Genomic DNA, 42,481 nt, shown 5'->3' on the forward strand with positions numbered 1-42,481 from the left:
TGCGTACCTCGGGACGATCGAAGGCGATCCGCACCGTGCCCTGCTCGATGTGCCGGTGATACGTGATGTCGGTGAGGTTCTCGAATCCCGGGACGGGCCGCCACAGCGTCGCATTGAAGGTCACGGGAGTGAACATACTGTTCCGGTTCCCGGCGGGGCGCGGACCCACCGCAGTTCGGCGCCGTGTTCTGTGCGTCACCCCGGACTACCCGCGGCGGAATTCGGCCATCCGACAAGCGCGCTGATTGTTAGCGGGCGGGGTTGTCCGGGGCTCGATCGGACGCTTGCTACTGGTGCGGAGAGAACTCCGACCGATCGGTAACCGAAAGTGAAACGCTGCCAATCGATTGCGGAGGGCTTACAGTGCTGTTGCTGCTGAGGCAGTAGCAGCGCATTGGCATCGTGTGTGCGGGGACACCGATGCGTATAGTTGCGTGCGCTCGTTCATCGAAAAACTATCCGGAGGAACCTGAAAGTGGTTGCAGCACTGTCTGAATCCCTGCTCGATGACGCCAAGCGTCCGGCCTTCATCGCCGACGCGGAGAAGGTTCTGGACGAGGAGGTGTCGGACAAGGGCGGCGCGTCGGGCCTGGTCGTCAAGGGCGGCTACGCCGCGATCAAGAAGGTCAGCCCCTCGATCGTGGGTGACGCGCTGGAGTCCTTCGCGCCCAAGTTCGTCGAGCAGCTGGAGCCGTTCTGGGCGGAGTACAAGAACGGTGGCGCCGGGTCGTTCGCCGATCTGCTGGTCTCCAAGCAGGACGAGGTGGCCGACGCGCTGCTGTCGGTGACCGACGCGCGGGCCGAGGCGTCGTCGCGCCCGGCGCTGACCAAGGTCTACAACTCCATGCGTTCGTCGGCGAAGAAGCATGTCGCCGAGGCCCTTCCGCGCCTGGGTGACCTGGTGCAGAAGCACGCTGGTTAATTAGGCCGACCGGTTCGCGGCCCGGCGAGGGGCCGCGAACAGTCACGGTCCGCGGTGCTGCCGCCGTGGACAGCGAATGCCCGCCGAGGTGGTTCGGGGGCACTCGCCTTCTTCCGGCTCCGTGCGCCGGTTCAGCCCTGGGACTTGCCCAGTCGCCAGTAGCCGGTGAAAGTGATGTCCGCCTTGGGGATTTCGCGCTCCTGCGCCAAGTGCCGCCGCACTCCCGCGGCCAGCTTCTGCTCACCCGCGACGAAGGCGTAGACGCCCGCTCCGGGCAGGTCCGCCCCGCGCACGGCCTCCGCCGCCAGTGCGCCGATCTCGCCGTGCGGATCCGTGCGGACCAGCCAGTTCACCTGCACGCCTTCGGGTTCGCCCAGTTCCTGGCGGTCCTCGGCGGACGGAAGCTCGAGATACGCCGCGCCCCTGGCGTCCCGCGGCAGCGACCGCAGCACGCCCGCGATGCCGGGCAACGCGCTCTCGTCACCCACCAGCAGTGTCCAATCACTGTGGCCGGGAGCCTGATAGGTGATGCCCTCGTCCAGCAGCCCGACCTGGCAGCCGGGTGTGGCGCTGTTGGCCCACGCGGAGGCGGGGCTGTCGTCACCGTGTGAGACGAAATCGATGTCGATCTCGGCCGTGCTGCCGAACTCCCCGAAACCGGCCGCTCGGTAATCCCGCACCGTGTAGTTGCGCGCCAGCGGACGGTGTTCCTTGCCCATCATCAGGTACTGCGCGAACCAGCCGAGGTTGCTCGCGGAGGTGGGCAGCCGCAGGTTGCCGTCGCGTCCGGGCATGAACAGCCGGAACCACTGGTCGTAGCCCATGGCGGTGAATCCGGCCAGGCCCGGGCCGCCGAGGGTGACGCGGACGAAATGGGGGCCGATCCGTTTGCTGGCCAGGACCTCCGCGGTGAGGATCTCGCGGTGCTCGGGCTTGACATGCTTGCTGCGCTTCGCCATTGGCTTAGGTTAGCAAACCCTAACTTAATAACACAGGTGTGAGCGGGCCGACGGAGCGGGACGGGCGGCTGTCTGAGAGGCTGGAGGTGTGAATCCTTCGACAGCCCAGGCGCACGTCGTCGTCGACGAGCTCGCGCGCGGCGGAGTGCGGGATGTCGTCCTGTGCCCCGGGTCGCGAAATGCGCCGCTGGCTTTCGCGTTGCAGGCGGCCGACCAGGCCGGGCGGATCCGGCTGCACATGCGCATCGACGAGCGTTCCGCGGGCTTCCTGGCCGTCGGCCTGGCCGCAGCCAGCGGTCGCCCGGTGCCCGTCGTCATGACCTCCGGCACCGCCGTGGCGAATCTGGGCCCGGCCGTCCTCGAAGCGAACTACGCCCGCATCCCGCTGATCGTGCTGAGCGCCAACCGCCCGTACGAGATGCTCGGCACCGGGGCGAACCAGACCGTCGAGCAGTTCGGTCTCTTCGGCAGCCAGGTGCGCGCCGCCATCAGCCTGGGGCTGGCCGAGTCCGAGCCCGGCGACGATCTGTACTCGAAGCAGAACAGCGTGTGGCGCTCCGCGGTCTGCCGCGTGCTGGCCGCCGCCCGCGGCACCCGCTCCGGCAATGCCGGGCCGGTGCAATTCGACATTCCGCTGCGTGAACCGCTGGTGCCGGACCTGGCCGCCGGTGACTCGCTGCCTCCGGGCCGCCAACACGAAGGGCCCTGGACCGCAACGCAATACGCGACCCTCGACGTCCCGCTGGACATCGACCTGACCCCGGACACCCTGGTCATCTCCGGTCACGGCGCGGGCCATCGCCCCGAACTCGCGGCCCTGCCCACGGTCGCCGAACCCACCGCGCCGATGCACGGCCCGGCGCTGCATCCGCTGGCGCTGCCGCTGCTGCAACCCCGGCAGGCGATCATCACCGGCCGGCCCACCCTGCACCGGCAGGTGTCGCGGGTGCTGTCGGACCCGGAGATCACGGTGTACGCGCTGACCACCGGCCCGCGCTGGCCCGATGTATCCGGCAATGTGGTGGGCACCGGCACCCGCGCGGTCACCCACGGCGCGCCGCGGCCGGAGTGGCTGGAGCTGTGCCGGGATCTGAACGAGAAGGCCGTCACCGTGGTGCGCGCGGAGCTGGCCGGACACCCGAAGCCGACCGGTTTGCATGTTGCGGCCGTGGTGATGGACGCCCTGCGTGACGGCGACCAGCTGCTGCTCGGCGCCTCGAACCCGGTGCGTGACGCCGCGCTGGTCTCCGAGCCGCGGCCCGGCGTGCGGGTGCTGTCCAACCGCGGCGTGGCCGGCATCGACGGTACCGTCTCGGCGGCGGTCGGCGCGGCCCTCACCCACCCGGGCCGCACCGTCGCGCTCATGGGCGACCTGACCTTCCTGCACGACGCGTCCGGCCTGCTCATCGGCCCGGGTGAGCCGCGGCCGGAGGACCTGACCATCGTGGTCGCCAATGATGACGGCGGCGGCATCTTCGAGCTGCTCGAACAGGGCGATCCGCAGTACGCGGGCGTGTTCGAGCGGGTCTTCGGCACCCCCCACGGCATGAATCTGGCCGCGCTGTGTGCCGCCTACCGCATTCCACACCGCCAGGTCGGCCCCGCGCAGCTGGCGATCGAGCTGACCGGCAACGCGCACGGCATTCGGGTCCTGGAGGTCGCGACCGAGCGGTCGGGCCTGCGGGAGCTGCACGCCACCGTGCGGGCGGGCGTGTCGAATTAGCTTGGGCGCGAACGCCGCCGATCAGTACTCGCTGCCGGCGTCCGATTCGTAGTCGTCGTCGATGGGAACGGGGATCGCCTGCTCGACCAGATCCCCCTCGGAGGCGGTCCAGCCGCTGTCTCCGGCGGGCGGCGATGTGATCTCGGAGTCCGATTCGAGCGCCTCGGTATTCACCTCGTCCAGCGGATTGGCGGGGGTGCTCTGCTCTACATAGTCGGCCTCGGGCACTGCGTCGATGCGATCGATCATCGCTTGCTCCTCTCTGCCGGGGTGGGCGGGCCGTGCAGTCGGGCACTTCGAGAATGCTCCCGTTTCACCAGCTCGGCAACCCGTCTTCATCCCGCTCGGCAACCGGTCCGCCCATCACTCGCCGGGCAGCGCCGCGTCGTCGGCGGGATACTCGACGAGAGCCAGTACCCGGCCCGCCATGAACCGGGCGGTGCGGACCGGCCCGCCGGTCCGAGTCACCTCGCTGACCTCCACGATTCCCCGCGCAATGCGGGTCTCGATGCGGCGGCCCGCTCTGGTCGCCATGATTTCGTAGTTCCGAGACCCGTCGCCGGTGTCGACGACGATCTCCACGCGATCACCTTTCATCTATCAATTCTCCTCCCTACCAGCGTCTTTCGCCGCTGATACCGCCTAACGAACCGGTTGCGGCGCAGCGCTGCAAGCACATTCCGGGCGCTCGCCGGGCCTCGTGCGCGCCGCGGCGATGAATTCCGGCCGGGCCGCCCCGTCTCCACCGGTGACCGGGCCGCACCGTTGGTTCGGCATGTCCCCGGGAGGAACCATGACCACACCGGAATTCGACCTCGAAGCCGCGGCGAGCGCGGTGGAGGCGGTCGTCGCCGGTGTCTCCGAGGCCGACTTCGACCGCCGCACACCGTCCGAGATCACCGTCCGCGACATGCTCGTTCATGTGCTGGGCTTCACCGAGGGCTTCCGGCAGGGCGCGACCAAGGAGATGATCGGCCGTTCCCAGCCGCCGGCGCCGGGGACCGGATCGCTCCCCGGGGATTGGCGCGACCGCATTCCGGCGCAGTTGAAGGCTCTCGTGGCCGCCTGGCGCGAACCGGCGGCCTGGGTAGGCGACACCGAGGTCGGCGGTGTGCTCGCGCCCGCCCCGCAGATGGCGATCTTCGCTCTGGACGAGTTGGTGATCCATGGCTGGGACCTGGCCCGGGCGGTCGGACAGCCCTATACCCCGGCGGAGTCGGATCTGGCGGTGCTGCTCGGCTTCCTCCGTGACACCCCGCAGGCAGGCGCGCCCGGGCTCTTCGGGCCGGTTGTCGATATCCCGGCCGAGGCGCCGCTCGTCGATCGCGTGGTCGGGCTGACCGGCCGCGATCCGGCCTGGACCTCGGACTGACCGCGCGGGAGGCGACCCGCGGGCACGGCGAGGGGTGGTGCGTGCGGGCGGCCGCCGGGTGGGCCGCGGGATGACTATCGAGGCATCCGGTGCGCGTGCTCTGTTGTGCCGGAAGCGAATACGCCCTGCTCCGCGGCCAGTGCGGCAGCCTCGGCGGCAGCGTGGACAGCCCTCTCGTCGACCGGATCCCCGCTGACCAGCAGGCGGTAGTAGAGCGGGGCCGAGACGGCGGAAAGCACTGCGCGCGGGTCGGTTCCGGGTGGGACCTCGCCGCGCGCGACGGCCGCCTCGAGGCAGGGGGACCATTCGGTCAGCCGGGTGTCGTAGAAGGCGCGCAGGGCCGCGGCGGCGGTGTCGTCGCTGGTGGCTGCCGCGATGACGGCCCGGAAGAGGCGGCCCTGCCGGGCATCGGTGAGCGTCTTGCCGACCAGCCGCGCATTGGCGAGCAGGTCCCCGCGCAGGCTGCCGGTATCACTGTGGGGGAGTGAGGTTTCGGCCATGTCGGCCAGCAGGTCGGCGACCAGTCCCGCCGGGGTGCGCCAGCGGCGGTAGACGGTGGTCTTGCCGACTTCGGCGAGTGCGGCCACCTCGGCCAGATCGAGGGTGGCGAAGCCGCGTTCGGCGAGCAGGTCGCCGGCGGCGCGCAGCACGGACTCGCGCACGCGGGCGGTGCGCCCGCCCGGCCGGACCGAGCCGGGGGTCGGGTCGACAGGGTCCGGTGCGTGCGTCTCGGTGCCCTCTGCGCGCATGTCGCGGCTCATAACGGTTCTCCAGTTCCATTTGCGGCCAGACGAGTGTAGCGTCAGGCATGTTAATGAAACTGTAGTTCCGTTAGGAGTGGTGGTCATGGAATATCGTCGGCTCGGCGCCTCGGGTCTGCTGGTTCCGGCATTGAGCTTCGGCGCGGGCACCTTCGGCGGTCGCGGCGAGCTCTTCTCCGCCTGGGGCGACACCGACGCCCGGCAGGCCCGCCGCCTGGTGGACATCAGCCTGGACGCGGGCGTCACCCTGTTCGACACCGCCGACGTCTACTCCGACGGCGCCTCGGAAGAGGTGCTGGGCGAGGCGATCCGGGGCCGTCGCGAGCAGCTGCTGCTCTCCACCAAGGCCTCGCTGCCCACCGGTCCCGGCCCGTTCGACGCCGGATCCGGTCGCGCCCGGCTGATCTCGGCGGTCGAGGGCTCACTGCGGCGGCTCGGCACCGACCACCTCGACCTGTTCCAGCTGCACGCCTTCGACGCGGGCACGCCGGTCGAGGAGGTGCTGGCGGCGCTCGACGAGCTGGTGCGCGCCGGCAAGATCCGCTATGTCGGCGCCTCCAATTTCGCGGGCTGGCAGCTCATGAAATCCCTTGCCGCCGCGGACCGGTACGGCTTCCCGCGCTATGTCGCGCACCAGGTCTACTACTCCCTGGTCGGCCGCGATTACGAGTGGGAACTGATGCCGCTCGGCCTGGATCAGGGGGTGGGCGCGGTGGTCTGGAGCCCGCTCGGCTGGGGCCGCCTCACCGGCAGAATCCGTCGCGGACAACCGCTTCCGGCCGGCAGCCGCCTGCACACCACCGCCGAGGCCGGCCCGCCGGTGCGCGACGAACTGCTCTACGACGTCGTGGACGTCCTCGACGAGATCGCCGCCGAAACCGGCCGCACGGTCCCGCAGATCGCCCTGAACTGGCTGCTGCGCCGGCCGAGCGTGGCCACGGTCATCGTGGGCGCGCGCAATGAGGAACAGCTGCGCCAGAATCTCGGCGCGGTCGGCTGGAGTCTCGAGGCCGACCAGCTCGCCCGGCTGGACAAGGCGAGCGCGGTGACCCCGCCCTACCCCTATTACCCGTACTACCGGCTGCCGGACTTCGCCCGGCTGAATCCGCCTGCGGTGTAAGGGTTCACGGATTCGGGAAGAGTCCCTGCGCGAGCACCGGCCAGGAGGTTTTCAGGTCGTCCTGCCAGTAGCCCCAGATGTGGGTGCCGCTGCTGCGGAATTCGAATGTCGCGGGAATGTTCAGGGATTCCAGGCGTTTCTGCAGAATCGCCGTGGACAGTTCGCAATTGGCCTCGATGAGGGAGCCCAGCGCCACGGTCTTGGGAGTGTCCGCGGGCGCTTCCATCCGGCCGCGTGCGCCGGGCATGTCGAAGGCGCCCGGAATGCCGTTGCCGGTGGAGATGAAAAGGTTGGTGCCGCGCAGTTTCTCGGCATTGAGGGTGGGGTCGTTGGCCACCCATAGTGGGCCGCCCTCGGGACCCCACATGTTCTCGACCTTGCCGCCGCCGTAGAGCTCGGTGACCATCTTGATGGCCTCCCGGGCCATCGGCGTGATGGTCTGGAAGAAACCGCTGTACACGGCCGCGCTACGGAACAGCCCGGGATTGAAGATGACCGAATTCAATACGGGCAGACCGGCCATCGAGATACCGGCGATGGCATTGTTGCCACTGCTGGTCAGTGCGGCCGTCATCAGCGGCGGCAGTTCCTTGCCCAGATAGGTGGACCATTTGTTGACCCCCAGCGCGCGGTCGGGCTGGAGCCAGTCGGTGTACCAGCTGAATCTGCCGCCGATGATCTGCACGACATTGATGTTCTTGTCGCTCAGGAAATCCAGTGCGTCGGTGCGCAATTGCCAGGTGGCGGCGTCCTCGCCGCCGCCGGCGCCATTGAGGAGGTAGAGGGTGGGGCGCGGCTCGGAGGTGTCCGCCGGGCGCAGCACGTCGACCGGGAAGGTCTGGTTCATGGCGGCGGAGTAGACGGTGAAGGTGACGTGGCGGTCGTCGGTGACGCCCACGCTCTGGATGAAGGAGCCGTCGTCGGTCTTCATGTCCGGGACCGAGACGCCGGGTGCGGTGGGATCGTCCGCGCCGGCGGGCACGGCGCCCGACAGGCCCAGAGCGGCGACGGTCGCGAGCACCGCCACCGTCGATCGTGCGGTGACTCGACTGATCCGACGGTTCAAGGCACCTGCCCTCAGCGTTCCTGGCAGCCGCCCCGGTGACGGCCCGCCCATCCGTATGAGCCTGGACGGGCGAGTTACAAATACCACAGTTTCACATTTGTGGAGACCGGAATCGGCGGTCCGGCGCCGCGGGCGGGCGACCGGATCAGTACACGTCGCGCACGTAGCGCTTCTCGGCCACCAGCTGCTTCTTGAACGCCAGCGCCCCGTCCTCGCTCAGCTTGCCGTGAATGCGGGCAATCTTCAGCAGGGTGTCGTCCACATCCTTGGCCATGCGCGCGGCGTCACCGCACACATAGAAATGACCGCCCTCGCGCAACCACGCCCACAATTCCGCGCCGTGCTCGATCATCCGGTGCTGCACATAGATCCGCTCGCGCTGATCCCGGGAGAAGGCCAGATCCAGGCGGGTCAGGAATCCCGAACGGAACATGTCCTCGAGTTCGGCGCGGTAATAGAAATTGTCCTTGGCGTGCTGATCACCGAAGAACAGCCAATTGCGGCCCCGGCAGCCGAGAGCGCGGCGCTCCTGGAGGAAACCGCGGAACGGCGCGATGCCGGTACCCGGGCCGACCATGATCATCGGCGCGTTCGGATCCAGCGGCGGCCGGAAATGCGGCGCCCGCTGCAGGAAGATCGGCACCTCCGCGTGGGCGCGATCGGCCAGGAACGTGGAGCTCACTCCGCCGCGCCGGGCCGACGAACCGATCGCCGCCGGATCGCCGTAGCGCACCACGCCGACTGTCAGCTGCACCTCGCGCGGACTCACCAGCGGACTCGACGAGATCGAATACTGGCGCGGCTGCAGCTTTTTCAGCGTGCCCAGCCACTCCACCAGATCGGCCCGCACCGGGAAATCGCGCAGCACGTCGACCGCCTGCCGATCCCACAGATACCCGTCCAGCTCATTGCGATTGTCCCGGCGCAGCAGCTTGGCCAGCCGCGGGCTGGCATTGCGCTCGGCCACGAACGACAGCAGATCGGCGCTCACCCGCGTGATGTCGTAGTGCGTCCGCAGCGCCTCCGCCAGCGCCAGCTCGCCGTCCTCGACGCCGACGAGCCGCCGCCCCTCCAGCCCGGTCACCGCGAGCCACTCCGCCACCAGCGCTTCACAATTCGCGGGCCGCACTCCGAGTGAATCCCCGACCTCGTAGGCGGCCTCCGGATCACTCAGATCGAACCCGAACTGCCGCACCTCTTTCCCGGAGCCATCCCGTGAAAGCAATTCATTGCGAACAAGTTCCGCCAGCACAGGCGAATTCCGCGTGAAGGGCGCGGCTGTGCTCGTGCGTATCCGCCGCCCCGGCGCGAGGCCGGTGACCGCGCCGCGTTGGCCATCGCCGCCCAGGGGAGTGGAATTCGGTCCGAAGCCCGGGGAACCCCACCCCGGCGGCACATCGCCGGGCCGCGCGGCCGGGCCGTCCGAACCCTGAGCACCCGCTGCGGGCCCGCCGAATCCGGGGACACCGCGCGACCGGTCGGCATTGCTGCCTCGGCCCGGTGCGGCACCGGCTCCGCCGGCGGATCGATCATCCGGTCCCGAACCATCCGGTCCAGCAGCGTTGTCGGACGTGGCGAGGCCATCGGCCACGGCGTCGAACCAGGCCGCGGACAGGTCCTCGTGATCGGGTTCGCTGTCGACGCGCGGCAAAAGGCGCGTGGCTCCGCGCTTCTCGAACAGTTCGTCCAGCTTGCGGCCGTGGCCACAGAAGTCGTCGTAGGAGGAATCGCCCAGCGCGAAGACCGCGTACCGCATGCCGGCCAGCCGGATCGCGCTGTCGTTCAGGCGTTCCCAGAAGTCCGCGCCATTGTCGGGCGGGCCGCCGTCGCCGAACGTGCTGCTGATGACCAGCACATCACCTGTCAGGTCGGACAGTTCGGCGGAATCCATGTCCAGCAGGCGCGGCGCGAATCCCGAATCGGCCAGATAGGTCGCCAGGGCGGCGGCCAGTTCCTCCGCCGTCCCGGTCTGCGACGCCCACAGCACGGTCACCGTGCGCGTCGCTGCACCCGCGGTGTCCGACGGGCCGTGCGTCACGCTGCGGCTCACGGCACTGTCGAGCGGCAGTGAGTGGTGTTGCGCCCCGCGCGAATACATCCCGCCCAGCAGCCCGTCGATCCACACCCGGCTGCGCTCCGAGATCGGCGCGGTCGCGGGCAGCACCGGGACGCCACTGACCGGCAGGCTCTGCAGCGCCGCCAGATATCCGCCGAGATAGAGGCGTTCGGTCTCGGTCAGCGTCGGTGCGACACCGGTCTCCAATCCGAGCATGAGCGCCAGGGGATGCGGTCCGCTCGCGGTGCCGGGGGCGACAGCAGCCGACCGGTCGGGTTCCCCGGAGCCCGCGATGAACGGCGCGCCGAAACCCGCCGGCGCCGAACCGGTGCGGCCAGAGCCATTACCGCCTTCGCTGCCGGTGCCATTGGGCGCCGCCGCGGTCAGGGCCGCCACCTTCCGCAGCCGGACCGCGCAGGCCTTGAACTCGGGTTGCAGGGAGATCGGGTCGACCGCGTCATTGGTGACGGCATTGATGGTCAGGTATTCGCCCTGCTCGTCGTTCCAGTGGAACGGGGCGAAGCAGGTGCCGGGGAGGACGCGGTCGCTCACCTGGACGGGCAGCACGGCGCGGCCGCGGCGGGAGGTGATTTCGAGCTGGTCGCCCGCGCGCACCTCGAGGCGGGCGGCGTCCTCGGGGTGGATTTCCAGGAAGGGCTTGCCATTGAGCTTGGTCAGTTTCGCCACCTTCCCGGTCTTGGTCATGGTGTGCCACTGGTGTTGCAGGCGGCCGGTATTGAGCACGAAGGGGTGATCCTCGTCCGGCAGCTCGTCGGGCAGCAGATGCGGGCGCGCCCAGAACACCGCCTTGCGGCTGGGCGTGGCGAACGCCAGTCGCGGGGTGTGCCCGTGCTCGTCGGTGTGCAGGGTCTGGCTGACCCCGTCGTTGCGATAGCGAATCGGGTTGCGGCGCTGGGCCGGATCGGCGCACGGCCACTGCGCGGGCCCGGCCCGCAGCGCGTCGTAGTCGATGCCGCGCAGGTCGTAGCCGGTGGCCGGATTGGCGAATCGCCGGATCTCGTCGAAGACCTCGGCGCTGGAGGCGTACTCGAACCCGGGGAAGCCGAGCCCCGTCGCGACCTGCGCGATGAGCTGCCAGTCCGGGCGCGCGTCGCCGATCGGTTCCACCGACCGCTGCAGCAGGGTCAGGTTGCGTTCCGAGTTCACCTGCACCCCATCGGCCTCGGCCCACAGGGTGGCGGGCAGCAGCAGGTCGGCGTAGGCATTGGTGGCGGTGTCGGTGAAGACGTCCTGGGCGATCACCAGCTCGGCGGCCTCCAGCCCGGCGATGACGGTGCGCCGATTCGCCATGGAGGCAACGGGATTGCTGCACATGATCCAGCAGGCTTTGATCTTTCCGTCGGCCAGTCCGCGGAACATCTCGATGGAGCCGGGCCCGGCCTCGGCGCGAATGGTGCCCGGCGCCAGCCCCCATTCGGCCTCCACGAAGGCCCGGTCGGCGTCGGCGAGCACGCTGCGCTGGCCCGGCAATCCCGGTCCCATGTAACCCATTTCGCGCCCGCCCATGGCATTGGGCTGCCCGGTGAGCGAGAACGGCCCGCTGCCGGTGCGGCAGATGGCGCCGGTGGCCAGGTGCAGGTTGATGATGGCGTTACTGGCCCAGGTGCCGTGCGTGGACTGGTTGATGCCCATGGTCCACAGCGACATCCATTCGCCCGCCGCGCCGATCCAGGCGGCGGCGGTGCGGACGTCGGCCTCGGGGATACCGGTCTCCTCGGACACCATCGACGGGGTGTAGGCGGCCAGGAACTCGGGCATGCCCGCCCAGTTCTCGGTGTGCTCGGCGATGAATTCGGCGTCGATGTCGCCGTTCTCGACCAGCAGGTGCAGCAGCCCGTTCAGCAGCGCCAGATCCGTGCCCGGCTTGATCTGCAGGAACAGGTCGGCGCGTGCCGCGGTGTCGGTGCGCCGCGGATCCACCACGATCATCTTGGCGCCCGCCTTGAGCCGGTCGGCCATGCGCAGGAACAGGATGGGGTGGCAGTCGGCCATGTTCGCGCCGATGACGAAGAACAGGTCGGCGTGATCGAGGTCGTCGTAGGACCCGGGCGGCCCGTCCGCGCCCAGCGACAACTTGTACCCGCTGGCCGCGCTGGCCATGCACAGCCGCGAATTGGCCTCCATGTGCACGGTGCGCAGGTGGCCCTTGGCCAGCTTGGTGGCCAGGTACTGGGCCTCGATCGACAGCTGGCCGGACACGTAGAGGGCGATGGCATCCGGTCCGTCTGTGTCGAGAATCACGCGAAGGCGCTGTGCGGCTTCGTGAATCGCCTCGTCGACGGGCATGGGCACCGGCGGCTGGCCGCGTTCGGGCCGGCGGTAGGCGGTCTCCATGCGGCCGGGCGCGGCCATCAGTTCGGCGTGCGTATTGCCCTTGGTGCACAGCCGCCCGGCATTGACCGGGTGGTCCTTGTCGCCCTTCACCCTGGCGATCACGGGCAGGCCGCGGGCGCCGGGCTTGGTTTCGACGGTGATGCCGCAGCCCACCCCGCAGTACGAGCACGCGGTCCGGGCGCTCGTCGGGGGCGTGGGCTGTTCCGGCATGGTTCCGAGTTAAGCCACCCCGGGTTGCGGTGGATTTACCGAACGTTATCGCCAGATGACAATCCACCTCACAGCCGTTTTCCGTGACTGTGAGGCCCAGGTCGGGGCGCTGCCGTGAGCAACGCCACAGGTCAGCGTTCCGGACTCGGTTTTCCGCTCAGCCCAGCTTGTACGCCCGGTGCAGGGCCACGGCCCCGCCCGAGAGATTGCGCCACTGCACCGAGGACCACCCGGCGTCGGAGATCCGCAGTGCCAGCTGCGGCTGATTCGGCCACTCCCGAATCGACTCGGCCAGATACACATAGGCGTCCGGATTGCTGGAGACCGCGCGCGCCAGCGGCGGCAGCGCCCGCATCAGGTACTCCATGTAGATGGTCCGGAAGGGTTCCCAGGTCGGCGTGGAGAACTCGGCCACCACCAGCCGCCCGCCCGGCTTGGTCACGCGCAGCATCTCGCGCAGCGCCAGATCCGGGTCGGCCACATTGCGCAGGCCGTAGGCGATGGTCACCGCGTCGAAGGAGTCGTCGGCGAAGGGCAGCGCCATGGCGTCGGCGGCGACCATGGGCACATTGCGGTGCCGTCCGGCCGACAGCATGCCCTGGGAGAAGTCCGCGGCCAGCACCCACGCGCCCGATTTGGCCAGGTCCACGGTGGAGACACCGGTCCCCGCCGCCAGATCCAGCACCCGCTCGCCGGGTCGCAGGCCCAGTGCCTTGCGCGTCACCCAGCGCCAATACCTGTCCTGGCCAACGGAGATCACCGAATTGGTCAGGTCGTACCGCTTGGCGACACCGTCGAACATGGACGCGACGTCGCGCGGCTGCTTGTCCAGCTGGGCCCGAAACGACTCCCGCTGCCTGATTTTCGCCACCTTCGCACCCTAACCGGCGACGGCGTCCCGCGACGATCGCGCCCGCGCGGCGCGCAGCCGCGTCCGCGCTCCTCGGAACCACCGGGTCGGGGGTGAGCCGAGGAACCACACCACGGGAATGGCGACGGCCCAGGAGACCACGATGACCGACAGCGCCGGGATGATCGCGACACGCGCATCGCGACCCGCCACGCGTACGAGATCGGGATCACTGCGCCGGTATTCGACATTGATGCGTTCGCCGACGGTCAGCCGGGTGGGGTACAGCACCCCGGTCTTCGGATTGTGCGTCTCGCCGTCGGGCGTCACGAAGATGACCGCGGATCGCAGCGTGCCCGCCGAGAGGACTTCGGCGCTGGTCACGCCCTTGTCGGAGTTGATCAGGTGGTCGTCGCGCCAGGCCGCCAGCACCAGCAGCACGGCCAGGAAGCTGACCGTGGCGGCAGCGATCACGACCCCGATCCGAGCCCGCCGCAACCGAACCGCCCGCCGCTGTTCAGCCCGCTGTGTCTGATCGTCGCTCCGCTGCGCTCCGCTATCAGACTGGCTAGTTTCCGACACTTCAGCAGGCTATTCCATCGCTCGGCTACGGTCTTCGCCATGTCCCGAAAATTCAGCTTCACCGTGCAGTACAGCGTTCCGGTCGAAGAGCTTCACCGGGCACTGACCAATGACGAGATGTGGCGGGCCCGCTTCGCCGGGGCGACCACCGCCACGCTCGAGCTCACCCACCCGAACGGCCCCGGCACCATCCAGATCCAGATGACCGAGAAGGCGCCCGAGGACCAGATTCCCGGCATCGTCAAGAAGGTACTCAAGAGCGAGCTCATGCTCGAGCGCACCGACACCTGGGGAGCGCTCACCGACGGCGTCGCCACGGGCGGCTTCAGCGGCCGCTCCAGCGGCATCACCACCGAGATGGCGGGCGCGTTCGAATTGCGGCCCACCGCCGAAGGTTCCGAGATCGAGGCCACCGGCACGGTCGACGTGAAGGTCCCGCTGGTCGGCGGGGCCATCGAACCGCTGGTCGAGAACCTGCTCAAGCGGGTCATGAACAGCGAGCGCAAGTCCGTCGAGTCCTGGTTCGCCGCGCAGACCGCCTGATCTCGCTGAACCGTGGATGCGGGGGTGGTCCCGCATCCACGGAGGCCGGCGCTTACTCCGGGCCGAACTGGGCCGTGGCCGGATCGAATTCGCGGGGTTCGACGAGGACCAGCCAGTTGCCGGAGTTGTCGCGAATGATGGCCTCGACGCCGTAGGGGCGTTCCGACGGCGGCTGCACGAACTCCACGTTCTTGGCGGTGAGTTCCTCGAAGGCCTTCTGGCAGTTGTCGGTTCGCAGGCCCAGTGCGCCGTGCGTGCCATTGGCCATGGACCGCCGGATGGCCTCGGCCAGATTGTCGTCCAGCGGGGGACCCGGGATCATCAGCGTGACCTCCAGTTCCGGGTGGTTCGGGTGCACCACGGTCACCCAGCGGAAGCCGTTGTCGCCCATGGTCACATCGCTGGCCTCCACGAAACCCAGCTTCTCGATGTACCACTGCTTCGCGGCGGTCTGATCGGTCACGTACACGGTCACGAGCGAGACATTGGTGATGATCGTCATGCCCCGAGCCTATGGACGGCCGGCCCGCACGGGCTTCTCCGAAATTGCGCGTTTCCGCGCCGGGCGGATTCGCGTCCGGATAGCCGAGTTCACACACTCGGAACCTCGGTGAGCCCGCCGTAACGGCCGCGCAATGGAGCGGAAAGCCGAGATCAACATTCGGTGGCCACCCTCGAATCGGAAAAAAGCTCGTGACGAGCCCGAACGAGGAGTGCCGGTGGTTCAGGTCGAAACCCCCGCGGCCAATGCGGTCGCCGCGTCCAAGGAGACGCTGGAGGATTACACGCTGCGGTTCGCGCCGCGCAGCTACCGCACATGGAGTCCGGCGGTGGTCGGCGTCTCGGCGCTCGGCGGCATCGCCTACCTGGCCGACTTCTCCATCGGCGCGAACATCGGCATCGCCAACGGCACCGGCAACGCCCTGCTGGGCATCGGCATCTTCGCCATCGTGGTCATGCTCACGGGTTTCCCGCTGGCCTACTACGCGGCGCGCTACAACATCGACCTGGACCTGATCACCCGCGGCAGCGGCTTCGGGTACTACGGGTCGGTGGTGACGAACATCGTGTTCGCCTCCTTCACCTTCATCTTCTTCGCCCTCGAGGGCTCGATCATGGCGCAGGGCCTGAAACTCGGTCTGCACGTGCCGCTGCCGATCGGCTACCTGGTGTCCACGGTGATGATCTTCCCGCTGGTCATCTACGGCATGAACACCCTGGCCAAGCTGCAAGTGTGGACCACCCCGCTGTGGCTGATCCTGATGGTGCTGCCGTTCGGCTTCCTGCTGGTCCGCCACCCGGACTCGGTCGGCACCTTCCTGTCCTACGGCGGCCAGGACGGCAAGGGCGTGAGCCTGTCCGGCGCGCTGCTGGCCGCCGGCGTCTGCCTCTCGCTCATCGCCCAGATCGCCGAGCAGATCGACTACCTGCGCTTCATGCCGCCCCGGACCCCGGAGAACGCCCGCAGGTGGTGGGGCTGGATGCTGCTGGCCGGACCGGGCTGGGTGCTCTTCGGCGCCATCAAGCAGGTGGTCGGCCTGTTCCTGGCGGTCTACCTGATCGCGAATCTGCCCGGCGCGCAGGACATCGCCAACCAGCCGGTGCGCCAGTTCCTCGAGATCTACCGCGACATGATGCCGTCCTGGCTGGCCATGACCCTGGCCGTGGCGCTGGTCGTCATCAGCCAGATCAAGATCAATGTGACCAATGCGTACTCGGGCTCGCTGGCGTGGACCAACTCCTTCACCCGCGTCACCAAGACCTACCCGGGCCGCATCGTCTTCCTCGGCCTGAACCTGGCCATCGCGCTGATCCTGATGGAAGCCAACATGTTCGACTTCCTCAACAACATCCTCGGCTTCTACGCCAACTGCGGCATCGCCTGGATCGTCACCGTCGCAACGGATATCGCGATCAACAAGTACGTGCTGAAGCTCTCGCCCAGGGAGCCGGAGTTCCGGCGCGGCATGCTCTACGACTTCAACCCGGTCGGCCTGGTCGGCTTCGGCCTGTCGGCGGTGCTGTCGATCATGACCTTCTTCGGCGTCTTCGGTGAGACCCTGAAGCCGTACTCGCCCATTGTGGCCGTGGTGGTCTCGTTCCTGGCGACTCCGCTGACCGCGATCCTCACCAAGGGCAGGTACTACCTGCGCCGCGACCACGACGGCATCGAGCTGCCCATGTTCGACGAGCACGGCAACCCGTCGGGCGAGACCCTCACCTGCGCTGTCACCGGCATGGAATTCGAGCGCCCGGACATGATCGCCTCGGCGGTCCCGGGACCCGAGGGCGAGATCCAGTACATCAGCTCGCTGGCGCTCTCGACGGACAAGACCGGCATTCACGTCCTGCCGTCCCGATGAGGCTGTGGCCCCGACGAATTCGCGTCACCGTGTGCGTTTCCGATCCGAGAGACCGTGCATGAAGACGTAGCAACCCGGGATATGGGGAGCGCCCTCGGCCGCGAACTTCGCTTGATACTCCGAGGGCGACATCCCCACCAGCTCGGTGAATTTGCTGCTGAACGACCCGAGACTGCTGTAGCCGACGAGCATACAGGCCTCGGTCACCGTGACATTGGTGGCGCGCAACAGATCCTGGGCCCGCTCGATCCGGCGCTCGGCCAGATACACCGCGGGCGTCCTGCCGTACGTCGCCGCGAAACACCGCAGGAAGTGATACTTCGACACCCCCGCGGCCGCCGCCAGACTGTCCAGATCCAAGGGCTCCGCGTAGTGCCGGTCGGCCAGATCCCGTGCTCGCCGCAGATGCGGGAGCAGCTCCTCGGGAACCGGCCGGGCGTTCACGAGAACGGCTGGATCTTGTCGAAACGCAGGGAGGCCCGGCCCGCGCTCCGCCAGAGCCGGGCGGTCAGGTCCACGTCCTCGTCGGTGACCAGATTGCCCATCACCCGGACCGCGGTGCGCTGCAACAGCTTCGACCGCATCATCGGCGGCCCGCCCAGCGGCACCGTGCGCGGGTGGGTGGCCAGCCCCGCGAGCCGCCGCGCCACCGAATAGGTGCGGCCGTAGCGTTCCCGCAGCAGCTCCGGCCAGATCTGGGTCAGGTCGGGCTGGTCCAGGATCCCGGCGAGCATGTGCCCGCCCTCCAGCCCGTAGTCGATGCCCTCGCCGTTGAGCGGGTTCACGCACCCGGCCGCGTCGCCCACCAGCGCCCAGTTGCGCCCGGCCAGATTCGATACCGCGCCGCCCATGGGCAGCAGCGCCGACGCCACCGCCCGCGCCTCGCCCTCGAATCCCCACTCCGCGCGGCGTTCCGAAACATAGTGCTGCAGCAGCGGTTTCAAGGCGATATGCGACGGACGCCGTTCGGTGGCCAGCGAGCCGACGCCGATATTCACCTCGCCATTGCCGAGCGGGAAAACCCAGCCGTATCCGGGAATCAATTCCCCGTTCGCATCCCGCAATTCGAGATGCGAGGTGATCCATTCGTCATCACTGCGCTCGGACCTGATGTACGCCCGCGCCGCGGTCCCGTACGCGTACTGGCGATGCCAGGTGCGGCCCAGCAGCTTTCCGACGGGGGAGCGCACGCCGTCGGCCACGATGAGGATGTCGCACGACACCGCGCGCAGGCCGGCGTCGGTCTTGACGGTCACCCCGGTGACCCGGTCGCCCTCGCGGGCCACCTCCACCACCTTGGCCCCGTCCACCATCCGCGCGCCCGACTTGATCGCGGTCTCGCGCAGCTTGTCGTCGAGTTCGGTTCGCGGAACGGCGCTTCCGTAGGTGGGGAACGACCCGTCCGGCCAGGACAGCAGCGCCTCCCGCCCGAACCCGGCCATCCGCAGGCCGCGATTGACCGTGTGCGCCCGCACCCAGTCGCCCAGGCCGAGATGCTCGAGTTCGGCGGTGGCGCGCGGCGTCAGTCCGTCACCGCAGGTCTTGTCGCGCGGGAACACCGCCGAATCGGTCAGCAGCACATCCCGGCCCATGCGCGCGGCCCAGGCGGCCGCCGCGGACCCGGCCGGACCCGCCCCGACTACCAGGACCTCGGCGTGCGCGGGCAGAGCTGTGTCTGATTCGCCCTCCGCTTCGCTCCGGGCGGGGTTCGCGGCCCTGGAGGTCTCGTTCTTCCCTCCCTGCGCTTCTCCGCTTCGCTCCGTCGCTCCGCTCAGTCCAGAACGAGACGGGCCGCGAACCTGCAGGCGCGGCATACTCGGGTCGTCATCCGGCAAGCGCATGGCGTCAATACTTGCAGCACATCACCGGGCGCGCATATTTGCCCTGCGCTTCATAGCGGGCGTTTCGTTTCGCGTGGCGAGTGTTTCGTGCGTCGCACTACGGTGGTGTCCATAGGGGGTGATCGGTCCACACGCTAGGTTCTTTGGCGTGGGGTCGGACGCGGCACTGGGAGATGAAATGAGCGCATCAGCTGTGAGCGAGGAGAGCACCGTGGTCGCGGGGGTGGATCTGGGCGATCCCGAGCTCGCGGCGACCGTGCGCAAGGGCCTGATCGAGGTCGAGGATCTGCTGATCACCGAGCTGTCCGACGGCGAGGAATTCCTGCAGGAGGCGGCGCTGCACCTGGCCAAGGCCGGCGGCAAGCGATTCCGTCCCCTGTTCACCATCCTGACCGGTCAGCTGGGCCCCGACCCGACCAGCCCCGACCTGGTCACCGCCGGCACCGTGGTGGAGCTCGTGCACCTGGCCACCCTGTACCACGACGACGTCATGGACGAGGCCTCCATGCGCCGCGGCGCGCCCAGCGTGAACTCGCGCTGGGGCAACAGCGTCGCCATCCTGGCCGGCGACTATCTGTTCGCCCACGCCTCGCGACTGGTCTCCACCCTCGGCCCGGACGCGGTCCGCATCATTGCCGAGACCTTCGCCGAGCTGGTCACCGGCCAGATGCGCGAGACCATCGGCGCCCGGCAGTCCCAGGACCCGGTCGAGCACTACCTGCGCGTGGTGTGGGAGAAGACCGGTTCGCTGATCGCCGCCGCCGGCCGCTTCGGCGGCACCTTCTCCGGTGCGGATCGCGACCATGTGGAGCGGCTGGCCCGCCTCGGCGACGCCGTGGGCACCGCCTTCCAGATCGCCGACGACATCATCGACATCTCCTCGGTGTCCGAGCAGTCCGGCAAGACCCCCGGCACCGACCTGCGCGAGGGCGTCCACACCCTGCCGGTGCTCTACGCCCTGCGCGACGAGGGCGCCGAGGGCGACCGCCTGCGCAAGCTGCTGGCCCGCCCGCTGGAGACCGACACCGAGGTCGACGAGGCCCTGTACCTGCTGTCCCGCTCCCGGGGCCTGGTGCTGGCCAAGGAGAAGCTGCACGGCTACGCCGACATCGCCCACGCCGAACTCTCCGCCCTGCCCGCCGGCCCGGCCAACGAGGCCCTGGAGCACCTGGTCCGCTACACCATCGAACGCGTCGGCTGATCCGAAACCGATCAGTCGAACAACTGGGAACTTCAACCCGGCTCGAGTTCGTTGACCTGGTGTAAGGCACCCAACTGCCGGCAAAAATCGCGGAGAGGCGGGTAAGCATGCATGGGCACGGGTACGCGAACGGGTTGAAGACGTTCGGGCTGCTGGTAGGGATGTCGGCGCTGATCGTGTTCGCGGGAGCGATGTTCCGCAGTCCCACGATCCTGATCCTGTCGATCGTGCTGGCCGTGGGCATGAACGCCTACGCCTACTTCAACAGCGACAAGCTGGCGTTGCGGGCCATGCACGCGCAGCCGGTGACGGAGCTGGAAGCCCCGGCCATGTACCGCATCGTGCGCGAGTTGGCCACGGCCGCACGGCAACCCATGCCGCGCCTCTACATCAGCCCCACCAATGCGCCGAATGCCTTTGCCACCGGCCGCAATCCGCGCAATGCCGCGGTCTGCTGCACCACCGGCATCCTGCAGATCCTCGACGAGCGGGAACTGCGCGCGGTGCTGGGCCACGAACTCTCGCACGTCTACAACCGCGACATCCTGATCTCCTCGGTGGCCGGCGCGCTCGCCTCGGTCATCTCCGGCCTGGCGAACCTGGCCTTCTTCGCCGGCGCCTTCGGCGGCAGCCGGGACGGCGAGGGCCCGAATATCATTGGCATCCTGCTGGTTTCGCTGCTGGGCCCGATCGCGGCCTCGCTCATCAAACTGGCCGTCTCCCGCTCCCGGGAGTATCAGGCCGACCAGGACGGCGCCGAACTCACCGGCGACCCCCTGGCCCTCGCATCGGCCCTGCGCAAGCTGGAACGCGGCACCCAGGCGGCCCCGCTGCCCCCCGAGCCGCAGCTGACCGCGCAGTCGCACCTGATGATCGCCAACCCGTTCCGCAACGGCGACCGGATGGCCCGCTGGTTCTCCACCCACCCCCCGATGGCGGACCGTATCGCCCGCCTCGAGGAGATGGCTGGTGGAAACCGCAATTACTAGCGGTAGTTCACGAACTGCAGGGCGATATCGAAGTCGCCGCCCTTCAGCAGCGAGATGACCGCCTGCAGGTCGTCGCGGCTCTTGCTGCTGACCCGCAGCTCCTCGCCCTGGATCTGCGCCTTGACGCCCTTGGGGCCTTCGTCACGGATCTTCTTGGCGATCTTCTTCGCATTCTCCGTGGTGATGCCCTGCACCAGGGTTCCTGTGATCTTGTACACCTTGCCGGAGGCCTGCGGATCACCCGCGTCGAACGCCTTGAGCGAGATGTCGCGGCGAATCAGCTTCTCCTTGAACACATCCAGGGCGGCCTTGACGCGATCCTCGGACTCGGCGCTGAGGATGATCTTCTCCTCGCCCGACCATTCGATGCTCGCCCCGGTGCCCCGGAAGTCGTAGCGCTGGCTCAGCTCCTTGGCGGCCTGGTTCAGGGCGTTGTCCACCTCCTGGCGATCGATCTTGCTGACGACATCGAACGACGAATCCGCCACACTCTTCTCCTGTCCGAGACTCGGATATTCGGGATGTTCCACGCCGACGCTAGCCCCTTCGGCACGGCTGTATCCAGCCGGTTTGCATTCCGGGCGTGTGTTCGTTGTATTCTGCTGGAGCGCTGCAAGGCGTACCCCGGCGGATTGCCCGAGCGGCCAAAGGGAGCTGACTGTAAATCAGCCGCGTAATGCTTCGGAGGTTCAAATCCTTCATCCGCCACCAGAGAGCCCCGTGGACCCAGTGTCCACGGGGCTCTTGGTATTTCGGGCCAGGCCGGCCGGTCGTCCCGAGCCCCCGGCCGGCGCGGGCACCGACGTCTCGGTTACCCCGGTCGAGTAGCCGCGAAACCCGCGTTGACCAGCCGGTTTGGATAGTCGGCGAGGATGTGTGTAATCTCGTTCAAGTCGTCAGCGCCCCGGCCGAGACCGGAGCAAGACAGACACGCCCCCTTAGCTCAGTCGGCAGAGCGTTTCCATGGTAAGGAAAAGGTCAACGGTTCGATTCCGTTAGGGGGCTCGCCGGATTGCCGGTGGTGACCGACTCGGCTTCTCGTTGCAGGACCCGGGGCCTTCCCGCCGTCAAGTACCGACAACAGATGGCGGTGTAGCTCAGTCGGTAGAGCAAACGACTCATAATCGTTGTGTCGCCGGTTCAAGTCCGGCCATCGCTACATACTGATATCCCAATCAGGCTGACCGGAAAGAAGGCAATCGTGGCCGCGAAGTCCACTGATATCCGGCCAAAGATCACCTTGGCCTGCGAGCAGTGCAAGCACCGCAACTACATCACCAAGAAGAACCGGCGCAATGACCCGGACCGCCTCGAGCTGAAGAAATTCTGCCCGAACTGCGGTACCCACCGGGCGCACCGCGAGTCTCGCTAACTTAAACCCGCGCGATCTACCGCGTGGATGACAGTGCCGGATCGGCAAGTCACTCCGTCTCTTAGAAAGAGATAGTGGCGCCGGTCCGGCATTTGGCGTATATAGCGGTGGTTCAGCGCTCTCGCCCGATCCCGTTCCGGGGATCAGATAGGGACTTCCTGCCGTGACGATCAACATCGACATTGACACCGAGGCCGACATGGTCGATTCCAGCGAGGTCTTCGACCCCGCCGCACACGCCGCCGCCATGGTCGGCCACCACTACCGCGTCGACGACTATTACGAGGTCGGCCGCGAGAAGGTGCGCGAGTACGCCCGCGCGGTGCAGGACTATCACCCGGTCCACTGGGACGAGGACATCGCCCAGAGCTACGGTCACAACGGGCTGGTCGCCCCCCTCACCTTCATCTCCCTGGTCGGAATCCTGGCCCAGCGCAAGCTCTTCGAGCAGATCGTCACCGGCTACGACCTGAGCCAGATCATGCAGACCGATCAGATCCTGGAGTTCCACCGGCCCATCCGGGCCGGCGACCAGCTGTCCTGCATCGTCTACCTGCACTCCTTCCGGCAGGCCTTCGGCGGCGACATCATCGTCACCCGCAACGACGTGGTCGACCAGAACGACGAGCTGGTCCTCACCACGTACACCACCCTCATCGGCCGCAGCGGCGGTGACATCGATCCCAATATCGGTGACGCCGTGCGCAACGTGCTCATGCACGGCGTCGGCCCGGAGGAGCGCCCGGAGCACCACCCGCGCAGCGCCGACGTGCCGCCGACCCCGGCGCCGGTCGAGATCGCGGCCACCGGCACGATCGTCGCGAGCAAGCACGTCCGCCGCTTCGAGGATGTGATCGCCGGCGCCGAACTGCCCCCGCGCGTGGTTCATCTCACCCGCGGTGATCTGGTGAACTACGCCGGCGTGTCCGGCGACGCCAACCCGATCCACTGGAGCGACGATGTCGTGAAGCTGGTCGGCCTGGAAAACGTTGTGGCGCACGGCATGCTGACCATGGGCCTGGGTGGCGGTTTCGTCACCTCCTGGCTCGGCGACCCGGGCGCGGTCAAGGAGTACAACGTCCGCTTCACCAGCCCCGTCTACGTTCCGGTCGACCGTCCCGCGGAAATCGAGTACACCGGCAAGGTCAAGTCCGTGGACCCGGAGACCCGCACCGCCGTCGTCGCCATCGTGGCGAAGTCCGAGGGGCGCAAGATCTTCGGCCGCGCCACCGCAACGGTGCAGCTCTCCTGACCTTCGACCCGAGGTACGCTGCGACACCCCGATTGGCGATCGCCACGCGGGGTAACGTACACTCGGGAATCTGGGGTCACCAGCCGATGCGCGCTGCTCCGAGGAGCGGCGCGCGTGTTGTGTGAAAACCCGTGTACAACTGAATAGAACAGTGGCTGGACTCGTTACCCCGTCCAGCCGAAGGGGCGTAGCTCAACTGGCAGAGCAGCGGTCTCCAAAACCGCAGGTTGCAGGTTCAAGTCCTGTCGCCCCTGCCCTGGATGCCGACGTAGAGAGGATCGACGTGAGCGACGAGCGGGACACTCGCCACGAAGATGGCGATGACACCGCCGCGGTGGCTCGGCCGAGCGGCAAGCGGTCCGCCCGGCGCACGCGCGCCGCGTCGTCCAGCGCTGTCGCGACGATCGATCGACCGTCGGCCTCGGCCAAGGCAACCACCAAGCAGTCCGGCAAGGACAAGAAGGCCGGGCGAGGCGGAACGGGCAATCCGTTCAAGCGCCTGGTGAAGTTCCTCAAGGAAGTCATCGCGGAACTTCGCAAGGTCATCTGGCCCAACCGCAAGCAGATGGTCACCTATACGAGCGTTGTCCTGGTGTTCGTGATTTTCATCGTCGCGTTCATCAGCGGGTTGGATCTGGCGTTCATCAAGGGTGTCAACTGGCTCTTCGGCTAGGCGGCACGATGACCGCGTCTGACCGTCGCGGCCGGTGACCGGCCCCCGGGCAGAGGCGGGGAGCGGGACCATCCGCCGGGCGTTTTGTCCCGGCGCGCAGAGGATTACGTGACGACTAAGGAAGCGAGTGCCCCAGTGAGCACCCCGGAGAACGGCACAACCGAGGAATTCCCGGTGGATGACGCGGTGATCGAAGAGACCACCGCGGACGTCGAAGACGACGCTGAGGGCTTCGCCGACGAGGCCGAGACTTTTGCCGCCGACGCGGAGGCCGGCGAGTTCGCCGCCGACGCCGAGGAGGACGAGCCCGCCCGCCCCGCCGCCGAGCTCTCCGATGAGCCGGCCGACCCGGTCGCCGAGATGACCGCCGCGCTGCGGCGCGCGCCCGGTGACTGGTACGTCGTCCACTCCTACGCCGGCTACGAGAACAAGGTGAAGACCAATCTCGAGACCCGCGTGCAGAACCTCGGTCTCGAGGACTACATCTTCCAGGTCGAGGTGCCGACCGAAGAGGTCACCGAGATCAAGAACGGCCAGAAGAAGAACGTCAACCGCAAGGTGCTGCCGGGCTACATCCTGGTCCGCATGGAGCTGAACGACGAGTCCTGGGGCGCGGTGCGCAACACCCCCGGTGTCACCGGTTTCGTCGGCGCCACCTCGCGGCCCTCGCCGCTCACCATTCCCGAAGTGGTGAAGTTCCTGGTCCCGGCCGCGCAGCAGAAGAAGGCCGCCCCGGCCGCCGCTGCCGCCGCCACCGCGGCCCCCGGCGAGACCCCGATCGTGAAGCCGGTCATCGAGGTCGACTTCGAGGTCGGCGAGTCGGTGACCGTCATGGACGGCCCCTTCGCCACCCTCCCGGCCAGCATCTCCGAGGTCAATGCCGAGCAGCAGAAGCTCAAGGTGCTGGTCTCGATCTTCGGCCGCGAGACTCCGGTCGAGCTGGCCTTCACGCAGGTCGCCAAGATTTAAGTGCGTCAGGGCGGTGGCCCGGTCCGCTTCCGGGCCGGTGTCACCGCCTTTTTCGCGTTCGCATAGACTTGACGGGTTGTGCCTCGGGCGATCCTGTCCGGGGCACGGTCCGGAGAAGGCTTACGGGAATCCGTAAGGAACCTAACCCAAGGAAGAAAGATGCCCCCGAAGAAGAAGAAGGTCGCTGGGCTCATCAAGCTCCAGATCCAGGCCGGTGCCGCCAACCCGGCTCCGCCGGTCGGTCCGGCGCTGGGTCAGCACGGCGTCAACATCATGGAGTTCTGCAAGGCGTACAACGCGGCGACCGAGTCGCAGCGTGGCAACGTCATCCCGGTCGAGATCACGGTCTACGAAGACCGCTCGTTCGACTTCAAGCTGAAGACGCCGCCCGCCGCGCGTCTGCTGCTGAAGGCCGCCGGGATCCAGAAGGGCTCCGCCGAGCCGCACCGCAACAAGGTCGCGCAGATCACCATGGACCAGGTCCGTGAGATCGCCAAGACCAAGCAGGAAGACCTGAACGCCAACGACATCGACGCCGCGGCGAAGATCATCGCTGGTACCGCCCGCTCGATGGGTATCACCATCGCGGAGTAGGGCTTTCGAGCTCTTGTGGAAGGGACCGCCTGTCCCGCACCACTTCTGACTTAGACAAGGACAGAGAATCATGGCAAAACGAAGCAAGGCTTATCTCGAGGCGGCCGCCAAGGTCGACCGCGCCGCGCTCTACGCTCCGCTGGCCGCCGCGCGCCTGGCGAAGGAGACCGCGACCACCAAGACCGACGCGACCGTCGAGGTCGCCGTCCGTCTGGGCGTCGACCCCCGCAAGGCCGACCAGATGGTCCGTGGCACCGTCAACCTGCCGCACGGCACCGGTAAGACCGCCCGCGTCATCGTGTTCGCGGTCGGCGACAAGGCCGCCGAGGCCGAGGCCGCCGGTGCGGACGCCGTGGGCGCCGAGGACCTGATCGAGCGCATCCAGGGCGGCTGGCTGGACTTCGACGCCGCGATCGCCACCCCGGACCAGATGGCCAAGGTCGGTCGTATCGCTCGCGTGCTGGGCCCGCGTGGCCTGATGCCGAACCCGAAGACCGGCACCGTCACCCCCGATGTGACGAAGGCCGTCAACGACATCAAGGGCGGCAAGATCAACTTCCGCGTCGACAAGCAGGCCAACCTGCACTTCGTGATCGGCAAGGCTTCCTTCGACGAGAAGAAGCTGGCCGAGAACTACGGCGCCGCGCTCGACGAGATCCTGCGTGTCAAGCCCTCCACCGCGAAGGGCCGCTACGTCAAGAAGGTGACGTTCTCGACCAACACCGGACCGGGCATCCCGGTGGATCCGAACCGCACCCGCAACTTCGCCGAGGAAGACTGACTCCTCGGCGCGGTAACGCGTAGCAACGCATGAAGCCCGAAGGGCCGGTACGAATCTCGTACCGGCCCTTCGCTTTTGCGAAGCAGAACAACAGCGGACGGGCGGGGGTGTCACCCCTGTTTTGGCGTATCGATGCTGGTCCGCTATATTGGACGACGGTCACCGGCCTGTTCGGTGATCACCCCCAAATCGTTCTACCGAAGACCGTTGGTTGCTGCCGTCAGGCGGCTGAAGGTCCGGCGATATTGCCGGCGGCCCACGCAGGGAGAGCCGAGGTCGGGAAACCCGCGAGAAATCGCGACTGTTTCTTGTGCGCCCCGGGACCACCTTGCGTCCGGGGCGTTTGCTTTGTCGCCGGCCCCTGTGGCGGAACTCGGTAGTTCATACGAGATCCGACCATCCAGAGAGGAGGCGAAGTATGGCAAAGGCTGAGAAGGTCACCGCGGTTGCGGAGATCACCGAGCAGTTCAAGTCGTCCACCGCGACTGTCGTCACGGAATACCGTGGCCTGTCCGTCGGCAAGATCACTGAGCTGCGTCGTGCCCTCGGCGCGAACGCTACCTACTCCGTCGCCAAGAACACCCTGGTCAAGCGCGCTGCCGCCGAGGCGGGCGTGGAAGGCCTGGATGACTTGTTCGTCGGTCCGACCGCCATCACCTTCATTACGGGTGAGCCGGTCGACGCCGCGAAGGCGCTGAAGGCGTTCGCCAAGGACAACAAGGCGCTCATCATCAAGGGCGGCTACATGGACGGCGCCGCGCTGTCCGTGTCCGAGGTCGAGCGCATTGCCGACCTGGAGTCGCGCGAGGTGCTGCTGGCCAAGCTGGCCGGCGCGATGAAGGGCAACCTGTCGAAGGCTGCCGGGCTGTTCGCCGCCCCGGCCTCGCAGATCGCCCGCCTGGCCGCGGCCCTGGAGGAGAAGAAGCGCGCCGAGGGTGGCGCCGCCGAAGCTCCGGCCGCAGACGCCGAATAAGTCACTACCCCAAACCTCTTCGTCGCCGTTCGCGCGGTGACGGAACTACCGAAAGGAAATATCAATGGCCAACGTTGATGAGCTGCTCGAGACCTTCGCCGGCATGACCCTGCTGGAGCTGTCCGAGTTCGTGAAGGCGTTCGAGGACAAGTTCGAGGTCACCGCCGCTGCTCCGGTCGCCGTCGCCGCGGTCGCCGGTGGCGCTGCCCCGGCCGAGGCTGCCGAGGAGCAGGACGAGTTCGACGTCATCCTCGAGGGTGCCGGCGACAAGAAGATCCAGGTCATCAAGGTCGTCCGCGAGATCGTCTCCGGCCTGGGCCTGAAGGAAGCCAAGGACCTGGTCGAGGGTGCCCCGAAGCCGATCCTGGAGAAGGTCGCCAAGGACGCCGCCGAGGCCGCCAAGGCGAAGCTGGAAGAGGCCGGCGCCAAGGTTTCCGTCAAGTAAGACGGACCTGTGGCGGGGCACAGCCCCGTGCCGCTTTGATTGTGAAAAGGGTGGTTCCCATTGGGGGACCGCCCTTTTCGCGTATTGTGCCGTCGTGATTGGCGCGTAATCGATAATTCGATACGAATGTTGCTACCGACCAGTCAGGTCCCGGTGTCCGAGACGGTGTATATGCGATACAGTGACCGGACCTACTGTGATGCGCCACACCGCGCGAATTTTGTGGCCCGTAGTCACACGTAGTGCGCTCGTCGGAGAAAGTGGAGGTTGGCGTGGGCGTCGAGGTCAGAACCGAAGGCATCACGAAGTCGTTCGGTTCGCAGCGTATTTGGCAGGATGTCACGCTGACGCTGCCGCCGGGGGAAGTCAGCGCATTGCTCGGCCCGTCGGGTACCGGTAAGTCGGTCTTCCTGAAGTCGTTGATCGGTCTGCTGCGCCCGGAGAAGGGCTCGATCTACATCGACGGCACCGACATCACCACCTGCTCGAACAAGGAGCTCTACGAGATCCGCAAGCTGTTCGGTGTCCTGTTCCAGGATGGCGCGCTGTTCGGGTCGATGAACCTGTTCGACAACACGGCCTTCCCGTTGCGTGAGCACACCAAGAAGAGCGAATCCGAGATCAAGAAGATCGTGATGGAGAAGCTCGAGCTGACCGGTCTGCTGGGCGCGGAGGGCAAGCTGCCCGGTGAGATCTCCGGTGGTATGCGCAAGCGTGCCGGTCTGGCTCGCGCGCTGGTGCTGGACCCGCAGATCATCCTGGTCGACGAGCCGGACTCGGGTCTGGATCCGGTTCGTACCACGTATCTTTCGCAGTTGTTGATCGATATCAACGCGCAGATCGACGCGACGATCCTGATCGTGACGCACAACATCAACCTGGCTCGTACGGTGCCGGACAACATCGGCATGCTGTTCCGCCGCAATCTGGTCATGTTCGGTCCGCGTGAGGTGCTGCTGACCTCGGAGGAGCCGGTGGTCAAGCAGTTCCTCAACGGCCGTATGCAGGGCCCGATCGGTATGTCGGAGGAGAAGGACGAAGCCCAGATGGCCCGTGAGCAGGCCATGTTCGACTCGGGTCACCACGCCGGTGGCGCGGAGGAGATCGAGGGCATCATCCCGCAGATGCGGGCGCAGCCGGGCATGCCGGTCCGCGGTGCCGTCGGACGTCGTCGCGAGCGGGTCCGCCAGATCATGCATACGCTGCCGCCGGCCGCCCAGGAAGCCATTCGCGAATCGATGTCGCAGAACGGCGACGAGGCCGACACGCAGGTGATGCCCGCCTATCAGGGTGGCTACGACGCCACGGTTCGACAGAACCTGACTAACGGGTAACATACGCGGCGTGAATCCCACCCTGACGCGACTGCGCACCCCGGTCGAGTCGGGACTTGCCCAGGCCGGCAACATATTCGCACTCTTCCTGGACGTGTTCCGGAAGACGTTCCGCCGGCCCTTCCAGTGGCGGGAGTTCATCGAACAGTCGTGGTTCATCGCGAGTGTCTCGATCCTTCCCGCTGCTCTGGTGGCAATCCCGTTCGGCGCCGTGGTGGCCCTGCAGACCGGCTCGCTCATCAAGCAGCTGGGGGCGGAGAACTTCACCGGCGCGACCAGTGTTCTGGCCACCGTGCAGCAAGCTGCACCGGTCGTCACCGCGCTGATCATCGCCGGCGCCGCCGGCTCGGCCGTGGCCGCCGATCTCGGCTCGCGCACCATTCGCGAGGAGATCGACGCCATGGAGGTACTCGGCATCGATCCCATCCAGCGCCTCGTGGTTCCGCGCGTGCTGGGCATGATGCTGGTGGCCTTCCTGCTCAACGGCCTGGTCTCGGTCGTCGGCATCTGCGGCGGCTACTTCTTCAACGTCGGGCTGCAGGGCGGCACCCCGGGCGCGTACCTCGCGTCCTTCTCCGCCCTCGCACAGATCCCCGACCTGGTCATCGGCGAGATCAAGGCCCTGATCTTCGGCGTGGTGGCGGGTGTGATCGCCGCCTACAAGGGCCTGCATCCGAAGGGGGGACCGAAAGGAGTGGGTGACGCGGTGAACCAATCCGTGGTGATCACGTTCCTCGTTCTGTTCTTCCTGAATCTGATCCTCACCCTGATCTACCTTCAGGTCGTCCCCGCAAAGGGCGCGTGATCCATGGTTGTTTCGCAGCGCACCACCGTCTTCTCCCGGTCGGCGCGCCGGGTCAGACCCGCGCTCATGGCGCCGGTCGACCTGGTCGACAAGGCCGGCGATCAGATGTCGTTCTACTCCCGGGCGATCGGCGCGATCCCGAAGACGATCGTGCACTTCCGCAAGGAGGTCATGCGGCTGCTGGCCGAGGTGACCTTCGGATCGGGCGCCCTCGCGGTCATCGGCGGCACCATCGGCGTCATCGTGTTCATGTCGGCCTCGGTCGGTGTGGTCGTCGGCCTGCAGGGCTTCAAGGCCCTCGACGCCCTGGGTTCCGGTGTCCTCACCGGCTTCCTGACCGGGTACATCAATACCCGCGAGCTCGCGCCACTGGTCGCGGCACTGGCACTGTCGGCGACGGTCGGCTGTGGTTTCACCGCGCAGCTGGGCGCCATGCGGATCTCCGAGGAGATCGACGCGCTCGAGGTGATGGCGGTGCCGTCGGTGCCCTTCCTGGTGACCACGCGCGCCATCGCCGGCTTCCTCGCCGTGATTCCGCTGTACGTGGTCGGCCTGCTGGGCACCTACCTGGCCTCGCGGATGATCAGCATCTACTTCAACGGGCAGTCCAGTGGTTCCTATGACCACTACTTCAGTCTGTTCCTGCCACCGGAGGACGTGCTCTATTCCTTCGTGAAGGTGCTCGTCTTCGCGTTCGTGATCATCCTGGTGCACTGCTACTACGGCTACAACGCCAGCGGTGGTCCCGCGGGCGTGGGTGTGGCCGTGGGCCGCGCGGTGCGCGCCGCCATCGTGCTGATCAACGTGCTCGATTTCTTCCTGTCCCTGGCGATCTGGGGCACGACCACGACGGTGCGGGTGGCCGGATGACCAACCCGCAGCGTGTGCAGTTCTGGCGATCCACCGAGAAACTGCGCAACCGTACCCTCGGCGTGCTCTTCTTCGTGCTGGTGGCGCTGTTCCTGTGGACCACCATCGCCATCTACAACAAGCAGTTCGTGGACACCGTCCGGGTCAACCTGATCACCGACACCGTCGGAAACGCGCTGACCCGCAACGCGGATGTGAAAGTCCGCGGCGTCACCGTAGGCGAGCTGCGGTCGAGCTCCTACGACGGCAAGAACGTCACGCTGGATCTGGCCATCGACCCGGGCAAGGCCGGCAAGATTCCGTCCAATGTGACCGCCCGCCTGCTGCCCAAGACGCTGTTCGGTGAGCGCTACATCGACCTGGTGTGGCCGGAGAGCCCGCAGGGCCATCTCACCGCGGGCGTGACCCTGCACCAGGACACCAGCGGCAACGCCGTCGAGGTGAGCCAGCTGCTGGACCACATCCTGCCGCTGCTGCAGGCGATTCCGCCGCAGTACCTGTCCTCCACGCTGGGCGCGCTGTCCAATGCGCTGCAGGGGCAGGGCGAGGAGCTGGGCAAGACCATCGACCGGCTCGACGACATCGTCACCCAGGTCAACGGTGAAATGCCGACGCTGCAACAGGATCTGAAGAGCCTGGCCGACGTGGCGACCACCTACGCCGATGCCGCGCCCGAGCTGGTGTCCGCGCTGGACAACCTGCGCACCACCAATGCCACCATCGTGCAGAAGCGTTCGCAGGTCGACACCCTGCTGGCGACGCTGACCCCGAGCGCCTCGACCACCGCCGACTTCCTGGTGGCCAACCGCGACAACATCATCGACGTGGCGGCGGACTCGCGGCCCGCGCTGGAGGCGCTGGCCAAGTACTCGCCCAGCTACAGCTGCGCGCTGGCCGGTTTCGCGGAGCTGAAGCCGCGCATCGACCAGATCTTCGGCAAGGGCACCAACCTGCCGGGCTCGCGCGTGACCGTGCAGATCGTGAATCCGCGCGGCCGCTACGTGCCCAACCAGGACGAGCCGCGCTGGTTCGACCCGCGTGGGCCGCTGTGCGTTCCGATGTACCCGCCGGGCACCGACCCGGGCCAGTACACCGACGGTTCCGCCAATGACGGTTCCTACCAGCCGCCGAGCCGTAATCCGGGTGACCAGAACGTCGGCCGCATGCCGGAGCCGCAGTACAAGGTGTACGGCCCGCAAGCGCCGACCACCGCCTACTCGCCGCAGGAGGCCCAGGCCCTGGGCGCGATCTACGGTGCGGCACACGGAGTTTCGCCCGAACAGGTGCCCACCTGGGTGACCAAGATCGCCGCCCCGGCCTTCCGCGGCAGTGAGGTGAGCGTCAAGTGAAGGATCTGCTGCGCGGCCTCGGGCCGACGCTGACCAAACTGATCGCCTTCATTCTCGTCACGGTCTTCCTGACGGGTGTGCTGGCGCTGACCATCGCCAACTACGGTGGCGGCGGTACCAAGTTCAATGCCCGGTTCACCGATGTGACCTCCCTGAACAAGGGCGACGAGGTGCGCGTGGCCGGTGTCCGGGTGGGCAAGGTGACCAATGTGTCCATCGTGGACAAGCGCCTGGCCAATGTGGAATTCGAACTGACCGACCGGGATTGGCTGCCCGCGTCCACCACCGCGACCATCAAGTACCGGAACCTGGTGGGCCAGCGCTACATCGCGCTGGAACAGGGCACCGGGCAGCAGGGCCGCAAGATGAACAAGGGCTCGACCATCCCGCTGGAGCGCACCAAGCCGGCGGTCAATCTGACCGAGCTGTTCAACGGCTTCCGGCCGCTGTTCCAGACGCTCACCCCCGAGGACGTCAACAAGCTGTCGTCCGAGATCATCCAGGTCTTCCAGGGCGAATCCGGCACCATCGCGGACCTGGTGGCCAACACCGCCTCGCTCACCAACAAGGTGGCCGACAAGGACGCGGTGATCGGTGAGCTGATCAAGAACCTGAATGCCGTGCTGGACAGCATCAATTCGCGCGGCGACCAGCTCGACCAGCTGATCGTCAATACCGAGGCGCTGGTCACCGGGCTGAACGCCGATCGCGGCACCATCGGCTCGGCGGTCACCTCGCTCGGCAACCTGGCCTCGGCCACCGCCGACCTGCTGGTCCCGGTGCGGCCGAACCTGCAGGGCGCCATCGCCGGTCTGAACCAGCTCACCGGCACTCTCAACGACCGCAAGGACGAGGTCGACGAGGGCCTGACCAACCTGCCCATCAAGATGGAGAAGCTCGGTCGCGCGGCGTCCTACGGCTCCTGGTTCCAGTTCTATCTGTGCGGCATCGACATCGTCGCCGGACCGGGCACCAAGGACGCGCCGCAGCTGAACTTCCCGCCCGCACTGCAGAACATGCCGACTGTGAACCAGCCGATCTACACGAATCCGGCCCCGCGCTGCCATGGGAAGGGAGGCCGCTGATGGACGACCGCGCTGTATTGGGCAAGCGCAGTCCGGCGTTCATGGGTGGGCTGGGCCTGATCCTGGTGCTGCTGGTGACCCTGTCCGCGTTCAATCTCGACAAACTGCCGATCATCGGGGCCGGCATCAAGTACACCGCCGAGTTCTCCGAGGCCGCGGGCCTGAAGAAGGGCAACGAGGTGCGCATCGCCGGCGTCAAGGTCGGCGCGGTGTCCGATGTCCGCCTCGACGGCGACAAGGTGCTGGTGGACTTCCGCACCCAGGATGCCTGGATCGGGGACGAGTCCACCGCCTCGATCCAGATCAAGACCGTGCTCGGGCAGAAGTACCTGGCGCTGGATCCCAAGGGCACCAAGGTCCTGAACCCCTCGGATCGGATCCCGCTCTCGCGCACCGTGTCTCCCTACGACGTGGTGGACGCGTTCAGCGACGCCGCCAAGAACATCGAGCAGACCGACACCGCGCAGCTGGCGAAGAGCTTCACCGTGCTGTCGGACGCCTTCTCGGCCACCCCGCCGGAACTGCGCAGCTCCATCGACGGCGTCGCCCGGCTCTCGGAGACGCTGGCCAAGCGTGACGATCAGCTCAAGAAGCTGTTCGCGGCCACCAAGACCACCACCAAGGTGCTGGCCGACCGCAACCAGGAGTTCGAGCGGCTCATCTCCAACGGCGGTGAGCTGCTGGCCGAGCTGAACGTGCGCCAGCAGGCCATCCACCAGCTGCTCACCGGCGCGAAAACCGTTGCGGCGGAACTGACAGCGCTGGTCAAGGACAACGAGGCCCAGATCGGCCCGGCACTGACCAACCTCAACAAGACCATCGACCTGCTCAACGACCACCAGGCCGACCTGTCCAAGACCCTCACGCTGGCCGCGCCCTTCTACGGGCTCTACTCCAACGTGCTGGGCAACGGCCGCTGGTTCGACGCGGTCATCACGAACCTGATTCCGCCCGCGCTGCCGGACATCCCGGGTGATCGTCAGCCGATCCGAAAGATGGGAGGTTAACTCGTGGCGAGCAATCCGCTGTCCGCCCTGCGTGGCGCCAGCACCAAGAGCAAGATCATCGCCGGAGTGACCGTCCTGGCGGTGGTGCTCGCGGGCGTCGCGTGGTGGAGCTTCGATCGGCTCAACACCACCACCATCACCGCGTACTTCGACAAGTCCATCGGCATCTACAAGGGTTCCGACGTGCGCGTCCTGGGCGTGCCGGTGGGCCGGGTGGATTCGGTGGACCCGCAGGGCGACGTGGTCAAGGTCGTCATGAAGGTCGACCGCGGCTACGACATCCCCGCCGACGCCAAGGCCGCCCAGATCACCCCCTCGGTGGTGTCGGACCGGTACATCCAGCTCGCGCCCGCCTACAAGGGCGGACCGAAGATGGCCCGCAACGCCACCATTCCGAAGGATCGCACCGCGACCCCGGTCGAGGTGGACCGGCTCTACAACAGCATCACCGAACTGTCGAAGGCACTCGGCCCGGAGGGCGCCAACAAGCCCGACGGCGCCACCGGTGAAGGCGCGCTGAACCAGCTGGTGCGCACCGGCGCGGCGAACCTCGCCGGCAACGGCGACGCGCTGGGCAACAGCTTCACCCAGCTGTCCAAGGCCGCGCACACGCTCTCCGATTCGCGCACCGACATTTTCGACACGGTCAGGAACCTGCAGACCTTCGTGCAGACCCTGGCCGACAACGACGCGCAGGTGCGGACCTTCAACACCCAGCTGGCCTCGCTGGCCGGGTTCCTGTCCGACGAGCGTCAGACCCTCGGCCAGGCGCTGAACCTGCTGTCGGTCGCGCTCGGCGACGTGGCCCGGTTCATCGACAACAACCGGGACCTGGTGCAGTCCAACGCCGATGCGCTGACCAAGCTCACCCAGACCCTCGCCGACCAGCGCGACGATCTGGCCAAGGCGCTGCCGCTCATCCCGACCGCGCTGAGCAACCTGATCAACGTGCACAACGGTGAGTCCGGCACGCTCGACATGCGTCCCAACTTCACCGACCTGCAGGATCCCTTCGGCGTCATCTGCAAGATGCTGGACCTGGGCAAGCTGCGTCCCGGCGACCCCAAGTTCGATGCCATCTCGCGTCAGCTGCAGCCGATCCTGAACAACTGCAAGGTGATCACCGATCAGCTCACCGCCGGCGTGAAGACACCCTCGCTGGTGTTGCCCTTCGGCATCCTCAGCGGCGAGAACGAGCAGCACAACACGGTCCCCGGCACCGTCCCCGGTAATCCGTCCGACCAGCTGCCGCCGTCGCAGCAGGAAGGTGGGCAGCGATGAGCGCCAACCGGATTCGCGGCGGCCGGGTCCGGCGCACCGCCCTCCTGGCCACCTCGCTGGGCGCGGTGACGCTGATGGCGGCCGGCTGCGGCGCGGACAGCATTCCGCTGCCCGGCGGCCCGAACATCGGCAAGCACCCGCTGCACCTCGACATCCGCTTCGCCGACGTGCTGGACCTGGTCCCGCAGTCGTCGGTGAAGGTGGACGGTGTCGCGGTGGGGCGGGTCGACAAGATCCGCATCGCCCCCGAAAACGCCTGGGAAGCCAGCGTGCAGGTGCTCGTCGACGACAGCGTGAACCTGCCCGCCAATGCCCACGCCGAGGTCAAGCAGACCAACCTGCTGGGTGAGAAGTACATCGAACTGTCCGCTCCCGCGAAGGATGCCGATTCCGCGCGGCTGAAGGACGGCGCCAAGATCCCGGTCGAGAACACCCGCACCGCCACCGAGGTGGAGCAGGTGCTGGGCGCGCTGTCGCTGCTGCTCAATGGCGGCGGCGTGGCGCAGCTGCAGCCGATCGTGGTGGAGCTCAACAAGACTCTGGGCGGCCGCGAGGGCAAGGTCCGGGACCTGCTGAGCCAGGCCAACACCCTGATCAAGGGCCTCGACGACCAGGTCGACAACATCACCCGCGCGCTGGACAGCCTCGACACGCTGACCAGCCGGGTGGGGCAGCAGACCACCCAGATCTCCAAGATCCTCGACGAGCTGCCGGGCGGCATCAAGATCCTCAACGAGCAACGGCCGCAGCTGATTCAGCTGCTGGGCCAGCTGGATCGGGTGGGGCAGTCCGGATTCGACGTGTTGAACAAGTCCAAGGACAACCTGATCACCGACCTGTCCTCGCTGCGGCCCACGCTGCAGGCGCTGGGCGCGTCGGCGGGTGACCTGGTGACCGCGTTCCCGCTCATCCCGACCTACCCGTTCCCGGACGAGGCCATCAAGTCCGCGTTCGGCGGCCAGGTCAACACCTGGCTCTCGGTGGACCTGCAGATCGGCACTCTGCTGTCGAATCTCGGTGTGGGCAAACAGGATCCGCAGTACCTGCCGCCCGCGGGCCGCCAGGTCAACGTGGATCCGACCAACCCGTACTACAACGGCAACGGGCCGCGCGGCGGCTGGCCGACCGTCTCGCTGCTGCCGCTGCCGCCCACCGTGGCCCGGCCGATCGGGCAGCCGGGACCGACCGATCCGCTGGGATCGATTCTCGAGCAGCTGGGAGTGGGTGGTCCGCGATGACTCGTCTGGTGCGTAATCAGCTGATCGCCTTCGCGGTCATCGCGGTGCTCGGCGTCGTGTTCGTCGGCGCCAAGTACGTGCGGCTGGACAATATGCTCGGCTTCGGGCTGTACAAGGTGAAGGTCGAGGCCGCCGAAACCGGCAACCTGTCCAAGGGAGCGGAGGTCACCTACCGCGGTGTCCCCGTGGGCCGGGTCGGCGACCTCGACGTCACCCCCGACGGCGTGCTCATCACCCTGGAGATGAACTCCGGCAAGCCCAAGGTCCCCGCCAATGCCAAGGCGGTGGTGGCCGACCGCTCCGCCATCGGTGAGCAGTACGTGGACCTGCAGCCCACCAGCGACGGCGGGCCGTACCTGAAGGACGGCTCGGTCATCGTCGGCGCGCAGCTGCCCGTCCACGTCGAGGAGCTGCTCTCCAGCGTGGACCACTTCGCCGGCACCACCGACCTGAAGGCGCTGTCCACCACCATCACCGAGCTGGGCAAGGCGTTCGACGGCAAGGGCGACGACCTCAAGATCCTGATCGACTCGCTCAACAAGTTCAGCGCCACCGCCAGCGGTGACAACCTGCAGCAGACCCTGGCCCTGATCCGCTCGGCTCGCACCGTGCTGGGCACCCAGGCCGAGCAGTCCCCGGCGATCCTGCAGTTCAGCGACGGCCTGGACAAGCTCACCGCGCAGCTGAAGTCCAACGACCCGGATATCCGCCGCCTCATCGGCACCGGCACCGACGCGGGCTCCGCGATCCAGCGCCTGCTGCAGGAGAGCGGCCCGGCCCTGACCAAGGACCTCACCAACCTGCGCACCCTGCTGCTGGCCATCTCGCCGAAGTTCTACGCCCTCGGCCCGGTGCTGCAGATGCTGCCGCTGCTGCCGCTGGGTGGCTCGTCCACCGCACCCGGCGACGGCACCACCCACTTCGGCCTGGTGCTGGAGACCAACAACCCGCCCGCCTGCACGGTGGGATACGAAGGCACACAACGGATTCTGGACCAGATGAAGGCCCAGAACCCCAACTTCGACGACACCCGCGACGACTTCCCGCTCAATACCCAGGCCGGGTGCGCGGTACCGCAGGGCAGCGAGACCGATGTCCGCGGCGCCAGTCGCGCGGAGCTGGCCGACCCCAGCGTCGGGCAGCCCTGGGACGACAAGCCGAAGTACGACCCGGACAAGCTCAACCTGAACCCGGTGGCCACCCAGCTGGCCACGCTCATGGGCGTCACGCCCAAGCACTGACCGAGCTGCTCGGCACGCTCCGGGCAGCGAGATGGCACACAGTCCCAGCCCGGGCGCGAAGAGAGGAAAGTATGGTGGCGGCGTGAGTCAGCACAAGGACAGCGAATCGGGGGCGAACCTCGAGAAGCCGGCAACCCCGCCGGTTCCCGAAACAACCCCGGACGCGTCCTCGGCGGACGTCGCGCCGGAGCCGGCCGCATCCGAGACCGAGTCGGCCGAGTCGGCCGCCGGGCCGGAGTCGGCCGAATCCACCGCGGAGCCGGCCACCGTGCCGGACGAGCCCACCGCGCCGGTCGCCGTGCCGGACGAGCCCGCTGAACAGGTCGCCGAGCTGCCGCCGACGTCCGGCGCCGTCGGCTCGGACCCGCGGAAGCTCGTCACCGTCGGCGCGGCCGCGCTGCTGGTGGTGTCGGTGATCGCCGCCGCCGTGGTCGGATTCATCTGGTTCGGTGACGCCAGGGACAGCTCCCGGGCCGATGCCCGCGACGCCGTCCTGACCGACGCCCGCCAGGCCGCCGTCAACCTGATGTCCATCAACCCGGACGACATCGACGGGTCGCTGGCGAACATCCGGTCATCGATGACCGGCGAGCTGCTCCAGCAGCAGGAGAGCGGGCAGGATCAGCTCAAGCAGACCGCCCAGGACTCCAAGACCCGCATCCAGGCCGCCGTCGAGGGCATCACCGTCACCGCGCTCAACAGTGAGCTCGACCACGCCTCTGCCTTCGCGGTCCTGAAGATCACCCGCAGCTGGCCCGGTGGCCAGCCCGCGTCCTTCCGTCAGCTGTGGACCCTCGACCTGGTCAAGGTCGGCAGCACCTGGAAGGCCGAGAAGGCGCAGAACCTCGGCGAGCCGGTGCCCCTGGGCTCGGCCGCGCCGCAGCAGGACGCGCCCCAGCAGCCGACTTCGACCCAGCCCACCCCCAAGCCGGGCAACTAGGAGGGAGTGACCATGGCCAACCGGAAGCGACCCGTCAACCGCGTCACCCCGCGCCGCCCGGCCGCACAGCGCGGCACCGCGTCGCGCACCACCGCCGCCGACGTCCAGGCCGGGAGCGCCGAGCGGAAGACCACGAGCGCCCGGTCCACCTCCGAGCGTTCGGATCGGACCGCGTCGCGCACCACCCCGCCGCGCGGTCCAGGTCTGTCCAAAGACAGTGCCCCGCAACAGTATTCCAAGCCGACCGGCCAGGGCGGATTTTGGCGTAACTGGGGTGTCGCCACGGTGTGCGCAGCGCTCTCCGCGCTGCTGCTGGCCTTCGCGATCGCCGGTGGCGTACATCACTGGGTGAGCAAGCCCGATTCGAACTCGGGCAATCTGGCCTACGTCGACAACAAGGCCACCGACGAGGTGAAGGCCGCCGGCGACCACGCGCTGACCACGCTCTACGGCTACAAGGCCGCCGAGATCGACAAGTGGAAGGCCTCGGTCAACTCGGTGCTCACCGACAAGATGCAGAAGGACTTCGCCAAGTACGTCGACACCACGGTCGAGACCATCAAGCAGACCCAGACCGACACCGACGTCAAAACCGATCCGATCGGCGTGACCCTTCTCACCGGCGACCGCGCCGAGCTCCTGGTCAATCTGAACATCTCCGCGGTCAAGGACGGCAAGCCCGAACCCCTCGCCTCGGGTCCGATCGTGCTGCGCATGCAGAAGGTCGGTGGTCACTGGCTGGCCGCCGAGATCACCGACAAGTAAGCGCCTCCCCGCCGCCGCATGCCGGCGTCTTTCCGGCATCGCACGACGTCGGAAGGTGATCTTGTAGGGGGACAGGCGATCTCGCGATTTGTCAACTCGGGCCGCCACTTGACGAGTTTCGTCCGACCCGTCACGCTATTCACAACAGCGGCGGCTGTCACAGGGGACAGAACGCCGGCGAGGGCCTTGCGAACGCAGCCAGCGGACTTGCGGCCCGGCCGGAAAACCGTGTGGAGACCGTCACTCGGCTGTGGTGATATCGGCGTTCTGATCGCCGGGATATCGACACGGACACACCGGGGCGAAGTTGCCGCCCACGGATCGTCACGGGTGGTACTTTGACACCCCCGTAGGTTTGGGTGTAGTTTTGGACGTTGCGCTGGCTGCCTCCTGTCCATACCTCGATCGCATCACGAAAGTTCCACCCTTCCGGTGTTACTTCCGTTGTTTGCTGTTCGGGTTTCGTTCGGGTCGTACCAGCGGAATTCGTAGCAGACAAGCGACGGTCGCGGACCACCACGCGACGCGCGTGAGGTGCTGGAAGGACGCATCTTGGCAGTCTCCACCCAGACCAAGGCCGGTATTCCCGGAGCCCCGAAGCGGGTGTCTTTCGCGAAGATTCGTGAGCCCCTGGAGGTTCCCGGACTTCTCGATCTACAAACCGAATCGTTCGCCTGGCTGGTCGGTTCAGCAGACTGGCGTGAGCGTGCCACCGCGCGCGGCGACGTCACCAATCCCGTCGGGGGCCTCGAGGAGGTGCTCGAGGAGCTGTCTCCGATCGAGGACTTCTCCGGCTCCATGTCGCTGTCCTTCTCCGACCCGCGCTTCGAAGAGGTCAAGGCCTCCATCGAGGAGTGCAAGGACAAGGACATGACCTACGCGGCGCCGCTGTTCGTGACCGCGGAGTTCATCAACAACAACACCGGCGAGATCAAGTCTCAGACGGTCTTCATGGGTGACTTCCCGATGATGACCGACAAGGGCACGTTCATCATCAACGGCACCGAGCGCGTCGTCGTGTCGCAGCTGGTCCGTTCCCCGGGTGTGTACTTCGACGAGTCGATCGACAAGTCCACCGAGAAGACGCTGCACTCCGTGCGTGTCATCCCGTCGCGCGGCGCGTGGCTGGAGTTCGACGTGGACAAGCGCGACACCGTCGGCGTCCGCATCGACCGCAAGCGCCGGCAGCCGGTCACCGTGCTGCTCAAGGCGCTGGGTATGACCACCGAGGAGATCACCGAGCGCTTCGGCTTCTCGGAGATCATGATGTCCACCCTCGAGAAGGACTCCACCCCGGGTCAGGACGAGGCGCTGCTCGACATCTACCGCAAGCTGCGTCCGGGCGAGCCGCCGACCAAGGAGTCCGCGCAGACCCTGCTGGAGAACCTGTTCTTCAAGGAGAAGCGCTACGACCTGGCTCGCGTCGGTCGCTACAAGATCAACAAGAAGCTCGGCCTGAACCTGGACAAGCCGGTCACCGGTTCGACGCTGACCAAGGAAGACATCGTCGCGACGATCGAGTACCTGGTCCGCCTGCACCAGGGCGATCGCCTGATGACCGCCCCCGGCGGCTCCGAGGTCCCGGTCGACGTCGATGACATCGACCACTTCGGCAACCGTCGTCTGCGGACGGTTGGCGAGCTGATCCAGAACCAGATCCGCGTCGGTCTGTCCCGCATGGAGCGCGTCGTGCGTGAGCGCATGACCACCCAGGACGTCGAGGCGATCACCCCGCAGACCCTGATCAACATCCGCCCGGTCGTGGCGGCGATCAAGGAGTTCTTCGGCACCTCGCAGCTGTCGCAGTTCATGGACCAGAACAACCCGCTGTCGGGTCTGACCCACAAGCGTCGACTGTCGGCGCTGGGCCCGGGTGGTCTGTCCCGTGAGCGCGCCGGCCTGGAAGTTCGTGACGTCCACCCGTCGCACTACGGCCGCATGTGCCCGATCGAGACCCCGGAAGGCCCGAACATCGGCCTGATCGGCTCGCTGTCGGTGTACGCGCGGGTCAACCCGTTCGGTTTCATCGAGACCCCGTACCGCAAGGTCGTGAACGGCCGCGTCACCGATGAGGTCAAGTACCTGACCGCCGACGAGGAGGACCGCCACGTTCGTGCGCAGGCCAACTCTCCGGTCGACGCCGACGGCAACTTCCTCGAGGACAAGGTGCTCGCCCGCCGCGGCAACGAGGAGATGGAGTACGTCGCGCCGACCGAGGTGACCTTCATGGACGTCTCGCCGCGCCAGATGGTGTCGGTCGCGACCGCCATGATCCCGTTCCTCGAGCACGACGACGCCAACCGTGCCCTCATGGGCGCGAACATGCAGCGTCAGGCCGTGCCGCTGATCCGTTCCGAGTCGCCGCTGGTCGGCACCGGCATGGAGCTGCGCGCCGCCGTCGACGCCGGTGACGTGGTCGTGAACCAGAAGGCCGGTGTGGTGGAAGAGGTTTCGGCCGACTTCATCACCGTGATGCACGACGATGGCACTCGCCGCAGCTACCGGCTGCGTAAGTTCGAGCGTTCGAACCAGGGCACCTGCGCCAACCAGCGTCCGATCGTGGACGAGGGTATGCGGGTGGAGGCCGGGCATGT

Annotated in this window: 40 protein-coding genes, 4 tRNA genes and 1 pseudogene; 32 read left to right on the plus strand and 13 right to left on the minus strand. The window is 67.4% G+C overall.

Annotated elements, in window-relative coordinates:
• Positions 1 to 124: pseudogene (locus ACFXKA_RS38875) on the minus strand (1,4-dihydroxy-2-naphthoyl-CoA synthase); the annotation flags it as partial.
• A gap of 351 nt (positions 125 to 475) precedes the next feature.
• On the opposite strand from ACFXKA_RS38875, the gene ACFXKA_RS38880 reads away from it, so the two are divergent.
• Positions 476 to 922: a DUF6918 family protein gene (locus ACFXKA_RS38880; protein ID WP_354850817.1), complete on the plus strand. Its 447-nt coding sequence runs from the start codon at positions 476 to 478 to the stop codon at positions 920 to 922.
• 131 nt (positions 923 to 1,053) lie between these two features.
• Here ACFXKA_RS38880 and ACFXKA_RS38885 read toward each other — a convergent pair whose 3' ends face one another.
• Positions 1,054 to 1,881, minus strand: coding sequence for a siderophore-interacting protein (locus ACFXKA_RS38885; RefSeq protein ID WP_379431266.1), 828 nt, complete (start codon positions 1,879 to 1,881; stop codon positions 1,054 to 1,056).
• Positions 1,882 to 1,969: 88 nt separating this feature from the next.
• Here ACFXKA_RS38885 and menD point away from each other — a divergent pair, with 88 nt between their 5' ends.
• Positions 1,970 to 3,604 (plus strand): 2-succinyl-5-enolpyruvyl-6-hydroxy-3-cyclohexene-1-carboxylic-acid synthase, encoded by a 1,635-nt coding sequence (gene menD, locus ACFXKA_RS38890; protein WP_354850813.1) that lies wholly within the window; start codon positions 1,970 to 1,972, stop codon positions 3,602 to 3,604.
• A 21-nt stretch (positions 3,605 to 3,625) separates the two neighbouring features.
• On the opposite strand, the gene ACFXKA_RS38895 is transcribed toward menD, so the two are convergent.
• Positions 3,626 to 3,853, minus strand: a complete 228-nt coding sequence (locus ACFXKA_RS38895) for a hypothetical protein (RefSeq protein WP_354850811.1) — start codon at positions 3,851 to 3,853, stop codon at positions 3,626 to 3,628.
• A 114-nt stretch (positions 3,854 to 3,967) separates the two neighbouring features.
• Positions 3,968 to 4,201 (minus strand): hypothetical protein, encoded by a 234-nt coding sequence (locus tag ACFXKA_RS38900; protein WP_364625607.1) that lies wholly within the window; start codon positions 4,199 to 4,201, stop codon positions 3,968 to 3,970.
• 196 nt (positions 4,202 to 4,397) lie between these two features.
• Here ACFXKA_RS38900 and ACFXKA_RS38905 point away from each other — a divergent pair, with 196 nt between their 5' ends.
• Complete coding sequence (locus ACFXKA_RS38905; protein WP_379431267.1) at positions 4,398 to 4,976, plus strand: TIGR03086 family metal-binding protein; 579 nt, start codon at positions 4,398 to 4,400, stop codon at positions 4,974 to 4,976.
• A gap of 74 nt (positions 4,977 to 5,050) precedes the next feature.
• Here the strand turns inward: ACFXKA_RS38905 and ACFXKA_RS38910 are convergent, their stop codons facing one another.
• Positions 5,051 to 5,737 carry a TetR/AcrR family transcriptional regulator gene (locus ACFXKA_RS38910; RefSeq protein ID WP_379431268.1) on the minus strand — a complete coding sequence of 229 codons (687 nt, stop codon included), beginning with the start codon at positions 5,735 to 5,737 and terminating at the stop codon, positions 5,051 to 5,053.
• Positions 5,738 to 5,822: 85 nt separating this feature from the next.
• Between ACFXKA_RS38910 and ACFXKA_RS38915 the strand changes: the two genes are divergently transcribed.
• Entirely contained in the window at positions 5,823 to 6,857 is a 1,035-nt protein-coding gene (locus ACFXKA_RS38915) for an aldo/keto reductase (RefSeq protein WP_379431269.1), read from the plus strand.
• Between the two features lie 4 nt (positions 6,858 to 6,861).
• On the opposite strand, the gene ACFXKA_RS38920 is transcribed toward ACFXKA_RS38915, so the two are convergent.
• From ACFXKA_RS38920 to ACFXKA_RS38935, 4 genes are all read right to left on the minus strand, one after another.
• Entirely contained in the window at positions 6,862 to 7,884 is a 1,023-nt protein-coding gene (locus tag ACFXKA_RS38920) for an alpha/beta hydrolase (protein ID WP_379431270.1), read from the minus strand.
• Between the two features lie 184 nt (positions 7,885 to 8,068).
• The gene (locus tag ACFXKA_RS38925) at positions 8,069 to 12,544 is read right to left on the minus strand and encodes a molybdopterin-dependent oxidoreductase (protein ID WP_379431271.1); all 4,476 of its coding nucleotides are present in this window, start codon (positions 12,542 to 12,544) and stop codon (positions 8,069 to 8,071) included.
• Positions 12,545 to 12,701: 157 nt separating this feature from the next.
• The gene (locus ACFXKA_RS38930; RefSeq protein WP_379431272.1) at positions 12,702 to 13,415 is read right to left on the minus strand and encodes a demethylmenaquinone methyltransferase; all 714 of its coding nucleotides are present in this window, start codon (positions 13,413 to 13,415) and stop codon (positions 12,702 to 12,704) included.
• 9 nt (positions 13,416 to 13,424) lie between these two features.
• Positions 13,425 to 13,892, minus strand: a complete 468-nt coding sequence (locus ACFXKA_RS38935; protein WP_379431273.1) for a DUF3592 domain-containing protein — start codon at positions 13,890 to 13,892, stop codon at positions 13,425 to 13,427.
• A 123-nt stretch (positions 13,893 to 14,015) separates the two neighbouring features.
• Here ACFXKA_RS38935 and ACFXKA_RS38940 point away from each other — a divergent pair, with 123 nt between their 5' ends.
• A complete protein-coding gene (locus tag ACFXKA_RS38940; RefSeq protein WP_354850787.1) occupies positions 14,016 to 14,519 on the plus strand; it encodes a DUF2505 domain-containing protein in 504 nt (167 codons plus the stop codon).
• 52 nt (positions 14,520 to 14,571) lie between these two features.
• Here ACFXKA_RS38940 and ACFXKA_RS38945 read toward each other — a convergent pair whose 3' ends face one another.
• Positions 14,572 to 15,015, minus strand: coding sequence for a VOC family protein (locus ACFXKA_RS38945; RefSeq protein ID WP_354850830.1), 444 nt, complete (start codon positions 15,013 to 15,015; stop codon positions 14,572 to 14,574).
• A 139-nt stretch (positions 15,016 to 15,154) separates the two neighbouring features.
• Between ACFXKA_RS38945 and ACFXKA_RS38950 the strand changes: the two genes are divergently transcribed.
• Positions 15,155 to 16,882, plus strand: a complete 1,728-nt coding sequence (locus tag ACFXKA_RS38950) for a purine-cytosine permease family protein (protein WP_379431274.1) — start codon at positions 15,155 to 15,157, stop codon at positions 16,880 to 16,882.
• A gap of 24 nt (positions 16,883 to 16,906) precedes the next feature.
• Here the strand turns inward: ACFXKA_RS38950 and ACFXKA_RS38955 are convergent, their stop codons facing one another.
• Positions 16,907 to 17,326, minus strand: coding sequence for an AraC family transcriptional regulator (locus ACFXKA_RS38955; protein WP_354850782.1), 420 nt, complete (start codon positions 17,324 to 17,326; stop codon positions 16,907 to 16,909).
• On the minus strand, positions 17,323 to 18,723 hold the full coding sequence (locus ACFXKA_RS38960; protein WP_379431275.1) for a geranylgeranyl reductase family protein: 1,401 nt from the start codon (positions 18,721 to 18,723) through the stop codon (positions 17,323 to 17,325). Before ACFXKA_RS38960 ends, ACFXKA_RS38955 begins: the two co-directional genes overlap by 4 nt.
• A 178-nt stretch (positions 18,724 to 18,901) precedes the next feature.
• Here ACFXKA_RS38960 and ACFXKA_RS38965 point away from each other — a divergent pair, with 178 nt between their 5' ends.
• Positions 18,902 to 19,924 carry a polyprenyl synthetase family protein gene (locus tag ACFXKA_RS38965; RefSeq protein WP_354850777.1) on the plus strand — a complete coding sequence of 341 codons (1,023 nt, stop codon included), beginning with the start codon at positions 18,902 to 18,904 and terminating at the stop codon, positions 19,922 to 19,924.
• 107 nt (positions 19,925 to 20,031) lie between these two features.
• Positions 20,032 to 20,913, plus strand: coding sequence for a zinc metalloprotease HtpX (gene htpX, locus ACFXKA_RS38970; RefSeq protein WP_364625579.1), 882 nt, complete (start codon positions 20,032 to 20,034; stop codon positions 20,911 to 20,913).
• Here htpX and ACFXKA_RS38975 read toward each other — a convergent pair.
• The gene (locus ACFXKA_RS38975; RefSeq protein ID WP_354850771.1) at positions 20,910 to 21,401 is read right to left on the minus strand and encodes a YajQ family cyclic di-GMP-binding protein; all 492 of its coding nucleotides are present in this window, start codon (positions 21,399 to 21,401) and stop codon (positions 20,910 to 20,912) included. The genes htpX and ACFXKA_RS38975 overlap by 4 nt on opposite strands.
• Positions 21,402 to 21,539: 138 nt before the next feature.
• On the opposite strand from ACFXKA_RS38975, the gene ACFXKA_RS38980 reads away from it, so the two are divergent.
• The 24 genes from ACFXKA_RS38980 to ACFXKA_RS39095 form a co-directional block, all read left to right on the plus strand.
• Positions 21,540 to 21,624 (plus strand) — tRNA-Tyr (locus tag ACFXKA_RS38980).
• Positions 21,625 to 21,845: 221 nt separating this feature from the next.
• Positions 21,846 to 21,918 (plus strand) — tRNA-Thr (locus ACFXKA_RS38985).
• Between the two features lie 81 nt (positions 21,919 to 21,999).
• Positions 22,000 to 22,072: transfer RNA gene (locus ACFXKA_RS38990), tRNA-Met, on the plus strand.
• A gap of 42 nt (positions 22,073 to 22,114) precedes the next feature.
• The gene (gene rpmG, locus ACFXKA_RS38995; RefSeq protein ID WP_029925945.1) at positions 22,115 to 22,285 is read left to right on the plus strand and encodes a 50S ribosomal protein L33; all 171 of its coding nucleotides are present in this window, start codon (positions 22,115 to 22,117) and stop codon (positions 22,283 to 22,285) included.
• Positions 22,286 to 22,484: 199 nt separating this feature from the next.
• Positions 22,485 to 23,537, plus strand: a complete 1,053-nt coding sequence (locus ACFXKA_RS39000) for a fused (3R)-hydroxyacyl-ACP dehydratase subunits HadA/HadB (RefSeq protein ID WP_379431284.1) — start codon at positions 22,485 to 22,487, stop codon at positions 23,535 to 23,537.
• 181 nt (positions 23,538 to 23,718) lie between these two features.
• Positions 23,719 to 23,791, plus strand: a tRNA-Trp gene (locus ACFXKA_RS39005).
• Positions 23,792 to 23,820: 29 nt separating this feature from the next.
• Positions 23,821 to 24,210, plus strand: coding sequence for a preprotein translocase subunit SecE (gene secE / locus ACFXKA_RS39010; RefSeq protein WP_354850767.1), 390 nt, complete (start codon positions 23,821 to 23,823; stop codon positions 24,208 to 24,210).
• A gap of 135 nt (positions 24,211 to 24,345) precedes the next feature.
• Positions 24,346 to 25,179, plus strand: a complete 834-nt coding sequence (nusG, locus tag ACFXKA_RS39015; RefSeq protein WP_379431276.1) for a transcription termination/antitermination protein NusG — start codon at positions 24,346 to 24,348, stop codon at positions 25,177 to 25,179.
• A 159-nt stretch (positions 25,180 to 25,338) separates the two neighbouring features.
• Positions 25,339 to 25,773, plus strand: a complete 435-nt coding sequence (gene rplK, locus ACFXKA_RS39020) for a 50S ribosomal protein L11 (RefSeq protein ID WP_354850762.1) — start codon at positions 25,339 to 25,341, stop codon at positions 25,771 to 25,773.
• Positions 25,774 to 25,843: 70 nt separating this feature from the next.
• On the plus strand, positions 25,844 to 26,554 hold the full coding sequence (gene rplA / locus ACFXKA_RS39025) for a 50S ribosomal protein L1 (RefSeq protein WP_040862030.1): 711 nt from the start codon (positions 25,844 to 25,846) through the stop codon (positions 26,552 to 26,554).
• Between the two features lie 418 nt (positions 26,555 to 26,972).
• Entirely contained in the window at positions 26,973 to 27,527 is a 555-nt protein-coding gene (gene rplJ, locus ACFXKA_RS39030) for a 50S ribosomal protein L10 (RefSeq protein WP_354850760.1), read from the plus strand.
• A gap of 64 nt (positions 27,528 to 27,591) precedes the next feature.
• Positions 27,592 to 27,972 carry a 50S ribosomal protein L7/L12 gene (rplL, locus tag ACFXKA_RS39035; RefSeq protein ID WP_354850757.1) on the plus strand — a complete coding sequence of 127 codons (381 nt, stop codon included), beginning with the start codon at positions 27,592 to 27,594 and terminating at the stop codon, positions 27,970 to 27,972.
• Positions 27,973 to 28,244: 272 nt separating this feature from the next.
• Positions 28,245 to 29,306, plus strand: a complete 1,062-nt coding sequence (locus ACFXKA_RS39040) for an ABC transporter ATP-binding protein (protein WP_379431277.1) — start codon at positions 28,245 to 28,247, stop codon at positions 29,304 to 29,306.
• A 10-nt stretch (positions 29,307 to 29,316) separates the two neighbouring features.
• On the plus strand, positions 29,317 to 30,111 hold the full coding sequence (locus ACFXKA_RS39045; RefSeq protein WP_354850753.1) for an ABC transporter permease: 795 nt from the start codon (positions 29,317 to 29,319) through the stop codon (positions 30,109 to 30,111).
• Positions 30,112 to 30,177: 66 nt separating this feature from the next.
• A complete protein-coding gene (locus tag ACFXKA_RS39050; protein ID WP_354850825.1) occupies positions 30,178 to 30,981 on the plus strand; it encodes an ABC transporter permease in 804 nt (267 codons plus the stop codon).
• Complete coding sequence (locus ACFXKA_RS39055; protein ID WP_354850751.1) at positions 30,978 to 32,330, plus strand: MCE family protein; 1,353 nt, start codon at positions 30,978 to 30,980, stop codon at positions 32,328 to 32,330. The genes ACFXKA_RS39050 and ACFXKA_RS39055 overlap by 4 nt, the downstream gene beginning before the upstream one ends.
• Before the next feature lie 8 nt (positions 32,331 to 32,338).
• Entirely contained in the window at positions 32,339 to 33,415 is a 1,077-nt protein-coding gene (locus ACFXKA_RS39060; protein ID WP_354850823.1) for an MlaD family protein, read from the plus strand.
• The gene (locus ACFXKA_RS39065; RefSeq protein ID WP_354850748.1) at positions 33,415 to 34,422 is read left to right on the plus strand and encodes an MCE family protein; all 1,008 of its coding nucleotides are present in this window, start codon (positions 33,415 to 33,417) and stop codon (positions 34,420 to 34,422) included. Before ACFXKA_RS39060 ends, ACFXKA_RS39065 begins: the two co-directional genes overlap by 1 nt.
• A 3-nt stretch (positions 34,423 to 34,425) precedes the next feature.
• A complete protein-coding gene (locus ACFXKA_RS39070; RefSeq protein ID WP_379431278.1) occupies positions 34,426 to 35,703 on the plus strand; it encodes an MCE family protein in 1,278 nt (425 codons plus the stop codon).
• Complete coding sequence (locus ACFXKA_RS39075; RefSeq protein WP_379431279.1) at positions 35,700 to 36,941, plus strand: MCE family protein; 1,242 nt, start codon at positions 35,700 to 35,702, stop codon at positions 36,939 to 36,941. The genes ACFXKA_RS39070 and ACFXKA_RS39075 overlap by 4 nt, the downstream gene beginning before the upstream one ends.
• Positions 36,938 to 38,182 (plus strand): MCE family protein, encoded by a 1,245-nt coding sequence (locus tag ACFXKA_RS39080; RefSeq protein ID WP_379431280.1) that lies wholly within the window; start codon positions 36,938 to 36,940, stop codon positions 38,180 to 38,182. The genes ACFXKA_RS39075 and ACFXKA_RS39080 overlap by 4 nt, the downstream gene beginning before the upstream one ends.
• Positions 38,183 to 38,264: 82 nt before the next feature.
• A complete protein-coding gene (locus tag ACFXKA_RS39085; RefSeq protein WP_379431281.1) occupies positions 38,265 to 39,122 on the plus strand; it encodes a hypothetical protein in 858 nt (285 codons plus the stop codon).
• 12 nt (positions 39,123 to 39,134) lie between these two features.
• Positions 39,135 to 39,887 carry a hypothetical protein gene (locus ACFXKA_RS39090; RefSeq protein WP_379431282.1) on the plus strand — a complete coding sequence of 251 codons (753 nt, stop codon included), beginning with the start codon at positions 39,135 to 39,137 and terminating at the stop codon, positions 39,885 to 39,887.
• Positions 39,888 to 40,421: 534 nt separating this feature from the next.
• The coding region (locus ACFXKA_RS39095) for a DNA-directed RNA polymerase subunit beta (RefSeq protein WP_379431283.1) at positions 40,422 to 42,481 on the plus strand (2,060 nt) is incomplete at its 3' end.

The sequence above is a fragment of the Nocardia sp. NPDC059228 genome (assembly GCF_042754245.1).
In the GTDB taxonomy this organism is placed as follows: Bacteria; Actinomycetota; Actinomycetes; order Mycobacteriales; family Mycobacteriaceae; genus Nocardia.

Bases quoted from the DNA above. Each gene is read 5' to 3' on its own strand.
- ACFXKA_RS38885 (WP_379431266.1), bottom strand. From the start codon at position 1,881: ATGGCGAAGCGCAGCAAGCATGTCAAGCCCGAGCACCGCGAGATCCTC.
- ACFXKA_RS38895 (WP_354850811.1), bottom strand. From the start codon at position 3,853: ATGATCGATCGCATCGACGCAGTGCCCGAGGCCGACTATGTAGAGCAG.
- ACFXKA_RS38900 (WP_364625607.1), bottom strand. From the start codon at position 4,201: ATGAAAGGTGATCGCGTGGAGATCGTCGTCGACACCGGCGACGGGTCT.
- ACFXKA_RS38905 (WP_379431267.1), top strand. From the start codon at position 4,398: ATGACCACACCGGAATTCGACCTCGAAGCCGCGGCGAGCGCGGTGGAG.
- ACFXKA_RS38910 (WP_379431268.1), bottom strand. From the start codon at position 5,737: ATGAGCCGCGACATGCGCGCAGAGGGCACCGAGACGCACGCACCGGAC.
- ACFXKA_RS38915 (WP_379431269.1), top strand. From the start codon at position 5,823: ATGGAATATCGTCGGCTCGGCGCCTCGGGTCTGCTGGTTCCGGCATTG.
- ACFXKA_RS38925 (WP_379431271.1), bottom strand. From the start codon at position 12,544: ATGCCGGAACAGCCCACGCCCCCGACGAGCGCCCGGACCGCGTGCTCG.
- ACFXKA_RS38940 (WP_354850787.1), top strand. From the start codon at position 14,016: ATGTCCCGAAAATTCAGCTTCACCGTGCAGTACAGCGTTCCGGTCGAA.
- ACFXKA_RS38950 (WP_379431274.1), top strand. From the start codon at position 15,155: ATGGAGCGGAAAGCCGAGATCAACATTCGGTGGCCACCCTCGAATCGG.
- ACFXKA_RS38960 (WP_379431275.1), bottom strand. From the start codon at position 18,723: ATGCGCTTGCCGGATGACGACCCGAGTATGCCGCGCCTGCAGGTTCGC.
- ACFXKA_RS38965 (WP_354850777.1), top strand. From the start codon at position 18,902: ATGAGCGCATCAGCTGTGAGCGAGGAGAGCACCGTGGTCGCGGGGGTG.
- htpX (WP_364625579.1), top strand. From the start codon at position 20,032: ATGCATGGGCACGGGTACGCGAACGGGTTGAAGACGTTCGGGCTGCTG.
- ACFXKA_RS39000 (WP_379431284.1), top strand. From the start codon at position 22,485: ATGGTCGATTCCAGCGAGGTCTTCGACCCCGCCGCACACGCCGCCGCC.
- rplK (WP_354850762.1), top strand. From the start codon at position 25,339: ATGCCCCCGAAGAAGAAGAAGGTCGCTGGGCTCATCAAGCTCCAGATC.
- rplA (WP_040862030.1), top strand. From the start codon at position 25,844: ATGGCAAAACGAAGCAAGGCTTATCTCGAGGCGGCCGCCAAGGTCGAC.
- rplJ (WP_354850760.1), top strand. From the start codon at position 26,973: ATGGCAAAGGCTGAGAAGGTCACCGCGGTTGCGGAGATCACCGAGCAG.
- rplL (WP_354850757.1), top strand. From the start codon at position 27,592: ATGGCCAACGTTGATGAGCTGCTCGAGACCTTCGCCGGCATGACCCTG.
- ACFXKA_RS39050 (WP_354850825.1), top strand. From the start codon at position 30,178: ATGGCGCCGGTCGACCTGGTCGACAAGGCCGGCGATCAGATGTCGTTC.
- ACFXKA_RS39055 (WP_354850751.1), top strand. From the start codon at position 30,978: ATGACCAACCCGCAGCGTGTGCAGTTCTGGCGATCCACCGAGAAACTG.
- ACFXKA_RS39065 (WP_354850748.1), top strand. From the start codon at position 33,415: ATGGACGACCGCGCTGTATTGGGCAAGCGCAGTCCGGCGTTCATGGGT.
- ACFXKA_RS39075 (WP_379431279.1), top strand. From the start codon at position 35,700: ATGAGCGCCAACCGGATTCGCGGCGGCCGGGTCCGGCGCACCGCCCTC.
- ACFXKA_RS39080 (WP_379431280.1), top strand. From the start codon at position 36,938: ATGACTCGTCTGGTGCGTAATCAGCTGATCGCCTTCGCGGTCATCGCG.
- ACFXKA_RS39090 (WP_379431282.1), top strand. From the start codon at position 39,135: ATGGCCAACCGGAAGCGACCCGTCAACCGCGTCACCCCGCGCCGCCCG.